Source organism: Oceanobacillus polygoni (assembly GCF_008304605.1).
GTDB lineage: Bacteria > Bacillota > Bacilli > Bacillales > Amphibacillaceae > Oceanobacillus > Oceanobacillus polygoni.
Genome location: NZ_PIJY01000020.1, coordinates 139,969 through 195,883, shown reverse-complemented (window position 1 = coordinate 195,883; position 55,915 = coordinate 139,969). Strand labels below are relative to the sequence as shown.

58 protein-coding genes and 1 other RNA gene (1 of these 59 cut by a window edge) are annotated in these 55,915 nt (G+C 36.2%); 38 read left to right on the top strand and 21 right to left on the bottom strand.

Annotated elements, in window-relative coordinates; all coding sequences use genetic code 11:
• Nucleotides 1–129: 129 nt before the first annotated feature.
• On the bottom strand, nt 130–1,002 hold the full coding sequence (locus F1560_RS07840) for a YitT family protein (protein WP_149474078.1): 873 nt from the start codon (nt 1,000–1,002) through the stop codon (nt 130–132).
• A 200-nt stretch (nt 1,003–1,202) separates the two neighbouring features.
• On the opposite strand from F1560_RS07840, the gene F1560_RS07835 reads away from it, so the two are divergent.
• The 10 genes from F1560_RS07835 to nth all read left to right on the top strand — a co-directional run bounded on the left by F1560_RS07835 (nt 1,203) and on the right by nth (nt 12,736).
• Nucleotides 1,203–1,514: a nucleotide pyrophosphohydrolase gene (locus F1560_RS07835; RefSeq protein WP_149474077.1), complete on the top strand. Its 312-nt coding sequence runs from the start codon at nt 1,203–1,205 to the stop codon at nt 1,512–1,514.
• A gap of 15 nt (nt 1,515–1,529) precedes the next feature.
• A complete protein-coding gene (gene dapB, locus F1560_RS07830; RefSeq protein ID WP_149474076.1) occupies nt 1,530–2,324 on the top strand; it encodes a 4-hydroxy-tetrahydrodipicolinate reductase in 795 nt (264 codons plus the stop codon).
• A gap of 166 nt (nt 2,325–2,490) precedes the next feature.
• Nucleotides 2,491–3,633 carry an N-acetyl-alpha-D-glucosaminyl L-malate synthase BshA gene (gene bshA, locus F1560_RS07825; RefSeq protein WP_149474075.1) on the top strand — a complete coding sequence of 381 codons (1,143 nt, stop codon included), beginning with the start codon at nt 2,491–2,493 and terminating at the stop codon, nt 3,631–3,633.
• Between the two features lie 2 nt (nt 3,634–3,635).
• A complete protein-coding gene (locus F1560_RS07820; RefSeq protein ID WP_149474074.1) occupies nt 3,636–4,838 on the top strand; it encodes a CCA tRNA nucleotidyltransferase in 1,203 nt (400 codons plus the stop codon).
• A complete protein-coding gene (locus tag F1560_RS07815; RefSeq protein ID WP_338112805.1) occupies nt 4,805–5,809 on the top strand; it encodes a biotin--[acetyl-CoA-carboxylase] ligase in 1,005 nt (334 codons plus the stop codon). Before F1560_RS07820 ends, F1560_RS07815 begins: the two co-directional genes overlap by 34 nt.
• Before the next feature lie 241 nt (nt 5,810–6,050).
• Nucleotides 6,051–8,852: an ATP-dependent DNA helicase DinG gene (gene dinG / locus F1560_RS07810; RefSeq protein ID WP_149474073.1), complete on the top strand. Its 2,802-nt coding sequence runs from the start codon at nt 6,051–6,053 to the stop codon at nt 8,850–8,852.
• A 321-nt stretch (nt 8,853–9,173) separates the two neighbouring features.
• Complete coding sequence (locus F1560_RS07805; RefSeq protein ID WP_245347745.1) at nt 9,174–9,683, top strand: cell wall elongation regulator TseB-like domain-containing protein; 510 nt, start codon at nt 9,174–9,176, stop codon at nt 9,681–9,683.
• A gap of 226 nt (nt 9,684–9,909) precedes the next feature.
• A complete protein-coding gene (gene asnS / locus F1560_RS07800) occupies nt 9,910–11,202 on the top strand; it encodes an asparagine--tRNA ligase (protein WP_149474072.1) in 1,293 nt (430 codons plus the stop codon).
• A 183-nt stretch (nt 11,203–11,385) separates the two neighbouring features.
• The gene (locus F1560_RS07795) at nt 11,386–12,072 is read left to right on the top strand and encodes a DnaD domain-containing protein (protein WP_149474071.1); all 687 of its coding nucleotides are present in this window, start codon (nt 11,386–11,388) and stop codon (nt 12,070–12,072) included.
• Between the two features lie 4 nt (nt 12,073–12,076).
• The gene (gene nth / locus F1560_RS07790) at nt 12,077–12,736 is read left to right on the top strand and encodes an endonuclease III (protein ID WP_149474070.1); all 660 of its coding nucleotides are present in this window, start codon (nt 12,077–12,079) and stop codon (nt 12,734–12,736) included.
• 96 nt (nt 12,737–12,832) lie between these two features.
• Here the strand turns inward: nth and F1560_RS07785 are convergent, their stop codons facing one another.
• Together F1560_RS07785 and recU are read right to left on the bottom strand one after the other, a co-directional pair.
• Entirely contained in the window at nt 12,833–15,565 is a 2,733-nt protein-coding gene (locus F1560_RS07785; RefSeq protein WP_149474069.1) for a penicillin-binding protein 1A, read from the bottom strand.
• 18 nt (nt 15,566–15,583) lie between these two features.
• Complete coding sequence (gene recU / locus F1560_RS07780; RefSeq protein WP_149474068.1) at nt 15,584–16,168, bottom strand: Holliday junction resolvase RecU; 585 nt, start codon at nt 16,166–16,168, stop codon at nt 15,584–15,586.
• A 670-nt stretch (nt 16,169–16,838) separates the two neighbouring features.
• Between recU and F1560_RS07775 the strand changes: the two genes are divergently transcribed.
• The 6 genes from F1560_RS07775 (at nt 16,839) to F1560_RS07750 (ending at nt 20,409) form a co-directional block, all read left to right on the top strand.
• Entirely contained in the window at nt 16,839–17,036 is a 198-nt protein-coding gene (locus F1560_RS07775; protein WP_149474067.1) for a hypothetical protein, read from the top strand.
• Between the two features lie 79 nt (nt 17,037–17,115).
• Nucleotides 17,116–17,466 carry a DUF1798 family protein gene (locus F1560_RS07770; protein ID WP_149474066.1) on the top strand — a complete coding sequence of 117 codons (351 nt, stop codon included), beginning with the start codon at nt 17,116–17,118 and terminating at the stop codon, nt 17,464–17,466.
• Nucleotides 17,467–17,536: 70 nt separating this feature from the next.
• The gene (locus tag F1560_RS07765; RefSeq protein WP_149474065.1) at nt 17,537–17,953 is read left to right on the top strand and encodes a cytidine deaminase; all 417 of its coding nucleotides are present in this window, start codon (nt 17,537–17,539) and stop codon (nt 17,951–17,953) included.
• Nucleotides 17,954–18,149: 196 nt separating this feature from the next.
• Complete coding sequence (gpsB, locus tag F1560_RS07760; protein ID WP_149474064.1) at nt 18,150–18,458, top strand: cell division regulator GpsB; 309 nt, start codon at nt 18,150–18,152, stop codon at nt 18,456–18,458.
• A gap of 91 nt (nt 18,459–18,549) precedes the next feature.
• Nucleotides 18,550–18,923, top strand: an RNA gene (gene rnpB, locus F1560_RS07755) — RNase P RNA component class B.
• 349 nt (nt 18,924–19,272) lie between these two features.
• Nucleotides 19,273–20,409, top strand: a complete 1,137-nt coding sequence (locus F1560_RS07750) for a THUMP domain-containing class I SAM-dependent RNA methyltransferase (protein WP_149474063.1) — start codon at nt 19,273–19,275, stop codon at nt 20,407–20,409.
• 94 nt (nt 20,410–20,503) lie between these two features.
• Here F1560_RS07750 and F1560_RS07745 read toward each other — a convergent pair whose 3' ends face one another.
• The 4 genes from F1560_RS07745 to F1560_RS07730 all read right to left on the bottom strand — a co-directional run bounded on the left by F1560_RS07745 (nt 20,504) and on the right by F1560_RS07730 (nt 23,396).
• Nucleotides 20,504–22,114: a b(o/a)3-type cytochrome-c oxidase subunit 1 gene (locus F1560_RS07745; protein WP_245347755.1), complete on the bottom strand. Its 1,611-nt coding sequence runs from the start codon at nt 22,112–22,114 to the stop codon at nt 20,504–20,506.
• Between the two features lie 80 nt (nt 22,115–22,194).
• The gene (locus tag F1560_RS07740; protein WP_149474061.1) at nt 22,195–22,698 is read right to left on the bottom strand and encodes a cytochrome c oxidase subunit II; all 504 of its coding nucleotides are present in this window, start codon (nt 22,696–22,698) and stop codon (nt 22,195–22,197) included.
• Nucleotides 22,699–22,727: 29 nt separating this feature from the next.
• Nucleotides 22,728–22,865, bottom strand: a complete 138-nt coding sequence (locus F1560_RS07735; RefSeq protein WP_245347743.1) for a cytochrome c oxidase subunit 2A — start codon at nt 22,863–22,865, stop codon at nt 22,728–22,730.
• Between the two features lie 330 nt (nt 22,866–23,195).
• Nucleotides 23,196–23,396 carry a cold-shock protein gene (locus F1560_RS07730; RefSeq protein WP_149474059.1) on the bottom strand — a complete coding sequence of 67 codons (201 nt, stop codon included), beginning with the start codon at nt 23,394–23,396 and terminating at the stop codon, nt 23,196–23,198.
• Between the two features lie 319 nt (nt 23,397–23,715).
• Between F1560_RS07730 and F1560_RS07725 the strand changes: the two genes are divergently transcribed.
• The 12 genes from F1560_RS07725 to F1560_RS07670 all read left to right on the top strand — a co-directional run bounded on the left by F1560_RS07725 (nt 23,716) and on the right by F1560_RS07670 (nt 32,342).
• Nucleotides 23,716–25,386: a formate--tetrahydrofolate ligase gene (locus F1560_RS07725; RefSeq protein ID WP_149474058.1), complete on the top strand. Its 1,671-nt coding sequence runs from the start codon at nt 23,716–23,718 to the stop codon at nt 25,384–25,386.
• A complete protein-coding gene (locus F1560_RS07720) occupies nt 25,386–25,976 on the top strand; it encodes an HD domain-containing protein (protein ID WP_149474057.1) in 591 nt (196 codons plus the stop codon). Before F1560_RS07725 ends, F1560_RS07720 begins: the two co-directional genes overlap by 1 nt.
• Nucleotides 25,977–26,155: 179 nt before the next feature.
• On the top strand, nt 26,156–27,112 hold the full coding sequence (locus F1560_RS07715) for a thymidylate synthase (RefSeq protein WP_149474056.1): 957 nt from the start codon (nt 26,156–26,158) through the stop codon (nt 27,110–27,112).
• A gap of 22 nt (nt 27,113–27,134) precedes the next feature.
• The gene (locus tag F1560_RS07710; protein ID WP_149474055.1) at nt 27,135–27,623 is read left to right on the top strand and encodes a dihydrofolate reductase; all 489 of its coding nucleotides are present in this window, start codon (nt 27,135–27,137) and stop codon (nt 27,621–27,623) included.
• A 109-nt stretch (nt 27,624–27,732) separates the two neighbouring features.
• Nucleotides 27,733–27,945: a twin-arginine translocase TatA/TatE family subunit gene (gene tatA / locus F1560_RS07705; RefSeq protein WP_149474054.1), complete on the top strand. Its 213-nt coding sequence runs from the start codon at nt 27,733–27,735 to the stop codon at nt 27,943–27,945.
• A 19-nt stretch (nt 27,946–27,964) separates the two neighbouring features.
• Nucleotides 27,965–28,147, top strand: coding sequence for a twin-arginine translocase TatA/TatE family subunit (gene tatA, locus F1560_RS07700; RefSeq protein ID WP_149474053.1), 183 nt, complete (start codon nt 27,965–27,967; stop codon nt 28,145–28,147).
• Between the two features lie 74 nt (nt 28,148–28,221).
• On the top strand, nt 28,222–28,989 hold the full coding sequence (gene tatC, locus F1560_RS07695) for a twin-arginine translocase subunit TatC (RefSeq protein ID WP_149474052.1): 768 nt from the start codon (nt 28,222–28,224) through the stop codon (nt 28,987–28,989).
• 11 nt (nt 28,990–29,000) lie between these two features.
• Entirely contained in the window at nt 29,001–29,213 is a 213-nt protein-coding gene (locus F1560_RS07690) for a YozE family protein (RefSeq protein ID WP_149474051.1), read from the top strand.
• 507 nt (nt 29,214–29,720) lie between these two features.
• Nucleotides 29,721–30,128: a VrrA/YqfQ family protein gene (gene vrrA / locus F1560_RS07685; RefSeq protein ID WP_149474050.1), complete on the top strand. Its 408-nt coding sequence runs from the start codon at nt 29,721–29,723 to the stop codon at nt 30,126–30,128.
• Between the two features lie 159 nt (nt 30,129–30,287).
• A complete protein-coding gene (msrA, locus tag F1560_RS07680) occupies nt 30,288–31,247 on the top strand; it encodes a peptide-methionine (S)-S-oxide reductase MsrA (protein ID WP_149474049.1) in 960 nt (319 codons plus the stop codon).
• A gap of 39 nt (nt 31,248–31,286) precedes the next feature.
• The gene (locus F1560_RS07675) at nt 31,287–31,490 is read left to right on the top strand and encodes a DUF6501 family protein (RefSeq protein WP_149474048.1); all 204 of its coding nucleotides are present in this window, start codon (nt 31,287–31,289) and stop codon (nt 31,488–31,490) included.
• 291 nt (nt 31,491–31,781) lie between these two features.
• Nucleotides 31,782–32,342, top strand: coding sequence for a histidine phosphatase family protein (locus tag F1560_RS07670; protein ID WP_149474047.1), 561 nt, complete (start codon nt 31,782–31,784; stop codon nt 32,340–32,342).
• On the opposite strand, the gene F1560_RS07665 is transcribed toward F1560_RS07670, so the two are convergent.
• The gene (locus F1560_RS07665) at nt 32,337–33,527 is read right to left on the bottom strand and encodes a M14 family metallopeptidase (protein ID WP_149474046.1); all 1,191 of its coding nucleotides are present in this window, start codon (nt 33,525–33,527) and stop codon (nt 32,337–32,339) included. The two genes, F1560_RS07670 and F1560_RS07665, sit on opposite strands and share 6 nt — an antisense overlap.
• A 143-nt stretch (nt 33,528–33,670) precedes the next feature.
• On the opposite strand from F1560_RS07665, the gene F1560_RS07660 reads away from it, so the two are divergent.
• The gene (locus F1560_RS07660; RefSeq protein WP_149474045.1) at nt 33,671–33,910 is read left to right on the top strand and encodes a ferredoxin family protein; all 240 of its coding nucleotides are present in this window, start codon (nt 33,671–33,673) and stop codon (nt 33,908–33,910) included.
• Between the two features lie 165 nt (nt 33,911–34,075).
• Nucleotides 34,076–35,602 carry an FAD-dependent oxidoreductase gene (locus tag F1560_RS07655; protein WP_149474044.1) on the top strand — a complete coding sequence of 509 codons (1,527 nt, stop codon included), beginning with the start codon at nt 34,076–34,078 and terminating at the stop codon, nt 35,600–35,602.
• Between the two features lie 56 nt (nt 35,603–35,658).
• Here F1560_RS07655 and F1560_RS07650 read toward each other — a convergent pair whose 3' ends face one another.
• Complete coding sequence (locus tag F1560_RS07650) at nt 35,659–36,546, bottom strand: LysR family transcriptional regulator (RefSeq protein ID WP_187773658.1); 888 nt, start codon at nt 36,544–36,546, stop codon at nt 35,659–35,661.
• 102 nt (nt 36,547–36,648) lie between these two features.
• Between F1560_RS07650 and F1560_RS07645 the strand changes: the two genes are divergently transcribed.
• A complete protein-coding gene (locus tag F1560_RS07645) occupies nt 36,649–37,713 on the top strand; it encodes a citrate synthase/methylcitrate synthase (protein WP_149474042.1) in 1,065 nt (354 codons plus the stop codon).
• A 502-nt stretch (nt 37,714–38,215) separates the two neighbouring features.
• Here F1560_RS07645 and map read toward each other — a convergent pair.
• Nucleotides 38,216–38,956 (bottom strand): type I methionyl aminopeptidase, encoded by a 741-nt coding sequence (gene map / locus F1560_RS07640; protein ID WP_149474041.1) that lies wholly within the window; start codon nt 38,954–38,956, stop codon nt 38,216–38,218.
• 408 nt (nt 38,957–39,364) lie between these two features.
• Between map and F1560_RS07635 the strand changes: the two genes are divergently transcribed.
• Entirely contained in the window at nt 39,365–40,138 is a 774-nt protein-coding gene (locus F1560_RS07635; protein ID WP_149474040.1) for a hypothetical protein, read from the top strand.
• Nucleotides 40,138–41,010, top strand: a complete 873-nt coding sequence (locus F1560_RS07630; protein ID WP_149474039.1) for a DUF3307 domain-containing protein — start codon at nt 40,138–40,140, stop codon at nt 41,008–41,010. The genes F1560_RS07635 and F1560_RS07630 overlap by 1 nt, the downstream gene beginning before the upstream one ends.
• 1,054 nt (nt 41,011–42,064) lie before the next feature.
• Here the strand turns inward: F1560_RS07630 and bla are convergent.
• On the bottom strand, nt 42,065–43,003 hold the full coding sequence (bla, locus tag F1560_RS07625) for a class A beta-lactamase (protein ID WP_420874447.1): 939 nt from the start codon (nt 43,001–43,003) through the stop codon (nt 42,065–42,067).
• A 296-nt stretch (nt 43,004–43,299) separates the two neighbouring features.
• Between bla and F1560_RS07620 the strand changes: the two genes are divergently transcribed.
• Both F1560_RS07620 and blaI read left to right on the top strand, forming a co-directional pair.
• Complete coding sequence (locus F1560_RS07620) at nt 43,300–45,069, top strand: BlaR1 family beta-lactam sensor/signal transducer (RefSeq protein ID WP_149474038.1); 1,770 nt, start codon at nt 43,300–43,302, stop codon at nt 45,067–45,069.
• Between the two features lie 51 nt (nt 45,070–45,120).
• Nucleotides 45,121–45,501 carry a penicillinase repressor BlaI gene (blaI, locus tag F1560_RS07615; RefSeq protein ID WP_149474037.1) on the top strand — a complete coding sequence of 127 codons (381 nt, stop codon included), beginning with the start codon at nt 45,121–45,123 and terminating at the stop codon, nt 45,499–45,501.
• 60 nt (nt 45,502–45,561) lie between these two features.
• Here the strand turns inward: blaI and F1560_RS07610 are convergent, their stop codons facing one another.
• Nucleotides 45,562–46,356: an HAD-IIB family hydrolase gene (locus tag F1560_RS07610; RefSeq protein ID WP_149474036.1), complete on the bottom strand. Its 795-nt coding sequence runs from the start codon at nt 46,354–46,356 to the stop codon at nt 45,562–45,564.
• An 89-nt stretch (nt 46,357–46,445) separates the two neighbouring features.
• Here F1560_RS07610 and F1560_RS07605 point away from each other — a divergent pair, with 89 nt between their 5' ends.
• Nucleotides 46,446–47,144 carry a Crp/Fnr family transcriptional regulator gene (locus F1560_RS07605; protein WP_149474035.1) on the top strand — a complete coding sequence of 233 codons (699 nt, stop codon included), beginning with the start codon at nt 46,446–46,448 and terminating at the stop codon, nt 47,142–47,144.
• Between the two features lie 237 nt (nt 47,145–47,381).
• Here the strand turns inward: F1560_RS07605 and F1560_RS07600 are convergent, their stop codons facing one another.
• Nucleotides 47,382–47,948 (bottom strand): NADPH-dependent FMN reductase, encoded by a 567-nt coding sequence (locus F1560_RS07600; RefSeq protein WP_149474034.1) that lies wholly within the window; start codon nt 47,946–47,948, stop codon nt 47,382–47,384.
• Between the two features lie 13 nt (nt 47,949–47,961).
• On the bottom strand, nt 47,962–49,020 hold the full coding sequence (locus F1560_RS07595) for an LLM class flavin-dependent oxidoreductase (protein ID WP_149474033.1): 1,059 nt from the start codon (nt 49,018–49,020) through the stop codon (nt 47,962–47,964).
• A gap of 162 nt (nt 49,021–49,182) precedes the next feature.
• Between F1560_RS07595 and F1560_RS07590 the strand changes: the two genes are divergently transcribed.
• A complete protein-coding gene (locus tag F1560_RS07590; protein WP_149474032.1) occupies nt 49,183–49,533 on the top strand; it encodes a winged helix-turn-helix transcriptional regulator in 351 nt (116 codons plus the stop codon).
• A 46-nt stretch (nt 49,534–49,579) separates the two neighbouring features.
• Here F1560_RS07590 and ku read toward each other — a convergent pair whose 3' ends face one another.
• Nucleotides 49,580–50,410 (bottom strand): non-homologous end joining protein Ku, encoded by an 831-nt coding sequence (ku, locus tag F1560_RS07585; RefSeq protein WP_149474031.1) that lies wholly within the window; start codon nt 50,408–50,410, stop codon nt 49,580–49,582.
• Nucleotides 50,411–50,519: 109 nt separating this feature from the next.
• On the opposite strand from ku, the gene F1560_RS07580 reads away from it, so the two are divergent.
• Nucleotides 50,520–52,313 carry a DNA ligase D gene (locus F1560_RS07580; RefSeq protein WP_338112808.1) on the top strand — a complete coding sequence of 598 codons (1,794 nt, stop codon included), beginning with the start codon at nt 50,520–50,522 and terminating at the stop codon, nt 52,311–52,313.
• 75 nt (nt 52,314–52,388) lie between these two features.
• Here the strand turns inward: F1560_RS07580 and F1560_RS07575 are convergent, their stop codons facing one another.
• The 6 genes from F1560_RS07575 to F1560_RS07550 form a co-directional block, all read right to left on the bottom strand.
• A complete protein-coding gene (locus F1560_RS07575; protein WP_149474029.1) occupies nt 52,389–52,814 on the bottom strand; it encodes a YugN family protein in 426 nt (141 codons plus the stop codon).
• A 205-nt stretch (nt 52,815–53,019) separates the two neighbouring features.
• The gene (locus F1560_RS07570) at nt 53,020–53,175 is read right to left on the bottom strand and encodes a DUF1540 domain-containing protein (protein WP_149474028.1); all 156 of its coding nucleotides are present in this window, start codon (nt 53,173–53,175) and stop codon (nt 53,020–53,022) included.
• A gap of 147 nt (nt 53,176–53,322) precedes the next feature.
• On the bottom strand, nt 53,323–54,075 hold the full coding sequence (locus tag F1560_RS07565) for a class I SAM-dependent methyltransferase (protein ID WP_149474027.1): 753 nt from the start codon (nt 54,073–54,075) through the stop codon (nt 53,323–53,325).
• A 57-nt stretch (nt 54,076–54,132) separates the two neighbouring features.
• Nucleotides 54,133–55,125, bottom strand: a complete 993-nt coding sequence (locus tag F1560_RS07560; protein WP_149474026.1) for an aromatic acid exporter family protein — start codon at nt 55,123–55,125, stop codon at nt 54,133–54,135.
• Nucleotides 55,126–55,245: 120 nt separating this feature from the next.
• Nucleotides 55,246–55,677 (bottom strand): BrxA/BrxB family bacilliredoxin, encoded by a 432-nt coding sequence (locus tag F1560_RS07555; protein ID WP_149474025.1) that lies wholly within the window; start codon nt 55,675–55,677, stop codon nt 55,246–55,248.
• 125 nt (nt 55,678–55,802) lie between these two features.
• Nucleotides 55,803–55,915, bottom strand: partial view of a dihydrolipoamide acetyltransferase family protein gene (locus F1560_RS07550; RefSeq protein ID WP_149474024.1) — the end only. Its footprint extends 1,144 nt past the window's final position; the window shows 113 of its 1,257 coding nt (coding positions 1,145–1,257); the start codon falls outside the window, past its right edge — the gene reads right to left on this strand; it ends in the stop codon at nt 55,803–55,805.

Genomic DNA, 55,915 nt, shown 5'->3' with positions numbered 1-55,915 from the left:
CACGAAGTGAGGCTTTTTTTTAATACCTCGCTGGAAGCTCTATGGAACCCCCGGCATAGCCAGGGGTTTTCAAAAGACATAATAAATCAGAAAAAAGGATGACACAGCGTCATCCTTTTTTCTATCCGCTTAATCTTGTATCGGATTTTTATTCTCATCGAGTGTAAACCCTTCGCCAAGTACATCATGAACGGTTGTTACAGCCACAAATGCATGTGGATCGATACTGTTAATAATAGCTTTTAATTTTACAATTTCATTTCTTGCAACAACACAATAGAGTACATCCCGCTTTTCAGCTGAAAAACTACCGCGTCCATCTAGTACAGTTACTCCGCGATCCATTGAAGTAAGAATTTTATCTGCGATTTCATTGCTTTTCCCTGAGATGATGGTTGCTCCTTTAGCTGAATAAGCTCCTTCTTGAAGGAAATCAATGACACGAGCACCAACATAAACAGCGACTAGTGTATACATACCTTCCACTAAATCTAAAATAACAAATACGGACGTAGCAATAACAATAAAATCGAATAGAAACATGGTTCGGCCCATACTCCAGCCCACATATTTGTTTACGAGTCTTGCAATGATATCAACCCCACCAGTCGTTCCTCCAAAACGGAATATAATTCCTAGACCAACACCAATGAATACACCAGCAAATAAAGCTACCAACGTCATATCATTTTCTAACGGTACATTAAACTGATATGTTTGAAATATTCTTAGAAAAATGGATACTGTAACTGTTCCAATTATCGTATAAATAAAAGTGTTTTTACCTAAGAATTTCCAACCGATAAAAAACAACGGAATATTTAATAAAATATTGGTGATAGCCGGGTCCCATTGCCACAGAAAATAAAATAATAATGTAATCCCTGTAAAACCACCTTCACCAAGGTTATTCTGCATATTAAAATGTACAATACCAAACGAAAAAATAGCGGATCCCAATACGATAAATAGTATATTTTTAAGATTTAACCCCTTTAGCATGTAGTATGACCTCCGGATTATGAATTCAATTTCGCCCATGAATCAAATCTCTTCTTATTATAGACAATTTAATAGCGAACAACAATTTAATTTTTGCATCTAAAAAATTTGTCAAATGAGTAGCTTTTAGCTAACATGAAAGAAGAACGAAAAGGAAGAGGGGAATTACCATCGATACACCTACATATAGCACAAAAGAAATGCAGCAACGGGTTGATGCTTATATTTCTCAATTCAAGGAAGGATACTTTTCACCATTATCACAAATGGCAAGACTAACGGAAGAAGTCGGTGAGCTTGCGAGGGAAGTAAGTCATTATTATGGTGAAAAGCCAAAAAAGTCTTCTGAGAAAACATATACGGTTGAAGAAGAACTTGGGGATATTCTATTTGTTCTCGCCTGTTTTGCAAACTCGCTTGATATCGACCTATCTAAGTCATTCGATATGGCGATAAGTAAAATTGAAACAAGAGATAAAGATCGCTGGATTCGTAAAGACGACAAGAATTAAAGGAGAGAGAATTTGATGACAATAAATATTATTTTAGCTGGACCAAGAGGCAGAATGGGCCGAGAAGCAGTAAATATGGTAAGTCAGGAATCCGATTTTAAACTAGTAGCATGTATCGACCGAAAAAATGGTGGGAAGGAAGTTAAGGATATACAGGGTTTACCACCATTACATGTACCAGTTTACGAAAATGCGGAAGAATGCTTTGAAGTAGTAAAAGCTGATGTTTTTATTGATTTAACTGTTCCTGAGGTTGGTTACTATCATACGAAATTGGCATTAGAAAATAATATGAGACCTGTTGTGGGAACGACGGGATTTACAGATGAACAATTAAATGAGGTAGCAGAACTTTCTAAGTCAAAAAAATTAGGTTGTATTATTGCACCCAATTTTGCAGTCGGTGCCGTTCTAATGATGAAGTTTTCTCAAATGGCCGCTAAATATTTTTCTGATGTAGAAATCATCGAAAAGCATCATGATCGAAAATTGGATGCCCCTTCTGGAACTGCGAAGAAAACAGCAGAATTAATTATGCAATCAAGAGATTATAAAAAACAAGGACACCCAGAAGAAGAAGAAACAATAAGAGGTGCTCGTGGAGCTGAAATGGATGGCATGCATATTCATAGTGTTCGTTTACCAGGACTTGTTGCGCATCAAGAAGTGATTTTTGGAAGTCCTGGTCAAACGCTATCCATCAAACATGACTCATTAAACCGTGAATCGTTTATGGATGGTATTAAACTATCCGTTAATCATGTTATGGACATGAAGGAGCTTGCATACGGGATGGAAAACATCTTGTAACCCTTGATGCCATAATAACCGAATGGTACGTATTTGCGTTATCTACCAACTACGCAAAATGCAATCGACATGAATAAATGCAGTAGAGGCATTGGCCAAGAATTGGTGAGTGCCTTTGTTCTCTACAGTTAAACGTGAAAGTAAAGGTATAGAAAGAAGGAGAAATGTGAAAAAAATAGGGATTACATGCTACCCAAGTGTTGGTGGGTCAGGAATAATTGCAACTGAACTCGGTAAACTGCTTGCTGAACAAGGAAATGAGATCCATTTTATAACATCAAGCATTCCATTTCGGCTGACCAAAATCCACCCCAAGATATTTTATCATGAAGTAGAATTAAATCATTATCCAGTTTTTCAGTATCCACCATATGATTTAGCGCTTGCAGCAAAGATGGCCGAAGTTATCGATCAGCAAAAACTTGATATCCTTCATGTTCACTATGCAATGCCACATGCCATTTGTGCAATCATGGCTAAAGATATTGCAGATCATGACGTAAAAATTGTGACAACACTTCATGGAACAGATATTACTGTACTCGGTATTGATCAAACCTTTAAAAAGATCATTAAGTACGGAATCGAAAAATCTGATGCCGTAACTGCTGTTTCCGAAAGTCTTGTTAAGCAAACGGTTGAAATGCTTGATGTAAACAAGGAAATAACGACAATCTATAATTTTGTTAATGAAGAAGACTATTATAAGCAACATGTACCTGCGTTAAGGCAACAATACGGCATTTCAAACGATGAGAAGGTACTCATCCATATATCAAACTTCCGAAAGGTAAAACGTGTACAAGACATCATATACGCTTTTAAACAAATTCGGAATGAAGTAAAAAGTAAGTTACTACTTGTCGGTGACGGACCGGAATACGCTGATATGGTGCAGCTTGTTGATTCACTCGGATTAAAAGAAGAGGTGCGCTTCTTAGGAAAACAAACAAACATTCGGGAGTTATTATCAATAGCTGATTTAATGCTTTTATTATCCGAAAAAGAAAGCTTCGGACTTGTTTTGCTTGAAGCGATGCTATGCGGTGTTCCAAGTATTGGTACGAACGTAGGCGGGATCCCTGAAGTTATTGAGCATGATAAAACAGGCTATACAGTTGAGCTAGGCGACATAGATGCGGCAGCAAACCATGCAATTGAAGTGCTAACCGATGATCAGTTAATGCAACGCCTTTCCGATAATGCTTTCATACAGGCGAAAGATAAATTTGCATCAAAAAAAATAGTAAACCACTATCAGCAGCTGTATGATACAGTTTTAACAACCAATATAGAAAATGGTGATTAACCATGCTACCAAAAGTTTTTTTAATGGCTAAACCAGTACTCGAACATATTGAAAAACAAGATCATAAAGCTTATTTTGTTGGTGGCTGTGTGCGTGACCTTTTGTTGGAGCGCCCAATCGGTGATATTGATATTGCAACCTCCGCCTCACCTGCATTTATCCAGAAGATTTTCACAAAGGTCATTCCAGTTGGGATAGAACATGGAACTGTAATTGTCCGACATAACAATGAGTCCTATGAGGTGACTACATTCCGTATTGATGGGAATTACTCTGATAAACGACATCCTGACTCTGTTCAATTCATTGACAACATTGATAAAGACCTAGAACGTCGGGACTTCACAATTAATTCGCTAGCAATGGATTTGAATGGCAATATGATTGATCTATTTGGAGGAATCAACGATATTGAGAAACGAGTTATTAGAACAGTCGGAAATGGCTATGAGCGGTTTACCGAAGACCCACTACGGATTATACGAGCAATTCGCTTTTCCAGTCAGCTAGGATTTACAATTGATCCGAAAACCTTTCAGGAAATGAAGGATGTAAGCAGTGAAATTAAAACCCTTGCAATTGAGCGGATTGCTAATGAATTTACGAAACTATTTGCTGGGAATGATGTTAACCGGGCTTTAACTTATGTGAAAGATTTGCAAATTGAACGATACTTACCAGTATTTTGCGATTTCCCTCACATTCTTTCCTCATTACCAGCATCAATAAGACCATTACAATCCTTTGCCGAAGTCATTGCGCTATTCCATCTTGTCAATCCAACTATAGAGGTCAGTCGGTGGGTCAAGGAGTGGAAATGCTCGAATAAAACAAAACAGGAAGCGATTCATTTAGTCGAGGCTTATTTTCATTTTGAATCACATGGGATGGATCCATGGCTCATCTACCGATTAACACCAGCCTTTTATGAGGGATTTATACGAATTAGCGAGAATATTACACAAACGACTACAATTCGTTTGCAGGAAATGAAAGCAATTGAACAACAGCTTTCCATTCATTCAAAAGAAGAGTTAGCTTTTAATGGATATGATTTAATGACATTATTTCCCGAAAGGAAAAGAGGCCGATGGATACAAAATTTACTCAAACGCATTGAATTTAACGTTGTATCCGGTAAATTAGAAAATAATAAAAAAGAGATAAAGGAATGGATAAAATGGAATCCACCCGAGACCAATTGATTCAGCTTCTAGCAGAGAATGGAGATGCTTATATTTCTGGACAGGCTTTATCCGATTCGATAGGCATTTCTAGAAATGCTATTTGGAAGCAAATGAAAGAACTCGAAAAAGATGGTTACCAAATCGAAGCCAAACCAAGAGTTGGTTATCGTATTACGGAATTTCCCGATAAATTAAGCAGCAATACACTAAAATGGGGACTTGATACCGCGTGGCTTGGAAAAACAATTCTTCATCACCCAACAGTAGATTCTACACAAGCAATCGGACATCAAGCTGCTCGTGAAGGGGGACCACACGGTACAATTATTGTTGCCGATGAACAAACAGGTGGAAGAGGGAGGATGAACCGGTCTTGGCACTCCGCAAAGGGAAAAGGGATGTGGCTAAGTATCATCCTTAGACCAAAAATACTCCCGAACCATGCAGCACAACTGACTCTTTTAACTGCCACTGTCTTGGCAGATGTGCTGGATAAATATGATTCTGTTAAACCTTTTATTAAATGGCCCAATGATATTCTAATTAACGAGAAGAAAGCAGCAGGAATTTTAACAGAAATGCAGGCTGAGCAAGATCAAATTCAATATATTTTGATAGGAATTGGATTAAATGTAAATCAAACGAGAGACGATTTACATGAAGATATTCAATCCAAAGCAACGTCACTCCGAATTGAATCAGGTAACGAATTATCGATTAAAAACCTTATTCAAGAACTGTTAATTGCTTTTGAAGCTTCTTTCGACAAATATATGGAACAAGGATTTTTACCAATTAAAAAGAAATGGGAAAGCTATGGTTTCAAAATCGGAGAAGAAATTGCTATCAAAACGTTTAAAGATTATTGGAGAGCACCATTTCATGGGATTTCTGAGGATGGTGCATTATGTACAGAAACAGAGGAAGGAAAACCGATCTCACTTTATTCTGCTGAAATAGAGTGGTTTAATGATACGAACAGGGAATGACACTACAGAAACCCTAAACACAGCAACAGTTAGTAGTTGACGTAGGTAGAAATCCTGCTATCATTATTATTGGGTTCATTATTCTGTAGATTATTACATGTAGTTTACACGAGGTCGACTAACTCTTATCACTTTATACGATAAGAGTTTTACTATTAACAAACAAAAGGTCTGTAGAAATCGAATGATTTAATGAGAATAACATTTAGATAAACCGGACTTAGAAAGTAAGGTGGATCAGGTGAATAAATTTGTCGTAATAGACCTGGAAACAACAGGACATTCTCCGTTAAAAAGTGATAAAATAATTGAAGTTGGTCTCGTCGTTATAGAAAATAATGAGATCACAGATACCCGTACAACCTTATTTAACCCAAAGATGCCCATTCCATCATTTATTTCAAATTTAACCGGAATTTCTGATAGTGATGTGGAAGATGCACCATTATTTCATGAAAAAGCCGATAAAATAGTTGATATTTTTAAAGACAGTTATTTAATTGCTCATAATGTAAAGTTTGACCTTAATTTTCTTAACACAGAACTTGCAGCCAATGGCAGGGAGCGATTGATAAATCCAGTATTAGATACGGTAGAGCTTTCACGGATACTATTTCCTCAAGCGCCTAGTTATAAACTTGGCCAGCTAGCGGAATATTTGGATATTCATCACGATGATCCTCACCGCGCATTGTCCGACGCTTATGTAACGGCCAAGTTATTTTTAAAACTAATGAACAAATTAGAATCATTGCCATATGAAACAATTGCTCACTTATTGAACTTGGAGAAGCTATTTATTTCCGACCTTCATGAAATATTATCAAATCAAATGGATAGACTAGCATTTGCAACTACCTCCCCGAAAGATATAACGATTTATCAAGGGTTAGCCTTTAAAGAGATACCCGAAACGAAAAAAGAAACAGCTGTCGTCAAGGAGTCTTATGGAGAGTATCTTGATGGGATTTATGAAGCTAATGGTTCCATGGAGAAGCAGATGAAAGGATATGAAAAAAGAGCTGGCCAACGTGAGATGTCAGAAATAATCTTTGACTCCTTTCGATCGAATACACATGCTTTAATTGAGGCTGAAACAGGAACAGGGAAGTCGCTAGCATATTTATTACCAGCAATTTATGAAGCGGTAAAATTAAATCAGAGGCTCATTATTAGTACATATACTACACAATTGCAGAGTCAACTGTTGGATGAAGAGATTCCTGCTTTAAGAAGCCTAACAACTTTTCCGTTTCAAGTGGCAATCCTAAAAGGAAAAAGTCATTATATCAGCTTAGAAAAATTTGCATATGAGTTAAATGATAGCTCATATGACAACTATGATATTGCATTAACGAAAGCAATGCTACTGATATGGTTGACTGAAACAGATACTGGAGATATTGACGAAATACAGCTACCGTCGAGTGGATATTTTTTCTATAATAAAATATCTACAGATGCAGAAGGAAAGGTCGATTCTTTCTCACCGTGGTTCTCCAAATCTTTTTATCAAAAAGCACGGAGAAAGGCGCAAAAAGCCGATGTCGTAATAACGAATCATGCATTATTATGTACAGATATGTTCAATGATTATCAATTTTTACCGACGTATGAAAAAGTAATTATCGATGAAGCGCATCACTTTGAAGAGACGGCTTCACACCATTATGGAATGAAGCTTGACTACATCAATATGCAATTTATCTTTAATCAAATTGGTCGTGTAAATGATGGTAAATTATTTGGCAAGCTTGTAACAAATTATTCGTTGACAGAAGTGCAAGTCCCTCTTGAAAAATGGGACCGCCTATTTGATCAAGCTAAATATGAAATAGATGATTTATTTCAAAACTTGTACAATTACGTTGTATCTCAACATAAAAACAGTAAGTCGTTAAGTGATATCGGGAGATTACAGTACCGGTTTGATGAAGAAAAAGAAGCAGAGAAAACGTGGGATGCAATTCAAGAAATGGTAACAAGGCTTACATTCTTTATTCGAGATCTTATTCATATCCTTGCACTTATTGAGCAGCATTTGACGAAAAGCGAGTTAATGGATAAATATGACAAAGAAGAATTAGACGGAATTACAAGCACATTTCAAAATTTTATTGATCGATTGGAACAGCTTTTCTTTACCGAAGGAAATGTACCACATGTCAAATGGATCGAAATAGATACAAAAGGTACAAAAAATGCGGTTTATTTATATAGTGAGCCAGCTGAGGTATCTGAATTACTTGCTAATGAATTTTTCCGAGTAAAGAAAAGTGTTATCATGACAAGCGCTACATTGACGATGAAAAGCTCATTCGATTACATCCAAAAAAGGCTAGGATTAAGTACAGATCGATTGATCACAAAGAAAATAGAGTCGCCTTTTTCGTATAAAGATCAGGTTCAACTACTCGTTCCAAATGATTTTCCAGATATTAAGTATGGAAACATCGATGATTTTATTTATGCGACATGTGAAGCAATTTTGTCACTTGCCGAAATAACTGAGGGAAGAATGCTCGTTTTATTTACATCCTACGATATGCTGAAAAAATCCTATACCCTTTTAAAAGAAACGATTGACACAGGGAAGTATGTCTTAATTGGACAAGGAATAACGAGTGGCAGTAGGTCTAGACTCAAGAAGAATTTCCAAACCTTTGATCACGCGATTTTGCTTGGAACAAGTTCTTTCTGGGAGGGTGTGGATATACCAGGAGACGATTTATCATGCCTCATGATTGTTAGACTCCCGTTCCAGCCACCAAACCACCCAGTGTTTGAAGCGAAATCAAATCTGGTAAAAGAAGACGGCAAAAATGCGTTTATGGATTTATCATTACCGAATGCTGTTATTAAATTCAAACAAGGTTTTGGCAGACTTATCCGTTCATCTAGCGACAGAGGGATTGTATTTATTTGTGACGCACGTATTATTAAAACACGCTATGGCAAATACTTTACAGAGTCAATTCCAAATGTACCTATCGCATTTGATACGACACAAAGCCTGATCGAAAAAGCGGAAGAATGGTTTTAATGATAACAACATAAAAAAACTACTGATGTTTCTGCATCAGTAGTAAGTTAAGATGTGATATGGGTTAGGATTTTTTGTCAAATTAACTCGTATCTTGACTACTGGTTTATTGTAGTTGCGCTTTTTAATTCGACGTTGCTCTTATTGTTTACATACTGACTAGAGCTATGTATAGTAAAAATTGATAAAATAGAAACACAATTGTTGGAGGAGTTATAATGAATCACTATACAATATCATTTTTACCTGATGTACTTCCTGATTGTTTGTCTGATAAAGATAAAATCAATCAATGGGTTGGGTCATTAGTGGATGATGATTATGAATAAATCGAATTGGCTACTATGGAGCTCCTTGTCCCTGCTTGTTATCCTTCTCGGGTTGGGCATATATGGTATCGTTCTTTATAATAATTTATATGATAGCAAAACTGCTGGATTTGATGAAACGAGTAGACAAATACTTAGTCAAACATCTATTACAGAAATAGAAAAAATTGAACAATATAATGGTTCTAAGGCTTATCATGTTTTATTTGGAAGTAATGATGCAGATGAAGAAAAGCTTATTTTCTATCCGCTTGAAGGGAAGGAAAAAAGCTTGACTACAATTGATAAATCTGAAATATTAACAGAGGAAGAAATCATAAGCAGGTGGCAATCGGAATGTAATAGCTGTAAGCTCATTAAGGTTACACCTGCACTAGAAGATGACGAAGCACTATGGGAAATTGCTTATAATGATGTGAATGATGAGTATGTGCTGGATTACAAATCAATTTACGATGGATCCCCAGTTCACATGTACCGCTTTAAAAGAATGTTTAATTAAGACCGGGTATAGAGCTAAAACTGCCTTTAAAATTTTACTTTACCCGAGCGAAATGGTGTATAATAAACAAGCATTGGAAAAGATGGAAGAGACTTATCTCAGGTTATCCAGTTTTGATCATTCTGATGAGGTGTAAGTAAATTATCGATACGGATGAAACCTATATATCGATTACATTATTCCAACATATTAAGAGAATAGACAGTACATTTGGAGGTAACATGATATGAAAACAACTATTTCACAAGCTGCAAAACATAAAGATCAAGAAGTAACGATCGGTGCATGGCTTACTAACAAACGATCTAGTGGAAAAATTGCTTTTTTACAACTACGTGATGGAACAGGATTTATTCAAGGTGTCGTTGTAAAGAATGATGTATCTGAAGAAACTTTTCAACGTGCTAAAAGCCTTACACAAGAAACGAGTATGTATATTACCGGAAAAATTGTTGAAGATACAAGATCTTCTTTCGGTTATGAACTACAGGTTAGTGACATTGAGGTAATTCAGGAAGCAGTTGACTATCCAATTACCCCTAAAAAGCATGGCACAGAGTTTTTGATGGATCACCGTCATTTATGGTTACGTTCGAAGAAACAACATGCTGTTATGAAAATTCGTAACGAAATTATTCGATCAACGTATCAGTTTTTCAATGAAAATGACTTCGTGAAGATTGATCCGCCAATTCTTACAGGATCGTCAGCAGAGGGTACCACTGAGTTATTCCATACAAAATATTTTGACGAGGAAGCATACTTATCACAAAGTGGACAACTTTATATGGAAGCTGCAGCAATGGCATTTGGTAAAGTATTTTCATTTGGTCCAACTTTCCGCGCAGAAAAGTCGAAAACACGTAGACATTTAATTGAGTTCTGGATGATCGAGCCAGAAATGGCTTTCGTTGATCATGAGGAAAGCCTAGTAATTCAAGAGAATTATGTAAGCTATATCGCTCAATCTGTATTGGAAAATTGTAAGCTTGAACTAGAGGTACTTGAACGGGATACATCCAAATTAGAAAACATTAAAGCACCATTTCCAAGAATTACGTATGATGAGGCAATTGAATTGCTTAAAGAAAAAGGATTCGATGATATCAAATGGGGAGAAGACTTTGGTGCTCCGCACGAAACAGCAATTGCTGAAAGCTTCGATAAGCCTGTTTTCATTACAAACTATCCAGCGGAGATTAAATCTTTCTATATGAAGCCACATCCAGAACGTTCTGATGTCGTTCTATGTGCAGATTTAATTGCCCCAGAAGGCTATGGAGAAATTATCGGCGGTTCACAGCGTATTGATGACCTTGCGTTAATGCAAGAAAGATATGAACAGCATGGACTGACAGGACCAGCATATGAGTGGTATCTAGAATTAAGTAAGTATGGAAGTGTACCACACTCTGGATTTGGATTAGGACTAGAACGAACAGTTGCCTGGTTATCTGGAGTGGAGCATGTACGCGAAACGATTCCATTCCCAAGATTGCTAAATCGCCTATATCCATAATAAATAAATCCTTTAAAATCCCTTGCAAAATAAAAGCAAGGGATTTTAATTTCTGATTCTGTTCAAAGGCCTCTGGGTCTCCCTTGAGGTACTAACATTCAGTGGAGAATCCCACTGAATGAAGTTTCACTTTATGTTAGAATATATCTTTCATGCTATACTTGAGTAGAGGTGCAGACAAACATGACAAATAAATTTTCATTTCAACAAATTTTACTTAATCAATTACAGATACCAATTGAATTACTTTCAAAATATAAACAACTGGGATTAAACGAAAAAGAAGTAATGCTTGTTCTTCAATTACTTCGTTATCTACAAATCAGAAACGAATTTCCTACACCATATGAGCTTTCCCAACATGTAACAATGGATGAGCAAGAATGTGCAAACTTACTGCGAAAATTAGTTCAAAAAAATCTTCTCTCTATTGAAAAAAAGGAAAATGAAAACAAGCAATTGAGTGAAGCTTACTCACTAGATCCACTTTGGGAAAAGTTATTTATTGAAGAGGAAATCGAAATCCAAGAAGAGCAAACAATTGGTACTATATTTATTGTATTTGAACAAGAATTTGGAAGACCGTTATCTCCATTTGAGATAGAAACGATTAATACTTGGATTGATGAAGACGAAATAGCGCCAGCGTTAATCAAAGCTGGTTTACGTGAATCTGTGTTAATGGGCAAGCTTAATTTCAAGTATATTGACAGGATCCTCCGAGAATGGAAAAAGAAAGGGATTCATTCTGTTGATCAAGCTCGTGATGCAAGCAAAAAATTCCACTCAACCCAATCAACTTCCAAACAAGAAAACATACCAAAGCGCGATACATCTTTTTACTACAACTGGTTAGAGGAGGAAAATTGAGACAATGTTAACGAAAAAGCAAATAAGATATTGCCTCGATGTGATGGAGGAGATGTTTCCAAATGCGGAAGGGGAGCTCGTTCACTCCAATCCATTTGAACTTGTTATCGCAGTTTTGCTATCCGCACAATGCACAGACAAGCTTGTAAATAAAGTAACGGCTGATTTATTCAAGAAATATAAAAAGCCAGAGGATTATCTAGAAGTCACATTAGAAGAATTAGAACAAGATATAAAGTCCATTGGTCTATATCGTACGAAAGCAAAAAATATAAAAAAGCTCTGCCAAGTTTTACTCGATGATTATAATGGTGAAGTTCCACAAACGAAAGAAGAACTAGTGAAACTTGCTGGTGTAGGAAGGAAAACGGCAAATGTAGTTGCTTCCATCGCTTTTAATGAGCCAGCAATTGCAGTGGACACACATGTAGAGCGTGTTTCCAAACGACTAGGTATATGCAGGTGGAAGGATTCTGTGGTTCAGGTAGAAGAAACACTTATGCGCAAAGTACCTCGAGATGAATGGAGTGTCACACATCACCGAATGATTTTCTTCGGGAGATACCACTGTAAGGCAAGAAACCCCAATTGCCCAGAATGTCCACTGCTTGAACTATGTAGAGAAGGTCAAAAACGAATGAAAAAAGCTGCTGTTGTAAAGTAAATAATGGTGATCGTCTTATAGGATAATTATTTTTTCTAAACGAAGTAAAAAGAGGTAAACTCGTCAGGAGTTTACCTCTTTTTCAAATGTCTTTAGCTATTCTTCAGTATCTTCTTCATCTTCTTCTGGTTGTTCCTCTTCATCTTCATCTTCTGGTTGTTCCTCTTCATTTTCGTCTTCTTCATCGTCATTTCCATTTGTTTCTTCATCCGCTGGCACCTCAACACTTGTACTTTGAGTGTCTCCACGGGTATTATTCGAACCGATTGGTGTGACATTGATTGTATAGCTTTGACCTGGTGCTGCACCACTAATTTCAATTCCGTTCGATTGTACCGTTTGTGTTTGACCGTTCACGGATACTTCGAAAGATGCATCAGGTCCATTATAATTCCAATTTACATCAATGATAGAGGATGCTGCAATATATTGTGCAGATAAGCCACTTACAGGTGGAATGTTCTCTTCCTCATTTTCTTCTTCATTTTCGTTCTCTTCCTCATTTTCCTCTTCTTCCTCGTCTTCATTTTCACCTGGAACCGTTACAGAAGTCGTGCTTGGATCACTTTTCATCGATCCGCTTATAGCAACTACTTGAATCTCATAAACAGATTCAGCTTCCACTTCGGTGATTTCCATTGACGTATCCTCCGTAGAAGAGAGATTTTGCATTTGACCACCGTCTACACTTGCGCTTACTTCAAAGCTGACGTCGTCATCGGAACTATAATTCCAATCAATTTGAATGGAGTTTGATTCCTCGTCGTAGACTGCATTTAATCCAGAAACTGGATCAAGTTGATCAAACTTCTCGGAAGTCTGTTTAGGCTCTGTTCCTTTAACAAAGAGCTCGGTAATCTTATCTGAACTTGGTGTATATTCACTCGGTAGCGCTGGTGGGTTTGAACCTTTCTCTACGGTAACCTCAACAACAGAATCTGGTTTAACAAAATCAGGTGTTTCAATTCCTTCTGATATTTTTTGCATCGTGTTTTTAAATAATGCCTGTGAAAGTTTCGTATCCGTTAAAGGTGCTCGTTTTCCATCTTCTGTGTAACCGCCAGTCCAAGCTGCAATTGTATAATTCGTACTATACCCAGCAAACCATGAATCACGGTTTTCATTTGTCGTCCCGGTTTTACCAGCTACAGGTACACCAGGTACATTTGCGGCAGTACCAGTACCACTCGTAACAACAGATTTCAACATATCCGTAACCATGTATGCTGTGTAATCTGACATAGCTGCAGTTGATTCTGGAGTTAAATCTACCACTCTTCCGTCTGAGAATTCAACTTTTGTTACAGCATAAGGCTCCGTATAAATTCCTTGATTCCCAAATGCATGGTATGCTCCAGCTAATTGAAGTGGAGTCACATTTGTTTCAGTTCCACCAATAGCATCTCGAATTGCCATTTGATCATTATGGAATTTTATTCCTAAACCTTCAGCAAATTCCTGCGCTTTACTAATTCCAACTTCATCTAACAACTTAACAGTAGGTACGTTTAAAGACTGATTTAAAGCGTGCCTAGCAGTCATCCAGCCACCATGACTTCGATTCCAGTTTCGAATCGGAGTAGAACCACCAACTTCATACGGCGCATCATCATTCAACTGGTGATAAGTTGAAATTTTATCATACTCGATTGCTGGCCCAAAAGACATAATTGGCTTGGCTGTTGAACCGAGCTGGCTACCACCGCGAATGGCGTAATTATATCCTCCGATTTTTTCATTATTTCTGCTACCACCGATTGCTTGAATTTCTCCATTTTTTGTATCTAATACAACCATTGCTGCTTGCGTTTGGTCGTCTGGAAAGGCGATTGGATTTTCATCACTATCTGTAAGTAAAAATTCAACATGTTCCTGGATACTTGGATCTATTGTTGTATAGACTTTTAATCCATCTGAGTCAATGTTTGCACCATCAACTTTGCTTTCTACTTCTTGTCTTACCTGCTGTATAAATGCTTCATATGGCGTTGGATCTGGACGTGATTCCACAAGCAGGGAAGGGATGTCTACTTCTCTAGCTTCGTCAGCTTGTTCTTGTGTAATCTTTCCATGTCTTACCATTAATGTAAGCACCGTATTCATTCTTCCTTCTGTTAAATCGGGATTTTCAAAAGGATTATATGCAGTAGGACGTTGTGGTAAACCAGCAAGTATTGCTGCTTCTGCTATCGTTAAGTCATTTAAATCAGACTTACCAAAATAGTTTTTAGCAGCCTCTGCAACACCATAGGAATGATTACCATAAAATATTTTATTTAAGTAAAATTCCAGGATTTCCTCTTTGGAATATTGTCTCTCTAACTGTAATGCTAGCCATTGTTCCTGTACTTTTAAACTTATTTTCTTGTCAGGTGGTAAAAATGATCTCTCAACCACTTGATGTGTAATTGTACTAGCACCTTGCGAACCAAATCCGTCCGAAATATTCGCTAACACTGCACCACCAAGTCTTCGTAAATCAATACCCGAATGTTCAAAGAATCTCGCATCCTCCGTTGCTGTTACGGCATCAATCAAAACTTGGGGCAGGTCATCGTAAGTTATTTTCTGCCTTTTTTCTTCCCCGCTTAAGGTTGCAAATTCTTCTCCATATTTATCGTAAAGTGTAGAAGAGAAAGTATCCTCTAATTTTGCTGGATCCAAATCTGGAGCTGTTGCAATCCAATAAGCTGCTAAAGCTGTACCTCCCACTCCAAGTAATAAACATACGAGGAGAAATGAAAATAATATTTTCTTCCAAATAGGTTTCTTTTTCGTTTTTTTCTTCTGTTTTCTTCTAGCTGCTCGACTCTGGCTGTTTTCTGCCATCGTTCCATACCTCCGTCTCTAAAAATAAAGCTTATCTATAATCGATAAATAATTAATACGCATTTGAAAATGAAATGGGATTAAGTAGCTTTCATTTTGAATTTTTTCATAGGAAATGGATTTTTTCCCATTATTTAATTTGTCGTCCCAAAATAGGAAAAGTTTCTCTGCCTCTAAAAAATATGCTTCATCATAGGCCGCAAATCGAATAATGATAAAGCAAATTCCGCCTTGGCTAATAATTGACTTCATGTGTTCAATCTGGTGATCATGTATGTTCGCTAAAGGAAAAAGGGTTTTATTTTTGGTTTCCTTTGCTTCGAAGTCAATATATTTACCGCGATAAATACCATTATAATCTGTAGTAGAAGCTTGCTTAAAATATGCCTCTGTAATCACAGCTGCACTTCGTTTTGGATAATTTACATTGACAATTTGTACGGGTGTCGGTTTTTTATGAATGACTGCTCTACCCGTGTCAAGATAAAATTGATTGGTAATATTAATATCTTCCTCTAAGGACATCCCTCGGTTACTAAATGTATTTTTATCTTGTTTTATCCTGACTGGCATCGTTTTTCGTTGCCCATTTGGATAGTTCAAAAGATATTCCCTCCCAGCATATGACAGTATAATATCAGAAAAAGAGGTAAATGATAACTTTAAACCACAAAGAATAGCTTACTCTATTTGCCTAGAATAATAATTTTTGTAGCTAGTACTTTATTATATCATGATATAACAAATCAAAACCGATCACATTATTGACAATTTAACGATCGTTTCGTTAAACTCTTTTCCATTCTTTATTGTACATAATTTCACAATTGATTCAAGTTTATAACGGTTTTTTAAAGAAGTGTAATATTAATGATATATTGATACGTATGGTAAAAATAAACGGGGCAGTTTCTTTCATTATTTTAAACATTAATTATACAAAACCATATAGACAGGGAAAGGATTTGTATAGACAAACTACACAAACCCTTTGACTCCTATTATTTATTTAAGTAGATGGACGATTCGGCCCATTTAATTTTTTATCACCAGTTTTCAATGATTTTTCTCCACGTCCAGCTGCGTTTTTGCGTTCGTTCTTCGACTGTTTCAACAGTAACACCTCCTTTAATTATAGTTTGTCTCATTTCAGTGAAAAAATAACCCTTTCCACTAGTTTTGTAATATAGCTTCTAGTTTTGTCGAAGGTAAAGGGTAGTCACTGTTGGATGGAGAATTTAAGATATAACAAATAAAAAATAAGGGTGATAATATGTCTTATCCTTTAAAAGAACAAAAGGGTATTAGCAAAAATAAAGCACATATTACATTACAACAAATGGAGGATCAGCTTCGTTTTATTGATCAAAAATTAAAAGTGCATGTAGACCGCGAAGTATGGATACATTTTCAAAAAGAAATTCATCAGATCGACTTTACAAAATCAGCAATCGAAAAAATGAGAGCTTGAACGAATTAGATGCCTTCTAGACATAAAAATGATAAAGTAGGGGTATACAGTTATAAACCAATAAAGGCGGAAATGCAGCATGGAATTAAAAGAACAAACAGAAAGTCTGAAAAGTCATCTTAATCAGTTAAGGGAAAAGTTTGATCATAATGAAGCACCTGTGGACAGTCGAGATCGAGCGTTTTTTTTGAAAGTTAGAGAAGAAACCTTGCCAATCTATACATTGTTAGAAGAGTGGGAAGCTACAGCATTAAAGGTTGTTAAAAATAGAGAAGCAAAGGTACACCCACATCAAGTAGCATCGACGAGAGAAAATATGGAGCTCTTGTTAATGCACAGTTATTACATTGATGCGAGAAGGAAACGATATATGGAATTATACACATCTATTTTGTATGTGTTTGATTTGCTACTAGAAGATATATCGTAAGATTTCTTTATCAAAATAACTTTACAATTATTTTAAATGCTCCTATAATAACTTGCACTATACTAAAAGGATGAGTGGAATGCTAACGAATAAACTAATTGAAGAAGCAATAAAAATAAGAGAGCGTGCTTATGTTCCATATTCCAAGTTTCGAGTAGGAGCGGCTCTGCTTACAAAATCAGGGAAAGTCTATACCGGATGTAATATTGAAAATGCAGCATATCCTGTTTCCTGCTGTGCAGAACGAGTGGCAATCTTTAAAGCTATTTCAGAAGGGGAGACCGATTTTCAAGAACTTGCTGTTGCAGCGGATACCGCAAGACCTGTACCGCCATGTGGGTCTTGTCGCCAAGTAATGAGTGAGTTTTTTGATAAGTCCATGTCAATCCATTTGACGAATTTAAAAAAAGAAATAAAATCATTTACAATGGAAGAATTGTTACCATTTTCATTTGAAACGGATGATTTACTAAAAGCTAATGAATAAAAATTATATCTTAACCAAAAGTAGTCATTCTTTCCTTATTTATGAAAAAATAAAGGAGACTGATATTCAGTTTCCTTTTTTATGGTATAATAAGAGTATAATTTCGGTAATAAAGCTTCTTTTGATTCATACATTTATAATTGAACCTAAATAATTCTATTAAAAATAGTATAGATGAAGATCATGAGGTGATGAGATGAGTATAAATCGAGTTCAACTTAGTGGGAAAGATATTTTGGAGAAAGACTTTAAAACAGCAATGCGTGGATATAACCAAGAAGAGGTTGATGAATTCCTTGATGTTATCATACAAGATTATGATTTGTATAAACAAGAAATCGATCGATTGCAGGCTGAGAATGAAAAGCTTAGAAAAAATTCTACTGACCAAACAAGAACGAGAGCCCCACAAGCTACTAGTCAAGTGAATTATGATGTATTAAAACGTTTATCTAACTTGGAAAAAGCGGTTTTCGGTAAAAAATTCGTTGAATCTGGTGAATAGTTACCTGATTCAATATGGTTTTGCAGCTGTTTTTTTCTCAGCCATTGAAAAATGTTTAGAAGTATGCTATTCTTATACGTACGGTAATTAAATGCTCAAGTAATCGCTGCATGCAAATGCAGAGGAAAGTCCATGCTCACACAAACTGAGATGTTTGTAGTGTTCGTGCTTGATGAATTCATAAGTCAAGGTAGCTTTTACGCTAACGGCAGAAGACATTCCTAAGTCATTCGTGATATGGAATTATTCTTGAAAGTGCCACAGTGACGTAGCTGGAGTGGAAACATTTCAGGTGGAACGAGGTAAACCCCGCGAGTGAGCAACCCAAATAATGGTAGGGGCATCCTTTAGTAGGGAATTCAACCGAAAGAGGGACAAGTATGATCTTGTAGATAGATGATTACATCCGGAGTACGAGGTTGACCACCGTTTGCAGTACAATGGTACAGAACATGGCTTATCGAGCATTTAATGGTCTGAATACGAATAGAAACCTTTCTTGGCCGATGTCGGTAGAGGAAAGGTTTTTTTAATTTTTATGTTCTATAGGTTTTTCGAAAAAGTCCGGTAAAAATGACACATCGAGAGCAGTAGACCTTCGACTAAGTACCGACACGTCCTGTGTCGAACATCGAAGTCACCACATCCTGTGGAAGCTCGTTGGCTTGCTATTCTGTTCCTCACGTATTAATTGCATACGTTCCGGTACTCAAAGCTACACCGCCTTGAACCTCTCGGTCCTTTTTATCCTCCTTTTTGAATACACACTAATATGGTAAACTAAGAATAACTTAAAATCGAAGGGAATAGTTGGATGCAAAAAGTAACATTAATCGCAACCGCAGCAATGGGTCTAGAATCGGTAGTTGCACATGAAGTAAAACAATTAGGATACGAAGTAACTGTAGATAACGGTAAAGTTATATTTGAAGCACCACTTTCAGCTATACCACGCTGTAATTTATGGCTTCGCAGTGCTGATCGAATTAAACTAATTGTTGGCCAATTTAAGGCTACAACATTTGATGAGCTCTTTGAAGCAACGAAGGCATTGCCATGGGAATATTATATCGCAGAGGATGGTCAATTTCCCGTCTCTAGTAAATCTGTGAAATCAACACTGTTTAGTGTTTCTGACTGTCAAGCAATTGTAAAGAAGGCCATTGCTGAAAGATTAAAACTAAAATATGGTCTAGCTACCAAGATGCCTGAAACAGGAGCACTTTATAAAATAGAAGTCGCGTTATTAAAGGATGTTGTAACACTAACAATCGATACATCAGGTACAGGACTCCATAAACGTGGTTATCGTGTAGGACAAGGTGAAGCGCCATTAAAAGAAACATTAGCTGCTGCACTGATCATGCTTACGAACTGGAAACCGGATTATCCTTTAATTGATCCTTTCTGTGGATCTGGAACAATTGCTATTGAGGCAGCACTGATTGGGCAAAATATCGCACCTGGTTTCAATCGAGAATTTGCTTCAGAGGATTGGACGCTATTACGAAGAAAGTTATGGGATGATGCTTTTGAAGAAGCAGAAGACAAAGCAAATTATGACCAAAAACTGATGATTACTGGATCCGATATTGACCATAAAATGATTCAAATTGCAAATGATAATGCAATCGAAGCAGGGCTGGGAGATCTGATTACTTGGAAGCAGATGCAAGTAAGTGATTTAACTTTGCAGCAGGATAATGGCTATATTATAAGTAATCCGCCATATGGTCAACGTATTGGCGACGAGGATATAGTAGCAAACATGTATCGAGATTTAGGAAATATAATGAAAAACCATCCTTCCTGGAGCGTTTACATTATTACAGCCTTTGAAGCATTTGAAAAACAATACGGTGCACAGGCAACAAAGAAAAGAAAGCTATTCAATGGATTTATTCAAACCAATTATTATCAATATTTTGGAGAAAAAATAAAGATGGATTAATCCTTGAAGAGGTATCAAGAGATTTTTTTTGCAATAAAAGAGTTGAATAAAAATGGAAGAGACAGTTTATATAGCTGACTCTTCCATTTTTAATTTAGGAATTACCAATTGGCCAATCAAATGGTACTGATCCAGGTGGTGAATTCTGTATAATATCAACAAACGGAATGGTGTAAGCAAATAGAATTAAAGCAATCGTAATTGCAACCCATAGTTTCCAGTTTTCCATCCACATTGGTGTCGGCTCAGCATTTTCTTCTTCCTCTGCAATCGGGAATTCTTCATCACCCTTTGGAGAGAAAAAGGCTAGCTTGATAAAAATATATACCATGAGAATAATACCGACAAAAAGAATTGTGCCACCAATTGCTTGTGCCATTTGATAAGCACCCCATGTGACGGCCTGTTCTGTTCCACCATACTCGGAATAATCAGAGCGTCTTGGTCCACCTAGGAGACCTTGGATATGCATCGCTCCTGACATGATTAACATACCAATTCCCCAAACAATCGTTTGAATAATACCTAGACGATTAACGGATTTGGTAAGCTTTCTCCCTGTTAAATGTGGGATAAGCCAATACGTAATCCCAAAAAAGGTTAAAATTACTGTCGTTGCCACGGTAAGGTGAAAATGACCTGTAACCCAAATCGTATTATGGACAAGTGTATTCATTTGGTGAGAAGCATTAATAATTCCACCAGCACCACCCGGAATAAATGCGAGCATCCCTACAAATGGTGCGAAGAAACGAACATCCTTCCATGGTAAATGTTTAAACCAACCGAATAACCCGCCGTACCCTTTACGTCTACCAGTAATTTCAAATGTAGCAAACAGTGAGAATGCCGTCATTAAACTAGGAATAATAACCATAAATGTTAAAACTACTTGAATAAATTTCCAAGTCGGATCAATCCCTGGCTCTGTTAGTTGATGGTGAAACCCAACAGGAATAGAAAAGAATAGGAATAACACAAATGATAATCTTGCTAATGAATCACTAAATAATTTACCGCCAATAATCTTAGGGATTATCGCATACCACGCCATATAAGCGGGCAATAACCAGAAGTATACTAATGGATGACCAAAATACCAGAATAATGTTCGACTTACGAGCACATTAATCGTTTCCGCATAACCAAGTGACCATGGAATAAATTGCACAAGTACCGCAACTGCAATACCCAATGAGGCTATAAACCACATGATCATATTAATGGTTACCATAAATGCTAATAATGGTGATTTTTCGCCTGGATGTTTTTTCTTCCATAGATAAAGCTGGCGCCAATTTACAAACGCAGCAACCCATGTTCCAACAATAACGAAAGCCAAACCGATATAAAAAGCCGGATGAGCTTTTAATGGTGCATAGAACGTATAAAGCACACTCGCTTTACCTAATAAAATAGTAATTGCTGTCATAATGGTACCAATGGTCATAATCCAGAAGGCAAGCCAAGATAGGTTACGCTGCTTATCTGACATACCAACCGTTTTACTCATTAAAGCAAACTGAAACCCAATAATAAAGAATGTTGTAAGTACAAGCGCAAGGATAACACCATGGACAGTTAAAATTTGATAGTAACCGATACCAAATGGAAGTGTGAAATTTCCAGACCTTACTAATACTTGTAACAGACCCATTAATCCACCGATAAATAAAGATATAAATGCTACATACATAAAAGACATATAAAGTTTTGCTTCTTTTTTGGGAATAGGGAGCAGTTGTCTAGAGTCTTCATTAGGCAATACGACATTATGAAGCGCCATTATTCATACACCTCCACAGTTGTGTACATCATATGGTGACCAATACCACAATACTCATTACAAAGTAAGGTATACTCACCAGGTTGATTCATTTCAACCTCCATACTACTGATATAACCGGGTTCGACCATCATGTTTACATTTGTGCCAGCAATATTAAAACCATGAATAACATCTGGCGTTACAACCTGAAATAGAACAGTTGCCCCTTTTGGTATCTCAATATGTTTTACTGCATTACCTTCCTTATCGACACCGAAGTCATAATTAAATGCACTTGCAACGACATTGACGATATATCGGTCTTCATCCACTTTTGTCAGGCCTAAATTTTCTGGTTTAAACGCTTCATGGGCCTCTACGTTTTGAGGATCAATTGTTAGACCATGGCTTTGAGGGTGAGTTCCGAGATAGAAAGCACCGTAACCCAGAATAACTAAAAAAAGTACTAATGCACCAATACCAAATGTAAGCCATATTTTTTCAAACTTATGAAAATGCATCTTTTCTCACTCCTTTTTAAATTCCTTATTTACCTTGAAAGGAAAATTGCAAATACTGCAACCCAGCTAATAATAATAAATAAACCTAAAACTCCAACAGATATTAATGTTCCTTTCAAATTTGGCTCTTTATCAACATTCGTATGGGTTTTCCCATGCTGTTTCATTCTTATCATCCTCCCATCATGTTATCGGTTACCTCTATTTTCATCATACACAAAGTAGAAATAGAAATTAGTGAAATGTCTAACGTTTCACAATTTGTTCAATTACGCCTGCAACTATATTAATTAAGGCTTTACTAACTTATAAGTATAAAAAGTTTGTGAAATAACTATGAATAAATACCTATTTTTATTGACAATCCCCAGGCTTGTAGTAGGGGATAAGTAGGCCGATTGTAATGATATGTGTTTTGCGAAAAAATCCAAGTATACGTGGCAATAAAAAAAGCAGTAATCATTTAAGATCACTGCTTTCACTTCTATGTGTTTTGCTTATTTTTTTACAACATTTGCGGCTTGTGGACCACGTTCACCTTCAATAATTTCAAAAGTAACTTCTTGGCCTTCTTCTAAAGATTTGAAGCCTTCTTCTTGGATTGCTGAATAATGGACGAATACATCATTACCTTCTTCCAATTGGATAAATCCATAGCCTTTTTCAGCGTTGAACCATTTAACTACACCGTTCTCCATATCCTATTCCTCCTAAAAATGCCACGTGAAACCGTGTTAATACAAAGTATAGACTCAGAATATATTAAAAAAGGCAGCTTCTATAGAAGTGTAGGATCATATTGCATCCACTTCTATAGAAGCTGCCTTTTCGTCAATGATTCCGTACATCTTCTTTGCTTGCCCCTAATATAGCTTATTTCGAACAACTCGTCAAGAAATTAACTCCTAAATTCTGCATTTATCAAATCTTTACATTTATCGATAATTAGTTTGTTAATGAAAAAAGTAATAGAAAAGGTTAAACTATGTTGTATAACTAGGAAGAGGAGCAGAGCTAATGAAAACAGATATAGAAATTGCGCAACAAGCAACATTAAAGTCTATTGTTGAGATTGCTGAATCACTTAATTTAACCGCAGAAGACTATGAACCATATGGTTATACGAAAGCAAAGCTCTCCGATAAACTACTAGAGAAACGAAAAGATGAGCCAAATGGAAAAATAATACTCGTAACCTCTATTAATCCCACACCTGCTGGAGAAGGGAAGTCAACGGTTACAGTTGGATTAGGTCAAGCATTAAATAGGTTGGGTGAAAAGGCTGTTATTGCTCTACGCGAGCCATCACTTGGCCCTGTTGTGGGTCTGAAAGGAGGAGCAGCAGGGGGAGGTTACTCACAGGTACTTCCAATGGAAGAAATCAATCTCCATTTCACTAGTGATATCCATGCGATAACCAGTGCTAATAACTTGCTCTCTGCTGTAATCGACAATCATATTCATCGCGATAACCAATTACATATTGACCCGAGAAAAGTGGAATGGAAACGGGTAGTTGATATGAATGACCGATCTCTAAGACAGATAGTAATCGGACTAGGAGGAGCTACCCAAGGTGTCCCAAGAGAGGAAGGTTTCACAATAACAGCCGCATCTGAAATCATGGCGATTTTATGCCTAGCAGATAGCATTGAAGATTTGAAAGCACGACTCTCCAAAATTGTAATTGGCTATACTTATGATGATCAACCAGTTACAGTGAAAGATCTTGAGGTAGAAGGAGCGTTAACATTACTTCTCAAGGATGCGTTCAAACCAAATCTCGTACAAACGATTGAAAATACACCAGCGGTCATCCACGGAGGGCCTTTTGCAAATATTGCACATGGTTGTAATAGTATAATCGCTACCAAAACCGCTGCAAAGCTAGGTGATTATGTTGTGACCGAAGCTGGTTTTGGGGCGGATTTAGGTGCTGAAAAATTCCTTCATATAAAAACGCAAGCAGGTAATTTCCATCCCGATGCAATTGTTATTGTAGCAACTGTTAGAGCACTAAAAATGCATGGAGGCGTATCAAAGAAGGATTTAAACACGGAAAATATCGAAGCATTGAAAGCAGGAATGGAAAACCTAAATAAACATATTGATACAATTGAGCAATTTGGACTTCCATATGTAGTTGCTATTAATAAATTCCCAACGGATACAATTGCTGAAACAGACTTTATTGAGTCCTGGTGTCGTTCCAGAAATATCGATGTTGCATTAGCAGATGTATGGGCAAAAGGTGGTGCTGGCGGTATTGAACTAGCTAAAAAGGTTATGGCGAAAACAGCGACCCCTGAAGTGGAGTTTACGCGAATTTACGATTCTAACGAAACGTTAGAAACGAAAATTCGAAAAATAGCACAGAAAGTATATGGAGCTGATGATATAGAGTTATCACTAAAGGCAAAGAAACAAATTATTTTCTTTGAGCAGCAAGGGTGGGGCAATCTGCCAGTCTGTATGGCGAAAACACAATATTCATTATCTGATGATCCAACATTAGTCGGTAGACCACGTGGCTTCACGATTACTATACGGGAGTTAAAAGCTTCTATTGGTGCTGGTTTTATAGTCGTGTTAACTGGTGATGTAATGACAATGCCTGGATTACCTAAGACACCAGCTGCTTTAAACATGGATATGGATGCAAATGGGAAAATTACGGGGTTATCGTAATGAATAAGACAGACCAACTTGAAACGATTCGAGATTACGTATTCACATTGTTTCGCGAAGATGAAACAGGTCATGATTTTTTTCATATGCGTCGTGTTGCACGAATTGCCAGAAGGATTGCTGAAGCGGAGCAGGCTGATGTGTTTCTCTGTGAAGCGGCTGCTTGGTTACATGATGTTGGTGATACGAAGCTGTTTCCTAACCCAAATGAAACTGTAGAAAAAATGAATAATTTTTTAGCTTCCATTTCTTTAAACGAAGACCAAGTTCATGCAATTAATCATATCATTTCTGGAGTTTCTTTCAGCAAGGGGGATGCTATACCAGACACTTTAGAAGGTCGAATTGTTCAGGATGCTGACCGACTAGACGCAATTGGAGCAATTGGAATTGCTAGAACGTTCGCTTATGGCGGGGCTAATAAACAACTCCTATACCACCCAACTAATAAATCGAACTCAATTCAGCATTTCTATGATAAGCTTTTAAAGTTAAAAGATTTGATGCATACAGAAACAGCGAGGGCATTGGCAAAAGAGCGTCATCAATATATGGAAGCATTTCTTAAACAATTTTATCAAGAATGGTAAACGAACGATTTTTCAAGTAAATAATTTGTTTTATCCAATAATATCTTAACGCGCTTTATGTCTAGAATTATGTTAAGAAAGCAGCTACAATGAATTACTGTATAATAAAATCTGTTATAATGGTAACATTCAACGTTAATACCGTTACTACACGAGATATAGAGGTTAGGAGTGATAGCATGATAAAAGGTGAACAGGCCTACTTGGATCTGTGTCAACACATCCTTGATAATGGCAATAAAAAAGGAGACCGAACAAATACGGGGACGCACTCTGTTTTCGGACATCAAATGCGATTTGATTTAAGTGAAGGGTTTCCGTTATTAACAACAAAAAAAGTACCGTTTCGACTTGTTGCAAGTGAACTTCTCTGGTTTATAAAAGGAGATACAAATATCCGCTATTTATTGGAAAATAACAATAATATTTGGAATGAATGGGCCTTTGAAAAATGGATTCAAAGTGAAAAATACAACGGTCCAGACATGACAAATTTCGGAATCCGCAGTCAACAGGATGAAGAATTTAATCTGTTGTATCAGGAGCAGATGAATTTATTTAAGGAAAGAATTTGCAAAGATGAGGAATTTGCTAAGGAGTTCGGTGATCTCGGTTCTGTTTACGGAAAACAGTGGCGTAAATGGAAAACATCACGCAATGAAACGATTGATCAACTACAAGAAGTGATCGAGTCCATACGTCATAATCCTAACTCTAGGAGACATATTGTGTCTGCGTGGAACCCCGAGGATCTTCCAGAAATGGCACTACCGCCATGTCATACGTTATTCCAATTTTATGTTGCGGATGGAAAGCTGTCTTGTCAGCTGTATCAACGTAGTGCTGACGTATTCCTTGGCGTACCGTTTAACATTGCAAGTTATGCTTTATTAACACATTTAATTGCGCATGAATGTAACTTGGAAGTTGGAGAATTTGTACACACGCTCGGAGACGCACACATCTACTCAAACCATGTTGAACAAATACAAACACAGCTGAAGCGTGATGTGCGAGCATTTCCTACTTTAAAAATAAATCAAGAAAAATCATCCATCTTTGATTTTGAACTTACAGATTTTGAGATTGTAGATTACAATCCTCATCCAAGTATTAAAGCACCAATCGCAGTTTAATCATCGTAGTGGAGGGAAAGAAATGATTTCATTATTACTCGCAATGGATCGCAATCATGTTATCGGTCTGAACAATGAAATGCCATGGCATCTGCCAAAGGATTTACGTTTTTTTAAAGAAAAAACAACGGGTAATACGATTATTATGGGCAGAAAAACGTATGATTCCATGGGCGGCGCGTTACCAAATCGTGAGAACGTCGTATTAACTAAATCTAAAACCGATTTCCCGGATCATGTTAAAGTAATTGACCAGTTACAAACTGTAACCGAATGGAATACGAATAATCCGGAGAAAGAGTATTTCATTATTGGTGGTGGAAACATTTTTAACCAAGTAATTGATATAGCGGATCGCATGTATATTACTTGGATTGACGAAGCGTTTGATGGGGACACCTTTTTCCCTAAGTTTTCCGAGAATGATTGGGAATTAACTTCTAAAGTAAAAGGCGAGAAAAACGAAACAAACCCGTATGACTATTATTTCTTACAATACGATAGAAAATAGTAGAGCTTGTTTAATATGGGATAAAGAGGTAAAATATAGATAGAATTTGCTGTATTACAAATTCAGCTGTTTACATGACATAAATTTTGAGTATAGAGAAGGTGTACACATGTTAGCAAATATCGGGGTGCCTGGATTAATACTAATTGTTTTACTTGCATTAATTGTATTTGGTCCTAAGAAACTCCCGGAAATTGGTAAAGCTGCTGGACAGACATTACGTGAATTTAAGGATTCTACTCGCCATCTAACAGAAGGTGCGAAAGAAGAAATAAACGAAGTAAAGACAATTGTTCAAGGCGATAACAAAGAAGCTAAATAATTTTTCGGAGTGATACAAAATGTTAGGTAACATTGGGATTCCTGGTTTAATTCTAATACTTATTGTTGCATTAATCGTTTTTGGCCCGTCTAAATTACCTGAAATCGGCAGGGCATTTGGAAACTCTCTACGGGAATTTAAGAATGCTACACAGGGCATCGTAAACGATAAAGAACATAAAAACCAAGATAAAAACAGCTAATAGATTGGTAATGGAGGTGTAGGGACTATTCCTTACATCTTCTTTTGTGCTATAGATGGTAGGGAGTGATTTGAATGACAGAAGACCAGCAGCAAACAAATAATGAAAAGGATATGAATTTAGTAGGCCATTTATCTGAATTAAGAAATAGGCTCATTATAACAGCTGTTTTCTTCATTGCTTTTTTTATTGTTGGATTTATTTTTGTAGAAGATATTTATTCTTTTTTTCGTAATGATATAGATTTTGAATTAACCGTAATAAGTCCAACTGAAATTATTTGGATTTACTTTTCGATGGCAGGATTAGTTGCAATCATTGGAACGATTCCAGTTTTATCCTATGAAATTTGGGCGTTTATCAAGCCTGGATTGACACCATATGAGCGAAAAGCATCTTTATCCTATATTCCAGCTCTATTTTTACTTTTTATTGGTGGATTAGTCTTCGGATATATCGTATTTGTTAAATTGATTATGCCGTTTTTACTTTCACTAAACGATGGTATGTTTAATGTCATGTTTACGGTGGATCGCTATTTCAAATTCTTATTACGCGTAACAGTGCCGTTTGCGTTGCTATTTGAATTACCACTGATTACAATGTTCTTAACAACTTTAGGAGTGCTTACTCCTGATTTTCTATCCAAAAATAGAAAATATGCCTATTTTATTTTAATTGTAATTGGTGTATTAATTACACCACCAGATTTTGTTTTACAACTTGTAGTGGCTATTCCGTTAATCATTCTATATGAAATCAGTATTTATATGTCTAGAATCGTTTATCGAAAGAAGCAGCGGAAAAATGAAGCCTATATGCAAGAAAACAACATTTCGTAATGGGGGATTAGATGCGTTCTTTTTATCATTTCTTATTGACTTATCGTGGTAAAACGAGACCTGATGAAAAATCAAGACTTGCAGACTGGGCATTTAAAGATCATAATTTCCCTAAACAAGCTACTGATTATAATGATGTTAGTAACTATTTAGAATGGAACAGCCCCTTTCCAAATGCAGTAAATGTTTTTGATGAATTGTGGGAGATCTATCAATCCGATTAATAGATCCATATTTCTTACAGCATAGGAAACTATAAAATTTGAATGCTGTGGATAACTTGGTTACCTAAACAGCCACGTCCAGCTCCAGCGCCCAACGACTAGCGAGACTTCCTGCGGTCGCCGTGTTTCCTTTTTCTCCTACGTAGGAATGTTCGACCCCGTCGAACCACCCCAAAGTTCGGGGCGCAGTCCGTACGTCGCTAACCGGGCGCTTACGCTTTTGTTCCTTTACTTAACCTCTAGAAACGTTTCTAGGGGTTATTTATTAACTAATAAATTAAACAAACGTTTGATCAATTATTAGATAATTACATACATATTAAGAGGATCATCAATATTACAAATTCCGACTTATTTTTTTGATTTAAGATAAGAGTAGATAGAGTTTTTGTTGATTCCTGCGGTTTCCCAGGAAATATTTCTCCACAACATAATTTCGCCTACACATATTATTGTAGCTAAACGTAAACTAATCATAGAGGATCTTATGTTGAAAGGGGATAACCTATGTTACTTCCATCAAGGCAACAAAATCAACGACAGTTCAATCCACCGACAATAAACAGATCGATGCAGCAGCGTAGCATACAACCTAGCCAATTGAAGCCAACAACTAAAGTAGGGGGAAAAGGAGTCATGAGCGGTCTTACAAAGACTCTTGACGGTGTACAACAGGTTTTAAATATGGTTCAGACTAGTGCTCCGATTGTGCAAGAATATGGACCGATGATAAAAAACCTTCCTGCAATGTATCGAATGATAAAGGTTTTTAAAGAGATAGAAAAAAGTGAAGGCAAAGAAGAAGTCACAGAGACAGTAGAGCGTAAGCCAATTGATTCACAAAAAATGATGAAAAAAACAACTCCAGAGAGGCATGATACAAAGAGTGTTCCAAAACCAAAACTATATATATAACCTTTTTAAGTCGCCCCACTTGATTTTTCGATACAAAAAGGGAAAAATGAAGATAGGCTGTTTAATTTATAGTAGGGTAATCTAAATAAATAGCTACGATTTCTCATTAAAGCATAACAAAATTATAAGACCTAATAAAACTTATACTGGAGGAATTTCATGTCTACTAATTTAGAATTGGCAACATTTGCAGGAGGGTGCTTTTGGTGCATGGTAGAACCTTTCGATCAACGTCCTGGAGTTGAAAGTGTTATTTCTGGTTATACTGGAGGACATGTTGAAAACCCTACGTATGAACAAGTTTGCACAAATACGACAGGACATGTGGAAGCAGTACAAATAACCTTTGATCCCGATTATATGTCCTATGAAGAGCTACTAAACACGTTCTGGCAACAAATCGATCCAACAGATGCAGGAGGGCAATTCAATGATAGGGGAGAGTCCTACCAAACTGCAATCTTCTATCATAACGAAGTACAAAAGCAAATTGCCGAGAAGTCCAAGCAAGCGTTAGAAACAAGTGGGAAATTCTCTAAACCGATTGCTACGCAAATTCTTTCTGCTAAACCTTTCTATCGTGCAGAGGAAAGTCACCAGGATTATTACCAAAAGCAATCGTTCCACTATCGGTTATATAAAAAAGGATCAGGTAGGGAAGATTTTATAAAGGATAATTGGCAAGAGAAGTACGACAAAAACGAATTAAAGAAAAAACTAACACCAATCCAGTATCATGTAACACAAGAAAATGGGACAGAACGTCCTTTTCAAAATGAGTATTGGGATAATAACAAAGAAGGCATTTATGTTGATGTTATCTCTGGAAAAGCCCTTTTTTCCTCGAAAGATCAATATGATGCTGGCTGTGGTTGGCCGAGCTTTACGAAGCCGATAGATGCTTATCAATTAAAAGAAAACATGGATATGACGCATGGAATGGTACGAACGGAAATTAGGAGTAATAGCTCTGATTCTCATTTAGGACATGTTTTTGAAGACGGACCAGTAGATGCAGGTGGCTTGCGATATTGTATGAATTCTGCTGCAATGCGCTTCATTCCGAAAGAAGAAATGGCTGATAAAGGGTATAGAGAATATTTACATCTATTTAATTAACCATAATATTATTATGTAAACTAGAAAGAAGGAATTAAAATGATTCATTTAAACTGGGAAAATAGAGACACAGAGAAACAAATTGAATGTGTACATGCAGATGCGAAGAAGTTTATTGTACATCATAAGCTTACGCCAGGGAAAATTTATGATGTAAAAAATGAAACAGACGAATTTTACTTTATTATCGATAATAGTAATCGGATGGCAGGCTTTAGAAAAGATTATTTTAAAGAATTATAGAGCTAGAAAGGAACCATATCGATTCGGTTATTTTAGTGTAGATAGGCCGTCTAACATTCTATACTTGCATAAACTGTCACTAGGCATTTGCCAAATCATTGGGCGAATGCCTAGTTTTAATATGCTAAAACAGATTGATCTACAGAAGCGGTGTCTTTATTTTTTATATTTTCATTAAATTTTAGAATATATTGTTTTCTAATCCATCATTTAATGCTATAATTTATCTACTTATTCACAATCTCTGCAAGGCTAATAGAGTATCATACAAACTCAAAGGAATGATCAAACATGAAAAAAATTTATTTTGTCAGGCATTGTTCCGCTCACGGTCAACACAGGGATTCTCCCTTAACAAATGAAGGTATTAAACAAGCAAGAGAGCTTGCCAGTTTCTTCAAGGATTTAAATATTACGTTTGATCTTATTCTATCGAGCCCATACTTAAGGGCAATTGAAAGTATTAAGCCTTTTGCTGAATTGACTAATACAACGGTTCAAATTGATGAACGTTTAAAAGAACGGATTCTAAGTGAAGAACCTGCTGAAGACTGGATGGATGCACTAGAACAGTCTTTTTTGGATGAGCATTTTTCGTTGCCGGGTGGCGAGTCTGCACGACATTTATTACATCGATGTAATGGAGTTTTACAGCCTCTTTATAATGACGCTTCTATCAAACATGCTATCATCGTTAGTCACGGAAATTTATTGTCACATGTTTTTCATCAATTTGATCAGCGATTTGGTTTCAACCAGTGGAAAGAATTAAGAAATCCGGATGTCTATTTGTTGCATCTTGATGGCTCTAACAGCAAACTAGAATGTATTTGGAATTCGAATCAATTATAAATACAGATTCGCCAGCATTATCCCTAAACTATCTTCATAAATTTCTTGGAACTGCTCGATTGGTAGTGGGTTAACTCCTTCTCCCAGCTCTACTGTAAAGCCGGGCCTGCGAAACTCTTGAATAAACCAATCCTTATATCCTGCATAACTATCAACATATTGAATGGGGGTATAGCCACTGACTCTTTCATACTCATTTACAATCTCCGCAGATTCAGGTGGCTCTAATCCTTCAAATCCCCAAAAAATAACTTTTCCCTGTGTATGAAAAGCGTTCATGCGTATAAAGTTTCGTTCTTCAGCTAAATTTGCCATCGCAATTGCTTCTGGTTCTGTTAATGGAGATGTCCCTGGAAAATCTCTAGGCTGTGGAGTAGTCGGTTTTCTTTCCGCCTCAATCTCCCATAGAGCAGGATACTGATTATTTAAATCAACTCCATTAATATTTGCTTTCCACCCTGAAAAATCCTCATTTTGCTCATTTATCGCTAAAACCGAATCACTGTAATCGCCAGCAGCAGATGCGCCATTTATGACGAGATTCACTCCATCTGGATTAACCATCGGTACAACGGAAAGTTGAGTTTCTTCGTACAAGGGTAACATTGCTTGCTCTCTGATTAGAAGTCCGGTTGTAAGAGATAAAGCGTATTGGTTAATAAACCTCATGATAATTGGAGTCGTAATCCATTCATTTGCATGAAATGAACCGTTTATATGAACTTCATTTGGTCCAGCACCAATTTGCAGTTCGGTAATATCTTTTCCCATTACGGAGTTCCCTGCAGATCGTTCCATAATAAATGGGTAAATAGATAATAGTTCTTTAATATCTTCTACCATTTTTTCATACGTATAATCCGTTATATCATCAACTATTAATTCAGTTACTCTTTGCGGAATCTGAATAGCTTGCCCAACCTGAAGTTGCATTGGATCAACGCCTGAATTTGTTAGTTCTATCATATCTAAAGGTATATTATTTTCTATCGCAAGCGTCGAAAATGAATCATTCACATCAATGGTATAGTTTTCTCGTAAATAGCCTGGGATTTTGATTTCCTGCCCAATCTGAAGTTGTAACCCATTCATTCCTGGATTGGATGTTTCAAGCAGGATTAGTGGAATGTTAAATAATTGGCTATAGTACCAAAGCGAATCGCCTGAACGTACCGTGATTTCCATTTGCTTTCTCCTTTCCATCATGAATATTACATCATATGTTTCATAATAAGAATGATGAATCTTTTATTTTTTTTAGAAAATGCGTTATAATAGTTCAATATACATTTAATACTTCATCATTGTGTACGAAGGAGGAGATTTGCTTGGCATTTGTAATTACATCACCTTGTAAAGCGGAAAAAGCAGGAGAATGCGTTGAAGTATGCCCTGTTGATTGTATAGAAGAAGGCGAAGATATGTTTTACATTGACCCTGATATTTGCATTGATTGCGGAGCATGCGAGGCTGTTTGTCCGGTAGAAGCAATTTTTATCGAAGACGAAGTTCCAGAAGAGGAAACGCCCTTTATTGCATTAAACCGCGCATTCTTTGAAGACAGATAATAGAGTAGAAAGCCACTTACCAATAAGGTAGGAGGCTTTTTATTTTGTAAAGCTAACTATGAAATCCTGTTTTTATCCTGTGTTACACAATGTTTAGTAATGTTGTACTAAATTTTCCTGTATTGGTAATAATGATGCTATCTAAACAGATAGGAGAGAGGCAGATTGGTTAAGCCAACGTTACCACAGTTTCCTGAACCTATATGGCGTGAAAGTCTATCATTACCGAAATTCCCTAAATTGAATGATTCCATTAAAACGGATGTAGCCATTATTGGAGGAGGCATTACAGGAATAACAGCAGCATATTTACTTTCGAAACAGAATCTTAAGGTAGCATTACTTGATGCAGGTTCGATTTTAAATGGAACTACTGGACATACTACTGCGAAAATAACAGCACAGCATGGCCTTATCTATGATGAATTAATCCAACATTTTGGTCTGGAAAAAGCATCGCTTTATTACCATGCAGCTGAAGAGGCAAAACAGTTTATTGAAGAGGTAGTAAGGAAGAAGGGGATTGAATGCAGCCTTCGTACAGAGGATGCTTATCTTTACACGAATAATGACACGTATGTGGAAAAAATAGAAAAAGAAAAGGACGCTTATGACAAATTAAAAATAAATAGCAAGCTAATGGATACGATACCACTTAGTATTCCAGTAAAAGCTGCACTTGTTATGCAGGCTCAAGCACAATTCCATCCATTAAACTATCTAAATGCATTAGTGGAAGAGAGCTTGCAGGAGTCTGTAACTGTTTATGAAAATACAACGGCTGTAGATATTGAATATAATAAGCATCCTAGTGTTATAACAAGGGATGGACATCGAGTAACTTGTCGATATGTTATTGTAGCTTCTCATTTCCCTTTTTATGACCGGGAAAGCTTTTATTTTACCCGCATGTTCTCTGAAAGGTCTTACCTCATCGCAGGAATGGTGCCAAACGATTTTTCTGGAGGAATGTATATTAATGCAGAGTCTCCAACACGCTCTATTAGATCTGTAAAGTTGCATGATGATAAGGAATTTTTGCTTATTGGAGGAGAAAATCATAAAACAGGTCAAGGCGAGTCTACGATTGCGCATTATGAAGCATTGCAGAAATTTGCTAACGTACACTTTCAGCTCGATAAAATTGACTATAGGTGGTCAGCACAAGACTTAACAACCTTGGATAAAGTTCCTTATATTGGACCAACGATGAAAGATGAGGATGCAGTACTAGTTGCTACGGGCTATCGTAAATGGGGGATGACGAATGGAACGATCGCAGCTAAGATACTGTCAGATACCATCTTGCGTAAAGAAAATCCATATGCAGACCTATTTAAACCATCAAGGTTTCAAGCGGACCCTTCTGTAAAGAAGTTTATGCAAGTTAATGCCGATGTAGCAAAACATTTGCTAAAAGGAAAGCTAGAATTTACGAAAGATACGGTTAACGATCTTAAAACTGATGATGCAACAGTTACCCGGATCGACGGTAATCGTGTTGGTGTTTATAAAGACGAGAATAGCAAGCTTCATATGGTGGACACAACTTGTACACATTTAGGCTGTGAAGTAGAATGGAACTCCGGCGAACGTTCATGGGATTGTCCTTGTCACGGATCACGTTTTTCTTACACGGGCGAGGTTTTAGACGGACCTGCCAAAAAACCTTTGAAACGAATAAAAAATTAAATTGTACCAATTAAAAACATGGCCATTATAGAAGTGACCATGTTTTTAATTGGTTTCTAACTATAATGGTAATTTGTAATAAAATGGACGAATTCTTTTTCTATCGATAGTCCATGCTTGCAAATGATATACATACAGGAAGTAGGGACGTCTATAAAATCGATTGGAACTTCTAAGATTCTTCCTTCCATTAGTTCGCGTTTAATAATCGATTTAGGCAGAAAGCTGATGCCAATACCTTCCATTACAAATCGTTTGGTGGCATGTGTTTGATTTACTTTCATCATTCGTAAAGTTGGCATTAACTGTTTGAGTTGTTCTTTAATATTTCCCCAATAGCTCGGATGATTATCCGTGAATAGAATATTATTCTCTAATAATTCTTTTGCATCGATTACTGGTCCAATTTCCGAATCATAGCCATCATGATTGCAAACTAGACTAATAGGTTCTTCATGAAACTTAATTGATTGGACATCTGACAATCCAGGAATACAGGATAACCCAATATCAACTTCTCCATTTTCGATTAATGAAGATATCTCAAGCGATTCTACAACCTGAATCGATACTTCTACATACGGATTTTCATCTATGTACGCGCGTAATATGCTCGGTAAAATGGTCTCTGTAAACATAGGAGACATAGCAATGCGAATTGTTCGCTGAAATCCTTGTTTATAACGATTAATCGCCTCCATGCTTTTATCAAATTGAGAAATAATCTCCTGTGCTTCCCGGTAAAATAACCTTCCAAATTCAGTGAGTTTTATATTTCTACCATTTTTAATAAACAGCTTTTCTCCAAGTTCTTTTTCTAAGATTCTCATTTTCGATGTGATTGCAGGCTGAGTCATAAATAATTTTTCTGCAACGATTCTAAAGTTTTCAACCTCTGCAGCCATTAAAAATGTTTGCAGTGTTCGTTGGTCGATCGTAATCACCTCATTAATAAAAATTATTTATTATTATACTAAAAAAGTTAAAATTTTAATAATGATTTGATTCATTTATAATGATAATGGAAAGGGAAAGGAGAGAGTTACATGTATTATCCAGGTTTAAAAGGAGTTACAGCTGTAGAAACAAAATTAAGTGATATTGATGGAGCAAATGGTATGTTAACGTATCGAGGTACTTCAATCCAAAAACTGGTAGAAAATTATAACTTTGAGGAAATAGCATATTACTTACTGCATGGAGATTTTCCAAACTCAGATAAATTGCAGGTGTTCCAAACGGCTTTACGTGGGAATAGAGAATTACCTCCTTATATAAGGAACATTCTATCCAACATTCCTATAGAGCAATCGATAATGGATGTTTTACGTACAACGATTTCATCAATTTCAGCAAAAGAAGACGTAGAAGATACCGCCATACAATTAATCGCTATCATTCCAACTATTATTGCGAACCGTTATCGTATAATGAAAAATTTAAATGTAATTGAACCTAATCCAAGATTAAATCATGTAGAGAATTTTATTTACATGTTAACAGGTGAAACGAATACAGCTAACGCAAAAATACTTGAAGCATATTTAATTATGACAATGGAGCATGGATTAAATGCATCAACGTTTGCAGCTAGAGTGACAATTTCTACAGAAAGTGATCTCGTTTCAGCAATTACGAGTGCCATTGGAACCATGAAAGGACCATTACATGGCGGAGCACCATCTGGAGTAATTGATTTATTAGAGGAAATTGCAACAAAGGATCAGATAAGTGAAGTAATTCACAATAAATTAAAAAATAAAGAGAGAATTATGGGATTTGGCCACAGGGTTTACAAGACTGTAGATCCACGTGCCGAAGCACTAAAGCAAATCATTTACAAGCTGGAATCGTCACCAGAATGGATTGAATTAGCAGTGGAAACAGAGAAAGTAACGATCGATATATTAAATGAACTAAAACCAAATCAAAAACTATATACGAATGTGGAATATTATGCTGCAGCAATAATGAAATCACTGGAATTAGATCCAGAATTATTTACAGCGATATTTAGTTCTAGCCGAATCGTTGGTTGGTGTGCACATGCAATTGAACAGAAAAATAACAATGTAATTTTTAGACCAAATGCAACATACGTAGGAAAATAAATAAAAAAATTACGCTATGAATATATTTTATAGCGTAATTTTTTTATTTTATCTCAATATCACAAGTATACTTATATTATGAGACAAGAAATTCGGTTTTATGTTTAACTTCCTATAATATATATTATGTAAACTAGGATAGAAGTAAAGCAAAACAAGTATTTAATAAATAATACTTTACCTCCTCCTTTATTTCAAAAAAATAAGCTGAATAGGATTATTTTCTAACCCCTTTTCAGCTTAATCTATTGAACATACTACACCATACCTATTGGTAATCCAATATTATATTTAAACATATAAAAACTCCCAATTTGCGTTTTTGCGTTATTAAGATAAAAAGTATTCCTGGTTATATTGGAATGCTCTATAACTTTAAAGTACTTGATTTATATTTTGCCTCTAATTTCTAACTACGAGTTCTAAATTAATTGCCAGATACTTATTTTTTAACTAAAGTCGGATCATACTAACTGCATACTCTACTGTTGTATTATTGCCCTTACAATGTAGTAATAATCGGTCCTTCCTTCGTAAGAATAATCGTATGTTCGTATTGAGCCACAAAGCTTTCATCGGTTAGGAAGGTCCATCCATCTTCGGATTGGAAAACTTCCTCTTCAAATGTAGAGATAAAAGGCTCGAAGGCAATTACCATCCCCTCTTTTAAAATTTCGTCATCCCAGCGAGAGAAGTAATTGAAAATATGTTCTGGTGCTTCATGAATCGAGCGCCCAACACCGTGTCCAGTAAGATTTTTTATAACAGTTAAGCCATGCTGTTTCGCTACATTGTGTACAGCTTTTCCGAGATCGCTTTTTTTCGCACCTGGTTTTGCCTTCTCAAGTCCGTTGTCAAATGCTTCTTTAGCAACGTCACATATTTTCTGCAAAATTTTCTCTCCCTTCCCAACGACAAAGGAAATTCCAGTATCTGCGAAATACCCGTTTTTAGAACCTGAAACATCAATATTTACAAGATCCCCTTCTTGAATGGTCCGTTTACTTGGAATCCCATGCGCTACTTCTTCATTTATGCTAATGCACGTATATCCAGGAAAGTTGTATTCTCCTTTTGGTGCAGATTGAGCTCCTGCTTTTTCAAACATCTTCTTAGCAATTTCATCAAGTTCTTTTGTAGTAATTCCAGGTTTCGTACATTGGACTAATTCATCTCGAATCGCTCCACAAATTTTACCAATTTCTTTTAATCCATTAAAATCCTCTTCCGTCTTTGCTATCATCGAGGTTCCTCGCTTCTTATAATATTTATGATTATCATACCATTTAAATTCTAGCATAAATAGTACGGTCTTTTCTTCAATAAAATGACTCGATTGTTGAACACAAGTTAAATAACAATCTTAAATTAACCTTCTCTGTTAGTTTAAATACATTTATTCACAAACACTCCTATATCATTTCAATTTCTTCATTATCTGTAAAGTAGAGCCACCAAGGTAGAAAAAAGTGTTACGAATGTCACAAATAGCTATCCTCTCATTCTAATAAATAATTCATAAGGTATTTCTGGTCGTATCAGTCTAAATCATCTAACTTTAATGGAGTTTGACTATTTCATCTAACATTTGTTATATTCGATTATATAATCAAACTTCCCTATACTTTGATAAGAAAGGAGCTGTTTATACATGTCAAATGAAGTCTCTATCTTCATTATGGACGTAAGTAATTCGTCTAAAGAAAATATTGGGAATGAATTAAGTGAATACCTAGAGCAATTAAAAAACAGCATTGCTGAGTGGACACAAAATGTCGGTGTGACAAAGGTTAGACACCGTGCTGGTGATGAATTGGTGGTTGTAAGTAGTGGCTATGCATCGGCATATACACTTGCTTTCTATATAAGCCGTATTTGGAAGTTTACCGATCATAAGCCGTATTTCGGTCTATCTTTTGGCAATATCCAAGAGGATTTAAGCACAATAAACATAGAAACATGGATTCATCCATTAATGAAACAAGCGAGAAATGCCAATGATTATCTAAAAAATCAACAGAACAGATTGCTATTTCGTTTTTCATTACCTCGTTTATCAGATAAACAAGGCTTCACCGTTTTTTGCGAACAGTTTGAAACATTAATCAATACGAGTTTAAATCTCAAGCAAGTGCAAATAAACGAGCAAACCGAAATGCAATCTCTCGTCTGTTCTTTGTATTTAATGCTCGGTCAACAAAATAAAGTAAGCAAATATCTTGAAAGAACAACCGCTACCATCTCCCATCATATGAAACAGGGTAAAACGCAAGTCATCTTGCATGCTTTTTATGACATTGTTAAGGTGCTGGATTCATTAAATACGCAAGATAATTATCGCCTCACGGACAAGCTGCAAACAACCATTCGAAACAATGTAATAAACGATATAAATGATTTCTTTCCGAAAGAAAGGATATTATAATGACTCTACTATTGCTGCTTCTTGCGCATTTGGTCGCTGACTTTTGGCTGCAATCGGATCAAATGGTGAAAAATAAAATAAAACATTTAAAAAAACATATACTTCACCATCTGCTGACAACAGGAATCGCACTTGCCTTTATATGGGGTTATCACTACGAGTTTCAACATATAATCAACTATTTTATTCTACCTTGCGTTTTTATTATTATCACGCATCTTTTGATTGATTTGTTAAAAATAAAATTAATAGACTCCATTCAAAAAAGCGCAACTGACAATATGAAAAAGCTTGGATACTTTCTATTAGATCAAGTCTTGCATGTCATCATGATAATCATAGCATGTATCCTTTTCTTTCATACGAAAGCTACAGAAATGATGGCGAATCTTTTAGACTTGAATGGGGCAAGTAGTTTAAACCTGGTCAACACAGCATTATTTATGATCATCATTTATATTTTAGCAACAAGTGTTAGTGGCCATATCGTCAAATATATCATTGGTTCATTGCCATCAGAACTTGCAAACTTTGAAGGTGAATTGACATTGAAAAATCAAATGAATGATGGCAAAGAAAATAATCAGACGAAGACAGAAAATAGTTTTACAGAGGAATACCATTACTTTACATACTCCTCTCCACTTCGTTCACGCGGAAAACTCATTGGCTATATAGAAAGATTGCTTGTTATTACATTAACAGTGATTGGCGCATACCCATCTATTGCTTTTATTATCGCTGCCAAGTCGATTGCACGATTCAAACAGTTAGATGATCGAAACTGGGCGGAATATTTCTTATTAGGTACATTATCTTCTATCTTTCTTGGATTAGTGCTCGGACTAGTTGTACAGGGAATTATTATGTAAATGAATAGGAGTCATAACTAAATTGGCTCCTTATACAAGTTAATAAACCAGCGTCATATGAACCATAAACAGCTCTTTCGCCAGAGAATATATTATGTAGATAAAAGATTCTAAAAAAATAGGACAAGGCTTTCAATGCCTTATCCTGTTTTTTAATCCATAATTTTAGAACGATCCACCCTCAGTGTTCATATATAGTCTAGTTAATCTTAAGTATATTTTCAACGTCAGCTGTTTTTTGACTCTTTATTTATAATAATTATCGATAAAGAAGTATATATCCCCGAGAAATTTTATACTAAACTAGTTTAATTGATAATTTGGTTAAATAATTGATAATACATACATCCAACAAACTTAATCTTACGAGAGATTTCTACTATTGACTTGTAGTAAGAGCATTACAAGGGCTTGGTTTTTTTATGCTCACGACATTAGTCTTTACGATGTCATGTAATATTGTTCCAAAATATCGGTTAGGTGAGGGCCTTGTTTTCTTCGCAATGTCTACTAGCGTTGGAACGCCACTTGAACCACTTGAATCGCTATTCGCAATTTCTTATCTTGCAAATTATACATTTCAGTCGATGATGATGTTAACACCTGGACCTATAGCATCTTCACTAGTGTGCTGTTTTTTACAAAAAACACAGTAAAAAAGAAGAGGAAAATCAGGTGAAATGTAAAAAACCCTTCTATAATCTATAATTACATGTTTGATAAGCGCGTCCTCATCCGAACAGGATAATTAATATCAAACTGGAGCTATACCATTATCAACATTGACTTTTGGAACAGCGCCTCCTTGATTAAAGCACCCTCGGTAGAACTTGATCATTGATTTCCAGTCCACTACCAGTGTGATCTCGAATTTCCTCTCTAGAAACTTTTAAAGTTTGAACTACCAATTGGAACGATATGCATGGAAAGTATTTTCTGGTGTTTCCTATTAGAACAGCCTGTCATAGAGACGATGATTGTTACAATCATCGTCAATCCCATCCAGAAATGTTTCAACCCTTTCAATCCCTTCCATAACTCTTTGTTAAAAAGGTTAGTTTAGTGCATTTACTGTAATTTCAGTTGCTTGCTTAATCAAATCATCATTATATTCTGCGTCTTCTGTATCACGGCTTGAAAGAATTGCGATGACAATGGGTTCTCGATTAGGTGGCCATACAATCCCAATATCATTTCGAGTTCCATATCCCCCAGCTCCGCTTTTATCACCAACTGTCCAATCTTCAGGAACCCCAGCACGAATTAATGTGTCACCGGTAGTATTTGTTTTAAGCCATTCCAATAGCATATTTTGCTTAGACTCAGAAAGTAAATGATCATCAAGTGCGAAAGCTTGCAGGCTAGTAGCAAGTGCCTTAGGAGTACTTGTATCACGAATGTCTCCTGGCTTTGCTTCGTTTAAATTTGTCTCTGTCCGATCAGCATTTATAACGTTATCCCCTATTTCCCTCATCGCTTTCTCAAGACTATCAGGACCACCTAATGCATTAAATAATAAATTACCAGCAGTATTATCGCTATAACGGATAGCCGCTTCGCTTATTTCCAATAAGGTCATACCAGTATCTACATGTTTCTCCGTAATTGGTGAATATGTTACCAAATCGTCTTTCGTATAAGTAACCGTTTCGTTTAATTCTTCCATTGTGTTTTGTTGTAACACTGCTCCAGCTGCTAATGCTTTGAACGTAGATGTATATGCGAATCGTTCATCAGCTTGATAATCAATAATTTTTCCTGAACCAGTGTCAATCGCATAGACACCAAGCTTCGCATCAAACTCTTTCTCTAATTGGGCGAAATCGTTGTCTGTCGTCTGATTGGATTCTTCGTTAGTTGATTGAGACATTGACTCGCTCGAATCTGTTTCTTTTGCGCATCCTACCAGTGCAACCATTGCCATTAAGCAAATTGCTAACATGAATTTGCACTTCCCCATTCTGAACATCGTATTGAAAATCTTCTTCAACATAAACCCTCCTTAAAATTCAACTTGCAGACTACAAGTGTAATACAATACTACATTTGTAGTCCGGATGTTGTCAATTACTTTTTTCGATCCATTTTTTTACATTGATAAAGCTAATTTGGAATGTTAGAATCGTAATATTACATTTGTAATATTAGAGGAGAGTAAGCAGAAATGTTAATAAAGTAATCTTCATTCTGGGGAAATTTCTTCTAAGCTGAATGTTAAAGCACCTTATATGATTTATTCCCTAATGCTTGATAACTTACTGGTATACGCCAGAATTGAGGTCGAAAGCTATGTTCTTTACTAATTTTGTAATAAGTTTTATCCTATCTACCTTTACAATTGCAGTAATTATGCTGATTAAAAATATTTTCCAAAAGCAGCTATCAGCAAAATGGCATTATAATCTATGGTTTTTGTTATTATTCGCGTTAGCTATTCCGTTTTTACCGCAAAATCTCATTACTTTTGATAGTCATTTTATTTCACTGGATTCCATTCAAGGTAATGATACAAATTACGGCGCTAATCTTGGAGAAGCGGAAGTTGAAAGCGAAAATTGGATGAAGGATTTTTCCGTATCTGTCAATCGCTCAAGTCCTGATTTCTTGAACGACATCTTCGCTGGTTTATGGATTGCAGGAATACTAGTCATGGGCATCTTGACTATGAAATCCTGGTATAAAGTAAAGACCATTAAAAACACAACACAACCCATTGAAAATAAAGAAGTTCTACTGCTATTTGAACAATGTAAGCAGCATTTAAATGTATCTCAACCTTTTACCATTCGAGAATCTCCCTTAATAAAATCTCCGATGGCTTTTTGTCTTTTTAAGTCCTATATTGTATTACCAACCAATTTAGATAAATGGCTTTCTACGGAAGATATAAAATACATTCTGCTGCACGAATTAAATCATTTTAAAAACAAAGATGTCTTGACCAATTACTTCGTTATCCTTTTCCAAATCTTATACTGGTACAATCCACTAGTTTGGTTTGCCTTTAAAGAAATGAGATTGGATCGTGAGATTGCATGTGATATTGCTGTGTTAAATTCAATGGACGAGGACTGTTCCGTAAATTACGGAAACACAATCTTAAATTTTGCCGAGAAAAATTCGCACTTAAAAAATCTAGCATTGGCTAATCACTTGAATGGATCAAAGAAGCAAATTAAAAAGCGTATCATCAATATTGCTGCATTTACGAGGGAGTCGAAGCTGCTGAAACTAAAAAGTGTACTCATTTTTCTAATGGTTGGAATAATCTTATCGTGCCAGCTGCCATTTGTTTCCGCTATGACAAGTAGCGATGATCAATACGAATTTAATCATGAGCGTGTGACTTACGAGGATCTTAGTGCGTATTTTGAGGATTATGAAGGCAGTTTTGTATTATATGATGCACAGGCTGATAAATATAGTATCTATAATGAAAATCAAAGTACATTAAGAGTACCTCCCAATTCAACTTACAAAATTTATAGTGCATTGTTTGGTTTGGAGACAAATGCAATAACAAGTGAAAATTCTACCATCAAATGGGATGGCGAAGATTATCCTTTTGATTCTTGGAATAAGGATCATAATTTATCTACAGCCATGTCAAACTCCGTAAATTGGTATTTTCATGAGTTAGATAAAACAATGTCGCTTGATGAAATCCAAGAAAATTTAAAAGGAATCCATTATGGTAATTACGATGTTTCTGGTGGTAAAGAGCAGTTTTGGATAGAGTCTTCCTTAAAAATATCTCCAGTAGAACAAGTTCAATTATTAAAAGCATTTTATTTCAACGAATTTGGCTTTGAGGAGAAGCATGTCCAAGCTGTTAAAGATTCGTTGCGAATAGAGGTATTAGATGGCTTCTATTTATCTGGAAAAACCGGTACGGGTACGGTTAATGGTAAAGATATTAATGGTTGGTTTATTGGTTATGTAGAAAATGGTGAAAATATATACTTTTTTGCTACCAATATACAAAGTGATGTTGATGCATCTGGAAGTGAAGCTGCAAATATTACATCATCTATTTTAAACGATAAAGGCATCTATTAAGGATCAATAGCGAAATACTTTTCAACAAATACAATCGGGAGGTTAGTAGCAGTGTCTAAACATATACCTAATATCTCAGAAGCGGAATGGGAAGTCATGAACGTGCTTTGGGAAAGAGCTCCGCAAACAGCGAATGAAGTAATATCCTCTTTGCAGGAAAAAACGGACTGGAAGCCGAAAACCGTACGTACGCTTCTCGATCGTCTCGCTCAAAAAGAAGTGGTTGGTATTAATAAAAATCAAAAAATCTATACATTTTATCCGATTTACTCTCAGGAAGAATGCCAGCGAGCGGAGACGCAATCCTTTATTAAGCGGATTTATGGCGGAACGGTAAAATCAATGCTCGTTCAGTTTATGGAAGAGGAATCTTTGACTGAAGAGGATATTAAGGAATTACGTACGGTTTTGAATAAAAACCAGAAAAAATAATGTTGAAAAACTTCATTCTGTAAGGGGTGTCTCTTACAGAATGAAGTAACGTTAAAGAACTTATTTAGTCTCTTGTAAAGTTCCCCAGTCTTTTAATGTATCCATGCTACATAATTCATCCAATCTGGTCACAAGATTAGTCTCGATATTTTCATTTAAAATTAATTGTTCAGTTGCAAATGGCTTAAGCTGTGCATTATCACCTATCATAATGGAAGGCCTGGCATGCTGGAACATCGTAATATCGTTTGCATCATTGCCAAATGCTATATACTCGCCTTCTTTTATCCCTAAGCGCTGTAATCCACTCCATTTGTCTACACCTTGTGGGCTGATATCTATAATCTCCTCATCTCCATGTGTATGAACTACTATATCCATCTTATTTAATCGCTGCAATACTTCATTCATATCATCTGATGTGAGCATTAGAATCTTTATAACGGTTGTTAACTTATGTAATCCAATATTTCTAGCTAGTTTAAGTGGATCAAGATTGTTTAATATGGGGTGATCAGCTGGACCGGTATAAGCGTAATCCCATTCACTATCGATTAAATAAGTAATGTTAAACATTTTTAACAACTGAACAATTTCCGCTAATGTTTCTTCATTAAAGCTCACAGTAGAAATGATCTTTCCGTTTAACGCAATCATCGATCCATTTCCACCAATCATTGCATATTGATGAAAACGTTTATGTAAGATAGGCAGTAAATCTCGTATTGGCCTAGCTGAAGCAAAAATAACCTCGTGCCCTCTTGCTTTTAACTTTTCTAAAGACACGAGTAGTTTCTCAGATACGGGCTGTCCTTTAAAGCAAATCGTCCCGTCTAAATCAAATACAAATTTCATTCTGCACCGCTCCTCCCTTCCTATATTGTCCATACTACCAGTTTACTTTATAATGAAAAGGACATATGTCCCAAAAGGAGATTTTTTTCATGAAATATGTTCAAGATGTAACTCTATTAGAGAGATATTTACAAGAATATCATATTGAGGAAATGTTTCAGCATACAAAACAAGCGCCATTTACGTTACAGCAATTTGCGTCTGATGAGATTATCCTTTTGGAAGGAATCGAAATGCAATCATTGTTTTTCTTGGTACAGGGTAAAGCGCGAATAACATCCAGTATTGCTACCGGAAAGTCATTATTGTTACGTTTTATTCACCCGCTTTCTATTATTGGGGATATTGAATTAATTCGTGATATACCTGTTCAATCACAGGTTCAAGCTGTTACTGAATGTCTGGTGATTGGAATTCCTTTTACTTACATCAAACGATGTGAATTAGAGAATCCAAGACTTTTGCATACGCTTTTAGAACATGTTAGTTTCAAACTTCAAACATGTACAACAGCTTCTCGAGTAAATTTATTAGCATCAGTTGAAAACAAGTTTGCGAGTTACCTTCTATCTACATTGTCTCCTGATCAGGATAACGACTTCGGAATGGAACTACGGACATCGAGCATTAAAGAAATCGCAAATTTGCTAGGTACAACCTATCGTCATCTGAATCGGGTAATTTCTTCTTTAACGCAGCAAGGCATTATTGAAAGACAAAAAAATGCAATTCGGGTTTTAAATTGGAGAGAATTAGAAAAAGCTGCAAATGGGATACGTTATAAATAAACTACTCTCAATTGCCAAGACAAGTTATTCATCCTTATTAAATTATGATCATTTACTAAAAAATTATTGGCAGTTTTTAAGAAGCGCTGTACGTATTTTTATTATATTACTTCAAAGCTTAACGCAGTCATCCGTGTTTCTATAATTTCCCCATCTTGAGCGAATCAGCTTTTTAAAAAACATTTTTTAACTTTACTGAAAGTAATAGAAAAAGCCGTCTGTTTCAGACGACTTCCATTAAAATCCGTAAGCCGATTCTTTTTCTTCACGTATTTTACGATAGGTTTCTGCTAATAAAATTGTATCTTCAATCAAGCGATCAATCCGGAATAATACATCATCACTCGTAATCTCATTTCGATAAAAATCCTTCTCCTCAATAAATACATACTTCTGGATAATTTGAGCTTGCATATATGCGAGTATCGGTTTCAATTGCTGTTCTGCAATCAAATAATGCTTGGATGAACCAGCAGTAACCACTATGCTAACAACTTTATCTTGAAATGCGTTTATAGGAAGCAGGTCAAATATATTCTTTAATGTAGCCGGAATCGAAGCTTGAAAGATTGGAGTCCCAATCATGATGATATCTGCTTCCATAATTGTTTGTGCCACAAAATTTGTATCCCCTTCATATTCTAAATAGTTGCGTCCATCACTGAACTGAATATCATAATCAGCTAAATCAATAAGTGTTACATCCGCCCCTGGATGTTTTTCTTTTAACGATTTTACGGTGTAATTCATCGCCGTTTTCGTTTTCGAACCAACTTTTGAGCCGGATAATGCAACAATCTTCACTTAATCTCCCCCCTTATTTCTTTGCTGTATGCTTTTTAATTGCAGGCAAAATTTCTGTGCCGATTAGTTCGATGTTTTTCTTAAGTTTTTCAAATGGAACACCACCGAAATCCATTTGTCCGATATAACGCTGGTGGCCAAACACTTCATGCTGGTAAAGAATCTTTTCTATGATTTGCTGTGGACTTCCAATATTCATAACATCCCTAGGATCTGCACCTTGAGCAAAATGCTGTTTTGGATAGCCTCGTCCATTCGTTAGCTTCATTCCTTCATTTATATAAGGATAATATTCTTGCTGTGCCTGCTGCGTTGTTTCGGCAGCATAGAAGAAACCTGCTGTTGATATCGGAAGCTCTGCTGGATTATACCCGCTTTGACTCGCAGCTTCACGAAATGCATCAATCGATCGTTTGAAGCTTGTCGCTGGTCCACCTAGCATGGCAAGGAACATTGGGACCCCAGCATATCCTGCCTTAATGGCACTAGCAGGTGCACCGCCTACTGCACGCCAAATCGGCAGGGACCCTTCTGTCGGACGTGGAATTACTTTTGCATTGTTCAAAGGAGCACGGAATTGTCCGCTCCAATTGACAACTTCATTTTTATTGATTTCAAGTAACAGTTCAAACTTTTCTTCGTACAATTCTTCATAATCACGAAGATCATAGCCCAATAAATCAAAAAGTCCAACTCTCGAAGCGCGGCCCGCTATAATTTCTGCTCGTCCTTTTGAAATTAAATCAATCGTCCCAAAATCTTCATAAACACGGACTGGATCCAATGTGCTAATTATTGTAGAGGAACTAGCAATTTTAATCTTACTCGTTGCTTGAGCAATGGCAGCTAGTACAACAGAATGTGCCTGTGTTGTAAAATACTCCTGGTGGCTTTCACCTACACTAAAAAAGTCAATACCTGCCTGCTCTGCAAGTCTCGCTAATTCAATAATTTCATGAATCCGTTGTTCAGCTGAAATTCGCTTTCCTGTATGTGGGTCTGAAATATGATCGCCTAACGTGTATAGTCCAAATTCTAATCCTTTGCTTGGATCGATACGGTACTTTTCCATATATCCATCAACCTTTCAATTCTAATGTTCAAATGCTTTCTAATTGCAGTTGATCTTCTTCCATCACATTCTTTATAATGTTATTATGTCTTATATAACGATAAATTGTAAGTACGCACTTTAATGGTACATAGTATATAAAAAGATACTTAGGAGGATTACATGGAAAAGAAACCAGAACTTTGTCGTGTTGAGGACGCTTTGGGGATATTAGTCGGCAAATGGAAACCAATTATTTTGTTAAATCTATTACAGGAGGGAACAAAACGATTTAGTGAATTAAAACGAAGTATGCCGGCGATCACACAGAAAATGTTAACCAATCAACTGCGGGAATTAGAGGCAGAGGATATTGTGATGCGTAAAGTTTATCCGCAAGTACCGCCAAAAGTAGAATACTCTATTACAGAGTATGGGAAAAGTTTAGAGCCGATTTTAGAAGCAATGCATGAATGGGGAGTAAAGCATACTTTGCACAAAATGGAAAAAGAAAATCAAGAGAATATCCAGTAAGAATTTCGTTCTATCACATAAGATGCCTCCAGCAAGTGGAGACATCTTATGTGGCAATCTTTTTCTTCGCTGTTGTTTTTCGTTTTGTTTGTTTTGGCTTGTCTTTTTTTGCTCGCTCCAATGATGCTTGGAGTGCATCCATTAAGTTCGTTACGTTATCTGGTACAGCTTTTTCCTTGCCAGTTGTAGTCTGTTCATTATTTTTCTTCTCTTCAATCAATTCCATTAGTGCTGTCCGATAATCATCCGTATATTTCTCTGGTTCAAAGGCGTTCGTTAACTGGTCAATCAACATTTTAGCAGTGTCTAACTCTTTTTTAACGATTTCAACCTCCTCTGGGATATTTGGAACATCCTGAACATTTCTTACCTCATCCGGATAATGAATGGTTTCTACAACAAGCACATTTTCATAAACCCGAATAATTGCAAGCTGCTCCTTTGCCCGGATGATCATTTTGGCAATTCCAATCTTTCCAGTATCGTTTAATGCACTACGTAACAATCCGTAGGCTTTACCTCCTCCTTCATTCGGAGATAAATAATAACTTTTTTCAAAATAAATTGGATCGATATCCTCCAACTGAACAAAGTCAAGAATTTCAACGGCTTTGTCCTCTTGCTCTTTTTTCAAGGATTCCAATTCTTCTTCATCTAAGATAACAAATTTATTTTTAGCATATTCGTAGGCTTTGACGATATCTTCATTCTTAACTTCCTTTTCACAGATCGGACACACTTTTTCATATTTGACTGGTGATTTGCATTCCTTATGCAGCTGCCTTAATTTAATATCCTTGTTTTCGGTAGCAGCATGCATTTTCACTGGAATATTAACTAAACCAAAGCTAATGGTTCCCTTCCACATTGTATGCATAGGCTCAACCTCCTTTTTCTTTAGTTTGCTGTTACTTTAAAATTCTATTCGATGGATTAATTTTCTCGAAATATGCCATTTTATGAATATGGAGGTGCTTTCTGTGGATATGATGAAGCCTAAAATACATAGCGAAATACCAATTGGTGAGGATTGGATATATGAAGTTAAATATGATGGGTTTAGGTGTTTGCTTACATGGAGTGCGGATGGGACAATTAAATTAGCGAGTAAAAATAATATTGATTTATCAAAAAACTTCCCGGAAATTACGTCGTTTTGCAAAGAGGTTTATCCTAAGATTAAATCTTCTTTACCACTAACAATTGATGGAGAACTAGTTATACGTAATACTGACTATCAAGCAAATTTTTCTCTGCTCCAAAAAAGAGGAAGATTAAAAAATCAAGAAACTATCCAAAGTACCGCAAGTATTCGACCAGCTACATTAATCGTTTTTGATTTGTTGGTATTAAAAGGAAACTCATACAAAGCACAAAAACTTTATGTGAGAAAAAAAGCGCTTGAAGCACTGTTTCGCAAACTGAATGGAGAACGTATTTTGCTGATAGAATCATTTCGCAGTGACGATATCCTTAACAAAATTGTTTTTGAGCAAATGGCAGAGGGTATGGTCGCAAAAAGGAGAACGAGTACCTACCAAGTTGGAAAGCGGCATCATGATTGGTATAAAGTTAAAAATTGGCGGGAAATCCAAGGATTCCTAACAGCGTATGATACGAGCAACGACTATTTTGATATCGGTGTTTTTCATCATGATCAGATAAGAATGATTGGTAAATGCAAACACGGGCTTGATACAGATTCGTTTCAAACAGTAAAACAATTATTTATGTTAAATGGAAAGAAACAAGGAAAACGCTATCTATTGCCGCCAGCAATATGTGCTTCGATCCATACCCTTGATTTATACAAAGAAGAATTGCGGGAACCTGAATTCGCTGGTCTCTTACCACACCATAAACCAGAAGAGTGTACGTTTGAGAGGTTACAATTGGACTTAGCAATGCTTCCTAAGTCAATTGATTTAACCAATACAGAAAAATTACTATGGCCAGATGTTCCTTTTTCAAAAAGTGATCTTCTTTCCTATATGCGGGAGATTTCTCCCTACATGCTCCCTTTTTTGCAAAACCGTGAACTAACGGTTATTCGGTGTCCAGATGGTATTGATAAGGAACATTTTTTCCAAAAGCATTTACCAGACTACGCTCCTGATTTCATCACTTCTATATCTTCAGGAGATGAACGAACGTTTGTTTGCGATCATCTGGATGCATTGATTTGGTTTGCGAATCACGGTGCAGTCGAATATCATATCCCCTTCCAGCATGCTAGGAGCTCCGTACCGGCAGAAATCGCTTTTGATCTTGATCCGCCTAATAGAGAACAATTCCACCTAGCTATTCATGCAGCCAAACTTATCAAATCATTACTAGATGATCTTGACCTTATCTCCTTTGTTAAAACATCTGGAAATAAGGGGTTACAAATTCATATTCCGCTGCGCCCGGGAAGTATGACATATGAAGAAACTGCAACTTTTACGAAGGCGATCGCAGTTACCATTGAGAATACGTATCCGGAGTACTTTACAACGGAACGAATGAAGAAAAAAAGAAATGGACGATTGTATATTGATTATGTCCAGCATGGTAAAGATAAAACATTAATTGCACCATACTCACCTAGAATGACAAAAGAAGGAACCGTAGCAACACCTCTATTTTGGGAAGAAGTTAACGAAGACCTACATCCAACCCAATTTACAATTGGCAATGCTATTGAACGAGTAAAACAATTTGGTTGTCCGTTTAAGAATTATGTTGAAACAGCAGCAACACAGACACTGCATAAAGTCTTAATGCTGGTGAGAGTTTAAATTAAATCAATTGATGCATAAATAATTAAATAAAAAAATCGACCCATTCTATTAAAAGGTCGATTTTTTATCTTGTTAGGAAATTTGTAAGTCATTTATCGAACGATAAATACGATGAACTTGTTGTTCGCCAGCTTCCTCCCACCTACTTTTATCTATAATATTTCCATCCTTATCAACCGGATCCTGAAACTGATTAAACCCCATTGTTGTTAATAGTGAATTTTGATTCCAATCCAGCCCTGTATTCACAACATGTTTGATAACATATGGTTGTCCAAATTGAATATATGCACTGGGGCGATCTAGTTCACCTTGCAAAACGTTAAATGGTATTCTAACATAAATGGTTTCCCCTTCTTCTCTGCATAGTGCCATATCAAATTTTCCATGATCATAGTCAAAATTACTGCAAAAGGTAAACCCATTAGCTTTAAATACTTTATGTACATCACCAAAGTATGCTTTTATTCCTTCCATTTCGGTTTGCAATTTAAGCATAATAATTCACTCCTTTGATGACTAGTATTCACTTTATAATAATTAAGATACTTGGAGATTTAAGATGAAGGGTTTCCAGTGCAGTAATTTAACAGGGATAAAAAGAATTTCAATTAAAAATAAAGATCGTACGTAGAGAAATTGTTATTTGTGTAATAAAATATCATAAATAAAGGGCAACCACCATATTGGTTACCCTCTAAAATCAAACTTTTGGGACAAACGTTTTGCAATCTGTTTCCTCACTATTTGAAGCTTCCTTTCCTTTACGAGTAACAATATAAATCGCCTTTGCATGACATCTGTTCCCAGGGCCCCAATACGTACAATTATTTACTTCACAAAGCACATCCTTAGCCATTAAAAACCACCTCCCTTATTTATTATCATTGACAAATTTCGCTTTATTCATTAATCTTTTATCGCATATGGAAAAAACTAACGCTTCATGGCACGAGATTGTACCATGAAGCGTTAGTTTTCGAATCCAGTGAAGTCATCCGATTATCTACTCATTATGTTGAGACTGCTTTTTTGCCTTTATAATAATGAATGAAGGTCTGCGCCTTTCATTGATAAGTTTTGGCAATTTAGGTAGCCCTTTTACAGTTGCTTCTGGTTCAATGACCTGCTCCAATACGAATCCACTTTCGATAAGTGTATTTATTAAAGTTGAAATCGTTCGGTGATAAACAACTACTCCATCAACATACCACGTATGGTCACGTCTTCCTTCTTCTTGATAATTATCCAGTGCCCAATGCATTTTTTCACCATTTTCATCTAAAATCCAGTTATTCATTCCCTTACGAGAAGTTGTTAATGGATGCTCCGTCGAAAAGATGAATTGTCCATTTTCATTTAATGCACTATTTATTTTCTTCATTAACTTTGTATAATTTTCAACGTAGTGAATGGCAAGCGAGCTTACAATTACGTCAAATGTTTGGTTCGCTAAGCTTATGTCTTCAATCGGAGAACATATATATTCTATCCTCTGATGCCTATTGCGCTTGGTCGCTTCGTCAATCATATTTTTTGATATGTCCACTCCCAACACCCTAGAAGCTCCATTTTCTATACAATATGTTGAAAAGTGACCTGTTCCACACCCCAAATCTAATACGCTCTTATTCGTTAGATCCGAAATTAATGATTTAATTGCTGGTTGCTCAACAAAATCATTATAAGTAATACCACTATCACGTAAGGCTATGTACTTTTTAAAGAATACAGGATTATCATAAATGTTCTGTTTCACTTCTTTTTCCCCCACTCATTAATAGTGTACTCTATACGAATTCATTTAAACTTTACGTTAAATCATTTCCTTTTTCGAAGTCTTATTGCGTTTAAAACGTTTTACATCACTTTCTTTGAATTTCATCTTTATGATTAAATAATCTTCTATTTCATGTAATAATTGAAACAAATTTGCTCTGGCTTCAAACTCTTCCCTTGTCTTAGGTAAGTCTTCTTCATTAATCTCCAATCGTAATTCCCTTAATTGATCGAGGTAAATAATTGCCGTATTTCCTGGATGAACATTTTTGGAAAGGCCTTCGAAGAAATCAGCTATTTTTTCACCAATTGCATCGGCGTCTGGTAATCTCGAAACAAGCGGAAGCATTTTCTTTAATAACTCGAATTGTCTTGTACGCATTCGAAAATAATCTCGATATGGATGTTTATTTCGTAGCAAATGGTTTTCTCTATCGCGTTCAACAAGCATACTTGCTTCTAATAAAATATCCTCAGATTCCGCGAGTTCGTTTCCTTTCCAAGTTGTATGCTTATATCGAATATATTGAGAGTATTCATATAAAATAATTGTGAAATTATGTTCTAATTTGCTTTGTTTCTCTTTTAACGGTTTGTCCAGACTTGGCATATACAGGTTTAATAAGAGTCCCACTCCGATTCCAACAATAATTAATAGAAATTGATCGAATAAAGATGCCAACGTTATGGAAGAAGCACTGTATAAATTTAAAATGACAACTGCACTGGTCGTTATACCAGGAGTTATCTTCAAAAATACGGTTATAGGTATGAAAACAACTAACATAAAACCGAGGACAAGCGGATGATAGCCAATCCACTCAAAGAAAATATAAGCTAATACTGCAGCGATCATACATGCTAGGAACCGATGCCAAGCACTATTGAAGGATCTCTTTCTAGAGGGTTGAATACATAAAATCGTTAAAATACCGGCTGATACAAAATTCGTTAAACCTAATAACTGGGCAATTGATATTGCTAAAGGTGTACCAATAGCAGTTTTAATCGTCCGATAACCAATCTTCATGTTGGATACTCCTCGAAAAATTAGTGGGCCTAGCTATTGCTAAGCTATGTATAAAAAAGAGACTGACGAACACGACAGTCTCTTTCCTTGTTTTATTTGTAGGTAACTTTTACAAAATAATTAAACCTCTACACAATGCTCATCAAAAATGGTTTGTAATTTTGTAGTCACTTCCATTGGACTGTGCCCTTCAATATCATGGCGCTCAATCATTGTAACAATTTTGCCATCCTTAAGTAAAGCAAATGAAGGTGACGAAGGTGGGAACCCTTCAAAGTATTCACGTGCTTTTTCGGTAGCTTCACGGTCTTGCCCAGCGAAAACTGTTACAAGATTATCCGGGCGTTTATCAAAATGAACTGAATGAGCAGCAGCTGGACGCGCAACTCCACCAGCACAACCACATGTTGAATTGATCATAACGAGTGTTGTTCCTTTTTCAGTAAGTGCAGCGTCAACTTCCTCAGGAGTTTTTAGTTCTTTATAACCAGCTTCAGTTATATCTTTACGTGCAGCATCAACGACATCCTGCATGAATAAGTTAAAATCCATTTAGCATCTCCATCCCTCTACTTTAAATTGTATAAGTATTCTTCCTTAGCTTATCAAGTCTAAGACTATTTTTCAATTTAAAAAACTGAGGAGATAAAAATCGCATTTGCAAAATCTTTAAAAACTTAGTATAAGTTGGTCGTATGTTCATTCATATTCTCAAGTATTTCTTTAACTCTTGATAAAAATCTACCACATACGAGACCATCTAAGATACGATGATCCAACGATAGAGAAA

Coding starts and splice junctions, on each gene's coding strand:
- F1560_RS07840 (WP_149474078.1), bottom strand. CDS start 1,002: ATGCTAAAGGGGTTAAATCTTAAAAATATACTATTTATCGTATTGGGA.
- F1560_RS07835 (WP_149474077.1), top strand. CDS start 1,203: ATGCAGCAACGGGTTGATGCTTATATTTCTCAATTCAAGGAAGGATAC.
- dapB (WP_149474076.1), top strand. CDS start 1,530: ATGACAATAAATATTATTTTAGCTGGACCAAGAGGCAGAATGGGCCGA.
- F1560_RS07820 (WP_149474074.1), top strand. CDS start 3,636: ATGCTACCAAAAGTTTTTTTAATGGCTAAACCAGTACTCGAACATATT.
- F1560_RS07815 (WP_338112805.1), top strand. CDS start 4,805: ATGGATAAAATGGAATCCACCCGAGACCAATTGATTCAGCTTCTAGCA.
- F1560_RS07805 (WP_245347745.1), top strand. CDS start 9,174: ATGAATAAATCGAATTGGCTACTATGGAGCTCCTTGTCCCTGCTTGTT.
- asnS (WP_149474072.1), top strand. CDS start 9,910: ATGAAAACAACTATTTCACAAGCTGCAAAACATAAAGATCAAGAAGTA.
- F1560_RS07795 (WP_149474071.1), top strand. CDS start 11,386: ATGACAAATAAATTTTCATTTCAACAAATTTTACTTAATCAATTACAG.
- nth (WP_149474070.1), top strand. CDS start 12,077: ATGTTAACGAAAAAGCAAATAAGATATTGCCTCGATGTGATGGAGGAG.
- F1560_RS07785 (WP_149474069.1), bottom strand. CDS start 15,565: ATGGCAGAAAACAGCCAGAGTCGAGCAGCTAGAAGAAAACAGAAGAAA.
- F1560_RS07775 (WP_149474067.1), top strand. CDS start 16,839: ATGTCTTATCCTTTAAAAGAACAAAAGGGTATTAGCAAAAATAAAGCA.
- F1560_RS07770 (WP_149474066.1), top strand. CDS start 17,116: ATGGAATTAAAAGAACAAACAGAAAGTCTGAAAAGTCATCTTAATCAG.
- F1560_RS07765 (WP_149474065.1), top strand. CDS start 17,537: ATGAGTGGAATGCTAACGAATAAACTAATTGAAGAAGCAATAAAAATA.
- gpsB (WP_149474064.1), top strand. CDS start 18,150: ATGAGTATAAATCGAGTTCAACTTAGTGGGAAAGATATTTTGGAGAAA.
- F1560_RS07750 (WP_149474063.1), top strand. CDS start 19,273: ATGCAAAAAGTAACATTAATCGCAACCGCAGCAATGGGTCTAGAATCG.
- F1560_RS07745 (WP_245347755.1), bottom strand. CDS start 22,114: ATGTCTTTTATGTATGTAGCATTTATATCTTTATTTATCGGTGGATTA.
- F1560_RS07740 (WP_149474061.1), bottom strand. CDS start 22,698: ATGCATTTTCATAAGTTTGAAAAAATATGGCTTACATTTGGTATTGGT.
- F1560_RS07735 (WP_245347743.1), bottom strand. CDS start 22,865: ATGAAACAGCATGGGAAAACCCATACGAATGTTGATAAAGAGCCAAAT.
- F1560_RS07730 (WP_149474059.1), bottom strand. CDS start 23,396: ATGGAGAACGGTGTAGTTAAATGGTTCAACGCTGAAAAAGGCTATGGA.
- F1560_RS07725 (WP_149474058.1), top strand. CDS start 23,716: ATGAAAACAGATATAGAAATTGCGCAACAAGCAACATTAAAGTCTATT.
- F1560_RS07720 (WP_149474057.1), top strand. CDS start 25,386: ATGAATAAGACAGACCAACTTGAAACGATTCGAGATTACGTATTCACA.
- F1560_RS07715 (WP_149474056.1), top strand. CDS start 26,156: ATGATAAAAGGTGAACAGGCCTACTTGGATCTGTGTCAACACATCCTT.
- F1560_RS07710 (WP_149474055.1), top strand. CDS start 27,135: ATGATTTCATTATTACTCGCAATGGATCGCAATCATGTTATCGGTCTG.
- tatA (WP_149474054.1), top strand. CDS start 27,733: ATGTTAGCAAATATCGGGGTGCCTGGATTAATACTAATTGTTTTACTT.
- tatA (WP_149474053.1), top strand. CDS start 27,965: ATGTTAGGTAACATTGGGATTCCTGGTTTAATTCTAATACTTATTGTT.
- tatC (WP_149474052.1), top strand. CDS start 28,222: ATGACAGAAGACCAGCAGCAAACAAATAATGAAAAGGATATGAATTTA.
- F1560_RS07690 (WP_149474051.1), top strand. CDS start 29,001: ATGCGTTCTTTTTATCATTTCTTATTGACTTATCGTGGTAAAACGAGA.
- vrrA (WP_149474050.1), top strand. CDS start 29,721: ATGTTACTTCCATCAAGGCAACAAAATCAACGACAGTTCAATCCACCG.
- msrA (WP_149474049.1), top strand. CDS start 30,288: ATGTCTACTAATTTAGAATTGGCAACATTTGCAGGAGGGTGCTTTTGG.
- F1560_RS07675 (WP_149474048.1), top strand. CDS start 31,287: ATGATTCATTTAAACTGGGAAAATAGAGACACAGAGAAACAAATTGAA.
- F1560_RS07670 (WP_149474047.1), top strand. CDS start 31,782: ATGAAAAAAATTTATTTTGTCAGGCATTGTTCCGCTCACGGTCAACAC.
- F1560_RS07665 (WP_149474046.1), bottom strand. CDS start 33,527: ATGGAAATCACGGTACGTTCAGGCGATTCGCTTTGGTACTATAGCCAA.
- F1560_RS07645 (WP_149474042.1), top strand. CDS start 36,649: ATGTATTATCCAGGTTTAAAAGGAGTTACAGCTGTAGAAACAAAATTA.
- map (WP_149474041.1), bottom strand. CDS start 38,956: ATGATAGCAAAGACGGAAGAGGATTTTAATGGATTAAAAGAAATTGGT.
- F1560_RS07635 (WP_149474040.1), top strand. CDS start 39,365: ATGTCAAATGAAGTCTCTATCTTCATTATGGACGTAAGTAATTCGTCT.
- F1560_RS07630 (WP_149474039.1), top strand. CDS start 40,138: ATGACTCTACTATTGCTGCTTCTTGCGCATTTGGTCGCTGACTTTTGG.
- bla (WP_420874447.1), bottom strand. CDS start 43,003: ATGTTGAAGAAGATTTTCAATACGATGTTCAGAATGGGGAAGTGCAAA.
- F1560_RS07620 (WP_149474038.1), top strand. CDS start 43,300: ATGTTCTTTACTAATTTTGTAATAAGTTTTATCCTATCTACCTTTACA.
- F1560_RS07610 (WP_149474036.1), bottom strand. CDS start 46,356: ATGAAATTTGTATTTGATTTAGACGGGACGATTTGCTTTAAAGGACAG.
- F1560_RS07605 (WP_149474035.1), top strand. CDS start 46,446: ATGAAATATGTTCAAGATGTAACTCTATTAGAGAGATATTTACAAGAA.
- F1560_RS07595 (WP_149474033.1), bottom strand. CDS start 49,020: ATGGAAAAGTACCGTATCGATCCAAGCAAAGGATTAGAATTTGGACTA.
- F1560_RS07590 (WP_149474032.1), top strand. CDS start 49,183: ATGGAAAAGAAACCAGAACTTTGTCGTGTTGAGGACGCTTTGGGGATA.
- ku (WP_149474031.1), bottom strand. CDS start 50,410: ATGCATACAATGTGGAAGGGAACCATTAGCTTTGGTTTAGTTAATATT.
- F1560_RS07580 (WP_338112808.1), top strand. CDS start 50,520: ATGATGAAGCCTAAAATACATAGCGAAATACCAATTGGTGAGGATTGG.
- F1560_RS07575 (WP_149474029.1), bottom strand. CDS start 52,814: ATGCTTAAATTGCAAACCGAAATGGAAGGAATAAAAGCATACTTTGGT.
- F1560_RS07570 (WP_149474028.1), bottom strand. CDS start 53,175: ATGGCTAAGGATGTGCTTTGTGAAGTAAATAATTGTACGTATTGGGGC.
- F1560_RS07560 (WP_149474026.1), bottom strand. CDS start 55,125: ATGAAGATTGGTTATCGGACGATTAAAACTGCTATTGGTACACCTTTA.
- F1560_RS07555 (WP_149474025.1), bottom strand. CDS start 55,677: ATGGATTTTAACTTATTCATGCAGGATGTCGTTGATGCTGCACGTAAA.